Raw genomic sequence first — 57,671 nt, 5'->3', positions numbered from 1 at the left:
GCTAGTGGTTGTTAGTCTTAGTGTATATCAAAGCTAGCCTTAGTGGGTAACCCTTGGTGGTTATCTGCTAAGGCTAGTTAATAAAGGCGGTTGTTTTGCGTAAGTAAAAATGGCTTAACCGCCAGTGGTGTTCATAAATCGCAGAATTTGCACGTCATCATCGGTGCCAAAGTAGTGCTCTTTGGGTTTTTGTTGAATGCCATCCAAAATCGCTTGTTTTAGCTTATCAATATTACCTGGATGCGCTCTAACAATCGCTTTTAAATCAACCGAGTTTTCATTACCTAAACACAGCAATAAACGGCCTTCGACTGTCACTCTGACGCGGTTACATTCATGGCAAAAGCTATTACTGTGGGGCGAGATAAAGCCAATATGAATACTGTGATCTGCCATTTTGAAATAACGTGCTGGCCCACCAGTGCGTTTGCTTGACGGCACTAATGGATAGCGGGCTTCAATAAGGGCTCTGACTTCTTCGCTAGAACAATGACGACTGCGTTTACGCTCATCAATAACCCCTAGTGGCATCTCTTCAATAAAGGTGATGTCTAGTTCACGATCACGGCAAAAGTCGATTAAATCTAAGATTTCATGATCGTTTTTGCCACGTAAAATCACGGCATTGATTTTGATATGCTTAAAGCCTGCGGCTTTAGCGGCATCAATACCTGCAATGACTCGTTCAACTTTACCGTTGCGAGTCATTTCAGTGAATAGCTCAGGGTTGAGGGTATCTAAGCTGATGTTCAAGCGCTTTAAACCAGCATCATGCATGGGCTGAGCAAGTTTACTTAAGCGTGAGCCATTGGTGGTCATCGATAAATCATCTAAACCAGGCAATTTACCTAATAACTCAATAAGCTTATCGCAATCGGTTCTTACTAAAGGTTCGCCGCCAGTTAAGCGGATTTTCTTTACTCCGAGTTCGGTAAAGGCTTGTGCAATCCATGCGAGTTCTTCTAAGGTAAGTACTTGCTCTCTAGGCAGAAAGCTTGGATCTTCGCTCATGCAATATACACAGCGAAAATCACAGCGGTCAGTGACCGATAAACGTAAGTACTCTACTTTTCGATTAAAACTGTCGACGATCAAACTCATGAATTAGTACATCTTATGGTTAGTTATAACAGTTCAGCAAAAGGCTGAATGAAGACTTGCTGGCCAGGCATGACGGCATCTTCGGCTTCACCGATAATAACCAGACAATTTGCCTTAACCATGGAGTTCAACATCCCTGAACCCTGTGCCCCTGTTGAGGTCACATGTAACCGTCCATCATTGCTTAACGAGTAAACACCGCGCACAAACTCTGTTCGACCTGTGCGGCTTTTTAAGATGCTATCTGTTATTGCTGGTAAATATTGTGGCTGCCAATTACTTTCGCCAGCCAGTTTACGAATTGCAGGTTGCACAAATTGTAAAAACGACACCATTACCGCCACGGGATTACCCGGTAAGCCAAAGAACAAACTGTCGTTGACTTGGCCAAAGGCTAATGGTCGACCTGGACGCATATTAATGCGCCAGAAGTTTATTTTACCAATTTTAGCCAATACTGTTTTGATGTAGTCAGCATTTCCGACAGAAACTCCACCGGAGCTGATCACAATATCGGCATCAACACTGGCTTGTTGTAGCGCAGCCGTTAATGATGCTTCGCTATCTTCAATAATGCCTAAGTCAATGACTTTACAGCCTAACTTTTGCGCCATTGATTTAATGGTGTAGCGATTAGAGTCGTAAATACAGTTGGCTTTTAACGGCTCGCCCGGTTGACTCACTTCATCGCCAGTGGAAAACACCGCCACAACCGGTTGTTTAACAACATCTGCAGAGGCTAAACCCAATGAGGCTAATAAGCCTTGTTCAGCGGCTTGTAAGCGATGACCTTTTGCTAATGCTAAGGCATCTTTGGCAATATCTTCACCTGCAAGTCTGACATGCTGACCCGCATCCACTTTGCCTTGTAATTGCACTTGGCCATCTTGTTCAACCACCAATTCACGTGCTTCGACAGTGTCAGCGCCAGTTGGCACGGTTGCGCCTGTCATAATGCGTACGGCTTCACCGGGGTTTAATGTGCCTGGATATTGGTGCCCAGCAAGCACTTCACCCATCAATTTTAATGGCGCAACTGGGTTGCTTGGGCTGTTATCAGTACTATAAGCAAAAGCATAACCATCCATTGCTGAATTGGTTTGCTGGGGCACGTTAACAGGTGAAATCGCATCGCTAGCAAGTACTCGATTTGCTGCGTCATCGATGGTGACTTGCTCACTAGCGGTAAGCGGCGTCACCATGGTCATGAGTTGCTCTAAGCCTTGGGCAACTGATAAAAATTTCTGCTCATCGCTTACAGGTGTTGCAACGGTTGGGATCGGTAAAGCCACTTCAGGCGTTTGCCACTTTTGGCTGTATTCAATCACAAAGTCGGCAATTTGGCCGACGTTATTTAAATCGAGTCGGGTTAACTCGGCCGGTGTTTCGGTGTCGTCACAACACGCGATAGCGACAATGTTTTCATCATGGGTATGGATCAGTGGCTTGCCGTGGGCGGCGCGGTGCAGCTCAATTTTAGGCAGTTGCAGCTTTTTAAAGCCCTCAACAAGCACGATATCCACTTTGTCCGTTTCAATTTGCTTTAGTAAGTGCGGTAATTGTGGGTCACCATCAACCGCATCTTCAGTCATTAATGCCCAGCGAATATGGGAGGCAACCAGCATTTGCTTCGCGCCTGCTTTACGCATTTCGTAACTGTCTTTTCCCGGAATATCCACATCAAAATTATGGTGTGCGTGTTTAATTACTGCTAAACGTAACCCACGACGATTTAATTCGGGAATAAGTTGTTTTAACAAGGTGGTTTTACCGGTGCCGCTATAGGCACAGAATCCAAGAACAGGAATACTCAGCGGATTGGAAAACGGTATACTCATAAAGACCTCATTGTTGGCTTGTTACTGTGTTGCCACAGCTTACTTGGCATTCTCGATGACAAGTTTTTGTTCAAGTGTGTTCACATTAACAAATGCATTAGGTTGATCGGCAAAGCTGGTTACAACGTGTTTTTGCTTTTCATACCATAAAAATATTTTTCGATCGCCGGCATCTAAAAAGGCCTGCATCGATTGTTTTAATTCAGGTTTTAATAACATCACCACAGGTTGGTGATGTTCGCCATCGCTGGCTACCGCGATATCAGCATCGGCTTCTTTTAACGAGGCATACATGCGATCACATAAATCTGTTGGTAGCATTGGGCTATCACAAGGCACCACTAATAATAACTCGGCATCAGTGTGCGCCATCGCGGTGACCATGCCTGCGAGTGGGCCTAAATAACCACTGTCATTGTCACTGATAACCTCAAAACCTAGCTCAGCATATTGTTGCTGGCTTCTATTGGCATTAATGATGATGCGATTCACTTGTGGCTGAACTCGCTCAATGGTGTGGCTGATCATTGGCTTATTATTGAGCTCAACTAAGCCTTTATCTATGCCGCCCATTCTTCTGGCCATGCCGCCGGCTAAAATAACGGCATCAATTTGCACTGACATATTGAAACTCCTGTGATTGTTCAACGCTAGGGATATGATTGCTGGCCACAACGTTGTTGTCAGCAATATGCCAATGCTTTTTGCACAAGGCTGTTAAGCCGCAGGTTTGATGACTACTAATAATTAGACCTGTGCCTTCTTGTTTTAATTGGTTAATCATCGCTAAAACCAGTTTTTGCGATTGCTTATCCATATTAGATATTGGCTCGTCTAGCATTAACAGTTTGGGTTGGCTTATCCAAGCTCTGGCTAGCGCTAATCGTTGGCGTTCACCGCCAGATAAATCAGTGGCATTACTGTGTAATAATGCCCCCAGCTGCGCCATATCAATAGCTTGACGAATACGCTGTTGAAGCTGCTCGGCGCTAAACTTGTCCTTTGGTAAGGCGTAGCGCAAGTTGTAGTCCACATTACCATCAAACAGGTAGGCATGTTGGTGAAGATAAACCGCTTTGCCTAGTAAGGTACTTGGTTGCCACCATTTTGGCGCGGCAAATCCTTCAGCTGTTACCTTACCTAATGACGGTTTTACGATCCCCGCTAATAGTTTCATAAGGGTGGATTTACCACTGCCATTGTCCCCTTGCAGGTATATGACATCGCCTTCACAAAAACTTAGGCTGTCAAAAGCAAACAACTTTCTTGCTTTAAATTGCACCTGAATGTTTTTCGCGGTCACTTTAACCATGATTACTGACTCCTTGGCATGGCCTTGCCACGCAGTGAGCCGATGGCAAAATTAATCACAATCGCTAAAATCAGCAGCACTAACCCAAGAGCAATCGCTTGGGCAAAGTCGCCTTTACTGGTTTCTAAGGCAATGGCGGTGGGAATATTACGGGTGTGGTGTAAAATATTGCCCCCCACCATCATTGAGCAACCCACTTCAGTCAAAATTCGGCTAAAAGCAGCAATAATGGCCAATAATAACGGTACGCGAAGTTCGCGACATACGGTCCAAATAGCACGCTGCCACGATGCGCCAAGGGTGCGGGAGGTTTCCCATGCACGGCGGTCTACACTACTAAATGCCGCTTGGGATAATGCGATAAGTACCGGGGCACAAATCATCATTTGTCCTAAGATCATTCCTTGTTGGGTAAACAACCAGCGTAAGTCGCCCATTGGCCCATTTCTGGTGAGCAGCAAATAAGCCAGTAAGCCGATCACAACTGTGGGGATTGATTGTAAGGTTTGCACAATATTGGTGACAAACCAGCGACCAGGAAATTGGTAAGATGCCAGCAAAAAGCCCAACACAATTGATGGGATCAAGGTGATGAGCAGCGCCGCAAAAGAGACGGAAAAAGATACACTTATGATAGACCATACATCAGGGTCTAACGAAAGCAGCAAGCTAAATGCTTGCTGCAGTAGGGCTAACCAGCCTTCATTCATTACTTATATGTTGCCTTAAATAATTGCTCTCCCTGAACTTTAAAGTCATTTATCATCTGTTGAGCGGCAGGGCTAATAAACCAATCGCTTAATGCTTTAGCGCCTTGATGATTCAATTCAGGGTATTTTTCTGCGTTAATTAGGATAATTTGATAAGGGTTTGCTAAATCTGCGCCGCCTTCGAATGTAATCGCTAAATCTAATTTAGCTTTATAAGCAACAAACGTTCCACGATCGGTCAGTGTATAGGCTTGCTTCTCATTTGCCATCAGTAATGTTTTACCCATACCTTGACCAATTGAAGTATAGCCTGAAAAATCTGGGCTTACCGAAGCTTGTTTCCAAATTGCGAGCTCTTTCATATTGGTGCCAGAATTATCACCACGTGAGATAAAAGTACTGTCTGATGCGGCGACTTTTTTAAATGCTTCTACCACGTCTTTGCTGCTTGCGACTTTAGCTGGATCTTCTATTGGGCCTAAAACCACAAAATCGTTTTCCATGATCCCGCGCGGGGTGGTGCCATAACCGTCATTAACAAATTTAGCTTCAGCAGCAGGCGCATGGGTCATTACCACATCGACATCTCCCTGGCTGGCAAGCTTTAATGCTTTACCGGTACCGGTTGCGATCACTTGTACTTTATACCCTGATTCAGCTTCAAATGCCGGCAAAATGGCGCGTAATAGGCCTGAATTATCGGTGCTAGTAGTGGTCGCCAGCTTGATCACTTCTTCTGCACTGGCAGTCGCACTCATCATAGTGCCACTTAATAATGTGACACTTAATACCGTGGTTAAAGCTGATTTTAGACTAAACATTTAATATTCCTTGAAAGAGATAATCACTAAAACATCATTATTTTGGTTAAAAAATAACATTTACATTAAGTTACCCTAGATACGACTCGTTACAGCAAGTTATATGCCAATGGCACTTATTTAAATGTCGATCACGACTAAATTTGAAAATGTGATCCAGATCATGTGCAAAGTCTGCTTTTACAGACATATTGTCCCAGTGACTAAATTCTGAGGGGCAAACTGACCCAGTAACAGAAATTTAGTGATACGATAAGCTTAAATCTAGTCAAAATGTCCAAAGTAGGTCCACATATGAATACGAATGAATCAAATGATAAACCGTTGCCCACTGCAGTTTCGGTATTGATTGTGGACGATGAGCCGGGAATGCGCAGTTTTCTCAAAAAGGCGTTGTCTAAAAAATTCGCCTTAGTAGAAACAGCGGCAACCATTGGTGAAGCGGAAAAACTGCGTAGCCGTGGACATTTTGATTTGCTCATTGTTGATATTCGCTTACCTGATCGCTCTGGTATCGATTGGCATGAGGCGCTAAATGAACCTGACCGCCAATCGGACATTATCTTTATGACGGGCTATGCCGATATGGATGTGGCGATTAAAGCCTTAAGAGCGGGCGCTTCAGACTTCATTATGAAGCCGTTTCATCTCGAGCAAATGATGACTTCGGTTGACCGTTGTATTGAACGAAGGTTATTAAAGCGTGAAAACTTCATGCTTCGTCGTGAGCTTTCAACTGGCCACTCAACCACCATGATTGGCAACAGCGATGCCATGATGGAAGTGAAACAAGTCATTGAACGCGTTGCGCCAACAAATGCCGTGGTGCTCATCGAAGGTGAGTCAGGTACTGGTAAAGAGCTGGTGGCAAGGCAATTACACCAGCTAAGTGGCCGCACTGGCGCATTTGTCCCAGTTAACTGTGGCGCCATTGCCCCCGAGTTGCTGAGTAGTGAACTTTTTGGCCATACCGCAGGTGCCTTTACTGGCGCGAAAGGCGCCCGTGAAGGCTTATTTAGTTTTGCGTCAGGCGGAACGATTTTCTTAGATGAAATTGGTGAAATGCCAATGAAAATGCAAACGGCACTATTGAGGGTTTTAGAGCAAAAATCTATCAGGCCCGTGGGCAGTGAAAAAGAAGTCGCCATTGATGTCAGAGTGGTGGCGGCAACAAACCGCTTGTTATCAGAAGAGGTAGCTGCTGGTAACTTCAGAAGTGATTTATATTATCGACTCAATGTACTCAATATCTTGATCCCTCCTTTACGCACACGTCCTGAGGATGTGATTGAATTAACCCATCATTTTACTTGGCAACTAGCCCGCGAGTTAGGGGTTAAAGAGGTGATTTGGAGCCATGAAGATATACAGGTACTGCAACAACATGAGTGGCCAGGGAATATTCGTGAACTGCGTAATATGATTGAGCGCTGTATTTTATTGGGTAAGCCGCCTGCAGAGTATTGGAAAAAAGCGCCAGAAACAGAAGCGATGACTCAAGCCGGTTACCCACTAAGTTGGCCACTCAAAGAAGTCGAAAAACAACATGTTATGAGCGTGGTTGATGCTAACAATGGTAATAAATCAGCCGCCGCCCGCGATTTAGGTGTTTCTCGAAAAACCCTAGATCGTAAATATAAAGAATGGTTCGATACTGAACCGGATAAGGGAGCTTAAGTCGTGTCGGTATTTCGTCAAATGTTCGGAGTCAGCTGGCAACAAATGCAGGCCAAAGTGCGCTATCGTATTTTGATCCTGACATTGCTACCCATCTTACTGACCCTGATAAGCCTAGTGTTCATCACTATTTACTGGAATATCAGTTATACCGGTAAACAGTTGTTTATGAAGGTTAAGGCTGATTTGACTGTGGCCACCAATACCCTTGAAGAGGTTCAGCGACAACAAGAAATTCAATTGCTCAATGTGAGTCAATCATGGGACTTTCAGAATGCCTTCCAGCAAATCAAGCAGGGCGACTCATCCCAGATAGACAAAATTAATCAATACCTGGAACAACAAAAGCAGTTTTTACAACTTGATATATTAAGGCTAATCAAAGTTGAGCAAGCCGCGGCCGATCCCGATTTGCGGATAATGTTACCCAAAATCCAACAGCAACAACCCTTGTCTGGTTTGATGGTGTTATCAGCCAAGCGTTTGGCTCGTCTCGACCCCGATTTAGCCAGTATCGCCCGCATTCCTATATCGGCTACTTTAAGGGCGCAAGAGCCCACCAAAAGTGAAGAAACACGTGGCATGTTAAGCCGGAGTTTATTGCCCATATTAAATGAAAATGGCCAAGTGAATTGGTATCTCGATGGTGGGATTTTATTTAATCGCAACACGGTTATAGTCGATCATATTCGAGACTTGGTGTACGACGAGGGCACCTTGCCTGAGCGCTCAATTGGTACTGTGACTATTTTTCTTGATAATGCCCGCATTAGTACCAATGTGCCTATGGATCTATTTTCGACCCATGAAACAGCGAGCCAATCGAGGGCATTAGGCACCTTAGTGTCAGAAGATGTGCGCCAGAGAGTCTTGGTTGAAGGGGAGTCGTGGGTTGACCGTGCCTTTGTATTAAATGACTGGTTTATTTCAGGCTACTCACCCCTTAAAGATATTCGTGGTAAACGTATTGGGATGATTTATTCAGGTTTTTCTGAGTCGCCTTTTATACACACCTATATTCTCAATATCCTCGAGCTTGGCACCATTTTAATGCTGGTGTTGTTGGTGTCTGGTTTCTTGGTTTATCGAGGGGCTAATAGCTTACTTGAGCCCATTGAGCGCATTCATCATGTGGTAAAAGCGGTGCAGTCAGGCCGAGACTTACGTATCGGCGAGCTGGGATTAGAGCATGATAATGAGCTATCTAATTTGGCTGAGCAATTTGACCACATGCTGGACTTACTGCAGCGGCGTAATAACCAAATTCAGCTAGCGGCAGAGCAGCTTGAAGTGAAAGTGGAGCAACGTACCCGTAGCTTGCAAGATAAAACCGAAGAGCTGCAACGTAACGTGGCCTTGCTAAATGAAACAAGACATCAACTGGTCACCAATGAAAAGTTAACCGCCTTAGGGGAGCTTACAGCCGGTATTGCCCATGAAATTAATAATCCTACCGCGGTAATTTTAGGCAATATGGAACTAATGAAGTATGAGCTTGGCAGTAAGGCTGTTGCTGTTGAAGAAGAAATTGAGTTGGTTATTCAGCAGGTAGGTAGAATAAGCACCATTATTCGCAGCTTGTTGCAGTACAGTCGCCCCGGTGAGTTTAATGCGCCGCTTGAAATGCACCCAGTGCAACCGATGATCGAAGAAATGTTAGTACTGGTTAGGCACTCGATTGAAAAGCAAGAAGTCGAACTCATCAAAGATATTAATACCCAATGCACGGTACAAGTGAATCAGCCGCAAATCTTACAAGTGCTCATTAACCTAGTGGTTAACGCTGCCCACGCCATTGAAAATAAAGGCCGAATTTGGGTCAGAGCCAATGATTGGCTTGAAAATGACGAGGTTGTCGGGGTAAAAATTGAAGTGGAAGACGAAGGCATGGGGATTAAACCTGAGCGCTTAAGCCGTATCTTCGACCCTTTTTACACTACCCGTAAAGACGGTACAGGCTTAGGCTTATCGCTCAGTTACGGCATTATTAAGCGCATTGGTGGCACCATTGAGGTGAAGTCGACCTTAGGTAAAGGTACGGTATTTACTATCGGGCTTTATCATAAGGCGAAAGAAGAACAGGAAAATAATCCCTATGATGGACTGCATTTTGAAGATAATAGCCGCGTAGATACTGACGCTTAGCTGTTTATCGTATTAGCTGCTTATAGCGTTAGTTGCATATGACATTGAATATGGATTGTTATAAGCAGTGACGACTAGATAGTCTGCGTTAGTTTCTTGGTTTGGGATTAATAGTGTAATTGAGTCAATCGCAGATAAAAAAAAGCCAGGTGATGAGCCTGGCCACTAAGAGTGTATGAGCAATGTCGTGCTTGCAGACTCAGAGGGTATTAATAGGAGATGAAGCTATTAATAAGAACTGAGTTTTGGAACGCAGATAAATAGTAATCATTATCATTTAGATTTGCAACTTGTTGATGAAATTATTTTCAACTTTACAAACCCCTTACAAATGCTCTGCAAGCTCTTTGGGGCAGTCGACTAACTTTTATCGTTCAAATCGACACTGTCTATCTTGGTTGTTAAGCTAATTCTTTATGCAAAAACAACTTGTTATCTGCCGAGTCAGTGGCTGATTCAACCTGCGTAATGTGGTATTGGTTAGTAACCAACATCGTCAGCATGGCGTTAAATTGGTTGCGAGTTTTAACTTCAAGGCGTTGATAACCTTGCTCTGTCGCCCACTTTTCTTGGTACTCGAGCATAGATTTTGCTAAACCAAGTTGCCTGAAATCAGCATCAACTCCGCCAAGCCAGCTGTAAAAACGCTGATTATCGAGCTGATATCCTATTTTAAACCCAGCAAGTTCACCTTCAACATAAGCTAATAAAATCAAACAAGCTTGATTGTCTAATTTGCTATGTAATGATTCGACAGTTTGAGCGCGATCGAGTTCGTTAATGCGGGCACTGATAGCGGCAATATGAATAGCCACCTCAGCACTTAGCTCAGTATGAGCTTCAATTTGGATAGTTAGCATGTAAGGTTACTTTTGGTCGGGCCATGCCGCCTCAATATCAGAACGGCTGATATTGAGCTGACAACAGCAAAAATATGGCCGCATATTAACTCATCGTACCAGTTAATAATGCGGCATAGCTTAAAAACTCACTAGAAAGTGTGCTTTGTCAGCAGTGACTCGCGGTGATTTAGTAACATTAGAGCGCAGTCGAGGTGCGGGTTGTATCAGATAAAACCAACCTATCGGTGAGCACTTTCAGTAATACCCCATATGCAGGTAAAAATAACCCTAAGCTAACCATAAGTTTAAAGGCGTAATCGACAGTGGCTATTTCAGGCCAGTGATTTGCCATAAATGGGTCTGAAGAGGCGTAAAATGCAATACTGAAAAACACGACAGTATCAACCAAGTTACCAAATAGAGTCGATGCGGCAGGGGCTACCCACCAGGCTTTAGCTTTACGCAATTTAGCAAATACAGTGATATCCATTAACTGTCCGACTAAGTAAGCCACAAAGCTGGCAAGTGCGATACGGAACACAAATTGATTCCACTGGGCTAATGAATCAGCGCCTTGGAAAACCCCTTGATGGAAAATCACCCCCATGACATAGGAGATCACCAATGCAGGTAACATGGCTTTGAAAATAATACTGCGAGCCGCTTGTTGGCCAAATATTCTGACGGTTAAATCTGTGGCTAAATAGACAAAGGGAAAGCTAAACGCCCCCCAAGTGGTGTGATAACCAAAAATCTGAAACGGGAGTTGTACCAAATAGTTGCTTGCGCAAATAATGATGATATGAAAACTGACAAGAAACATCAGTGCACGGCGACATTGCGCCTGAGAGAGCATTAACATGTTATGGCCTTTTTTATTGGGTTAGACGGGGTGAGGGAACCCGTATATGTATGTACTTGGCGTTGCTGATTATATATTTTAGCTGACTTTAACTTGCTCAAAGAGTTTATTGAGTGGTGTCATTTTCGCCAAGGAGGACGCATTATAGTGAGCAAAAAATAAGATGCAACTAGCAAGGGAGCGCAAATGCGCTATTTGTGACTAAAACCCAGCCGTCAGCGGCACATTTATGTGCAGAAAGACTTTTAAGTGATTGTTTAATTGGTTGATTATTTAGTTGGGTTACAGCTCAACTAAAATGGACAAAATAGTGGTGAGTTTATTTTCTAATTCTTGCCATTCAGCCAGTGGATCTGAACCGGCAACAATCCCCGCGCCAGCAAACAGATTAATTCGCCCTGGTTCAATTAAGGCGCAGCGAATGGCCACAGAAAACTCACTCTCGTACTTATTTAAATAACCACATGCGCCCGCATACCAGCCGCGATTATAGCCTTCACGTTGACGGATAAAGTTTAATGCTGATTCTCGCGGTAACCCGCCCACGGCAGGGGTTGGGTGTAAACCTTGAAGTAATTGAAAGTCATTAACACCGGCTTTTAATTCAGCGCGAATAGAGCGATGTAAGTGCTGAATATGAGTTAATTTAAAAATTTTGGCCGACTCATCCGCACCAACGTAATGGCTTAATGGCGTGAGTACATCAACAATTTGCTGCCTAACCAGTTGGTTTTCATTGCTGTTTTTACTGTCTTCTAGTAGCTGATTGGCAAGAAAATCATCTTCTTCTTGGTTTAAACCACGCACAGTCGTTCCGGCAAGGGCTTCGGTAAATAACTCTTTTTGGCGGCGTAAGTATAAACGCTCAGGCGAGCATGAAATAAAGGTGCGCTCAGGGCTAAATTGAAACCCAAATTGAAAGCTGTAGGGGTTGCGCCCTTGCCAGCAGGCTAATACCATCCAAGGATCGACCACATCATTAATTTCTAACTGAGTTTGGCGCGATAGCACCACTTTAGGGGTGGTGGCATTAAATTTAGGGTTAGTCACTTGCTCAACCAATTCTTTCCAGCGTGGGTAATTTGGCAAGTCACTGCGGCCCATTAAAGGCAGTTTATTAGGTGGTGACAATGGTTTGGCTGGTTTGAGCTGATTGATGGCTTCAATGGCCGCATTACACTCATCATCTTGACTATTACCTTCAAAATTTAAATTTACTAAAATTTTGATGATGTTGTCATGACGGCGCAGTTCTATGCGAGGCAGTACAAAGCGAGTGCGGCCAAATTCAGGCCAGCATTCTACGGTGCGGTCAAAGGCGACGCCGCCGTAGTAGCGAATATCTTGATTACTGCTTTTTCCACGCTGGGATTGGTAAATCGATGCCAGTAGCTCGTCATTAATTTCTTGTTCTTGCTTGAAGTCTTTGCAGGCGCCTACAGCGGCCACTTCTTCTTGTTTGTCACGGGCATGCCAATATATGCGTGGATATTGAGTTTGCGCCCCTAACCAAGATAATAACGGCAAGGATTTAGCTTCTACTGAGACCTGCACAATCGGCTCTTTGACGTGAGCCAACTTCATAGCGTGTAACTTTTTGATTAACTCGTTAAAGTGCTCAAAAAAAATATGACCAGCCAATGCAGACTCCAGAGTCAATATCTCAAATAATTGAAATGAAAAAGCGTAAAAGGATTTATATGAATTATGCCTTAAGTTAGTTAAGGGTTCAAAAACTGTCAATCTTCAGGCATCGATGCTGTGATCATAATGGCTTATATCATCAGTTACTAGGCTGTTTTTAAACTTACTTATCATTGGCTGCGTTATTTTTACATGAGCTTACACTTTGCTATATTTATTTTAGTTAATTTTGCTTAAAAAGGATAAAATGCATTTTTAATAATTACATGTCGGGCACATAAAACTCAACATGTTAGCAATTATTTACATGATATTAAGGTTTTTAGGAGAGTTCCCCATCAATGACGGTATTACCTGAGTCCCAAGACATTATCCGTATTCCGGTAGAGCGCTTAAGTCTGGGGATGTTTGTGGTGGCGATTGATCGCAATGATAGCAAAGTGGCGATTAGTAATGCTGGGCAGATCAAGCATAAAGACGCCATGGTAAAGCTTGCCAAAGCCGGTATTAAAACCGTATGGGTTGATGTTGAGCGTTCAGCTGATGGCTGCGGTTTAAAGAAAAAGCCCAATTCCCCACTGGTAAAAAAGATAACCAACACCCGAGAATATAAACAAACTCAAGCTAAAAAAATCCTCACTGAAGCAAAAACATTAGTGCGTAAAGTATTGTCTGAAACCTACCAAGGCAAGGCTGTCGAGGTGGCTCCTTTTGAAGATGTTGCCGACAAGATGCTTGAGTCGGTGATGGATGATGCCGATGCACTTAGGTGTGTATCAGCATTAAGAACCAAAGACGCTTATTTGCTTGAGCATTCAGTTAACGTGGCATTTTTGCTAGTGACCTTTGGTAAGCACCTAGGTCTTGATGCATCACTGCTTAAAGAGCTTGCTGTGGGTGGGATCTTGCATGATATTGGCAAGGTGCAAGTGGATAACAAAATACTCAACAAGCCAGGTAAATTAACGGCAGAAGAGTTTGAACTTATCAAGATGCATCAGGTGTATGCCATCGACATCATGAGTGATACCCAAGAGATATCTCAGGTGAGTAAAGATGTGTGTTTGATGCACCATGAAAAGCTTGATGGCAAAGGTTACCCCAAAGGCCTTAAAGGCGACGAGATCCCGCAACATGGGCGTATGAGTTGTATTGTGGATATTTATGATGCACTTACCGCGACCCGCTGCTACAAAGAAGCCATGAGCCCAGCTGCTGCATTTAAAATTTTAATGAGTTTGACCCCGTTCCATCTTGATCAAACATTGGTGTACGAATTTATCCGCTGTGTGGGCATTTACCCTGTGGGCTCATTAGTGCAACTGTCTGATGAACGTGTGGGCATTGTATGGGAGTCAGCAGGCAGAGATGCGTTACATCCAGTGGTAAAATGCTTTTATTCACAAAAGCATCAGCGCTATACCGAAGTTACCTTAGTTGATTTACGCAAATGTAACCTCAATATTGACCGCGGTGTATCGCCACGGTCATTAGCTGTGGACCCAAGCCCTTTTTATTAGCCAATACCAATCTCAATACCATGGAGTTGTAGATGAAGTCGCTACTGAGCATTGTTGTGATAATCCTGTCGTTGGCGCTATTAATTCCCGGGGTGACTCAACCCATTTTGACCATCCAAGGCTCCATCGAAAAGTCGGAGTTAGTTGAAGCCGGCGTGACCATGTTTACCGAAAGCTTATCTGAAGATAACCGCAGTAATGCCCGCAGTATGCTGGATATGGCGGTGAGTATGCTCGGGTTTGATAATATTGAAGGAGAGGTAGAGGTTTTTTATAAAACCCGCAGTATTGTTGATACCGTCAATGAGTTATATCAATCCAATAATATTTTAGTTGCAGCATTAGTGGGTTTATTCAGTATCGTTTTTCCGGCGATTAAGTTACTGACTATGTTGATGGTCAATCTGCCAATATTTAAGCCGTTGCAATATGGATTAATGAGATTCATTGGTGCGATTGGAAAGTGGTCAATGGCAGATGTATTTGTGGTGGCGCTAATCATAGTTTATATGGCGGGCAATGCTTCTGCCGGTATGGGCGAACTATTGACAACCACTGCCCACTTTGAAATAGGCTTTTATTATTTTAGTGCTTATTGTGTGTTTTCAATTGCCAGTCATTGGTTAATGGCCAGTAGCGTTAACAAGCGTCATACCAGTAAACCGTCGCGTTAATTGTATAACATAGTAAAAATAGATATTGGCGGCTTAAACTGACAGTTCCGATAATAACCTTTCATATTCAGAAAGGTTGTTATCTCATTATTATGTTTCGGCTGCTAAATTCAAAAATCATTAAAGCCTGCGCGATAGTTTGCCTGTGCATTATTGCCATTGTTGCCTCGGTGCAAACAACGGGTTTAACCCGCGCTGTGATTGAGCTACTAGCATTTAGTGGCCTGATTGCACTGGCGTTAGCTAAACCTGATATTCAGCAAGAACAGTCAGAGGTTATTAAGCAGCAGAATAACCAACAAGACCTTTAACAGCATTTCGCACAGACATTGCCGCAACAGCTACTCAAGTTAATCTCCCGTCAATAAAATATACCCAAGTGATGTACTGCCAATCGCCAGCCATAATATGATCCCCAACATTAACGGTTTTGGCCCATTAGCGCGCATTTTACTGACCGTGATACCAGCGCCAATTAAAAACAAACACACAATAAGCAACTGCTTGGATACGCTAAACAGCACGTTATAAACGGGCTGGCCTTGTGGAATAAAGTAAGCAATAAGAATGGCTAAGCAATAAAAGCCAATAAAATACGGGATAGATATTTTTGATTTATCACCGTCAAAAATTATTGCACTCAATAACGCGATAGGAATGATCCAAAGCGCTCTAGCCAGTTTAATGGTAGTGGCGGTTTTAAGGGCTTCATCACCATAAGCAGAGGCGGCGCCAACCACAGATGAAGTATCGTGAATGGCAATCGCACTCCAAACACCAAAATCATATTGGCTAAGTGATAACGCATGGCCAATGGTGGGAAATAAAAATAATGCAGCAGAGTTGAGTAGGAAAATACATGCCAGTGAAACCGCAATTTGATCGTTCTTAGCATTAATAGCAGGCGCGACTGCGGCTATCGCGCTACCGCCACAAATCGCTGTGCCGCAACTGATTAAATGGCCCGTCTTAACTTCTAATTTCATTAATCGGGTTAAACCAATGCCGAGCATGAGTGTAAAAAAAATAGAGCCGACGATTAAGCCAAGATTATGACTACTGGCAGCAAGCGCTTCAGGTAAATTAATTCCAAAACCTAAACCAACAATTGAATAGGCTAATAACTTTTTAGTGAGCTTATTTAAGTCAATATGGCTTGGCACCATGCCAATACAGGCAAGGGTGAAACCCATTAGCAAGGCAACAGGAGAAGAGATAACAGGCGTTAAGCAAACTAAGCCAACAACAATAAATAGCCACAGTTTAAAGCGCGAAGAAAAAGCAGTTGTCATGAGGCTTTGATGATCTCTGAAATTAAATGTTGCAGCGGTTTATGGCGATTTTTTGTAAAAGCCGTCACCAAATCTGCCCGAAGCGTCGATGCTTGAGTGTAACAACTAGATTGCCATGGCACGATTAAATTGAACTGAAAGTTTTTAATTATGCTGCATTTCAACGGCTACCTGTTGTTAATCGCCGCTAAAATCACAGCTTTATTGTTCACGAGTATATTGACATTGCTTGATGGTCAAAATACTATTTATGACAAATAGTTTGATTGTCAAACAAAGGTGGCTTTTGAAATTTTTAAATCAACATCATCATCAATTTAGTTCGTTGCACAATAAAGGTGAGAAGCGCACCCTGTACGTGTTGATCTTAACCGTTACCGCTATGGTGGTTGAAATTGTCGCCGGTACGATTTACGGTTCAATGGCCTTACTAGCCGATGGTTGGCACATGGGCACACATGCTGCGGCGTTTTGTATCACCTTATTTACTTATCGCTATGCCAGAAAACATGCTGGCAGTGATAAATTTTCCTTTGGTACTGGCAAGGTCAGTGTATTAGGTGGTTACACCAGTGCGATAGTGCTTGGGGTAGTGGCGTTATTGATGATGGCAGAGTCGATTCACCGTCTGTTTAATCCGCAAAATATTCAATTTAATGAAGCGATTATGGTGGCCTTTATTGGTTTGGCGGTAAATGTTGTCAGCATGTTCTTGCTTGGCGATCATCATCATGGCCATGATCATTCCCACGGGCATGCTCATTCCGATAGCCACTCACATCATCATTCACATCAGCACTCACATAACCATTCCCGCGATGAAACCGCGCAAGCAGAACATCAGCATGATCACCAACATAAGCCGCATCACGATCACAACTTAAGGGCGGCATATTTACATGTGTTAGCCGATGCATTGACCTCAGTACTGGCTATTGTGGCGCTTATTTTTGGTAAGTTTTATGGCTGGAACTGGCTTGATGCGGTAATGGGTATGGTGGGCGCTGTGGTGATTTGTAAGTGGACCTTAGGGCTATTAAAGCAAACTAGCCCAGTGTTACTGGATGAAAATATTGATCAGCATTATCGTCAGGCGATAACACAAGCATTACAGCCCTTTGCCAGCATCAAAGATATGCATATATGGAAAATCAGTGGCGATCATTACTCGGCGGCTATCATTCTTGAGTCTCATGTTGATAAAAGCATTGCTGAATACAAACAATTATTGGCGAATTTTGATAAAATTAATCATCTCACCCTTGAGGTTCATCCTGTTAAATAATGAAAAATCTACAAAACCTAAATCACTTACTAACTGAATTTTACGATAAGATGGCTTCTTGGGAGCAATCGGTGGTAAAAGAAACTGGCTATTCACTGGCGCAAACCCATACCATTGAAGTGTTGGGCAATCATGGTCCTTTACGCATGAAGGAGTTGGCGCAAAAGCTGGCGATAACCACTGGCACCTTAACTGTTCAGGTGGATAAATTAGTCCAAGCTCAGCTAATTGAACGCTGCGCTCACCCCGATGATAGACGTTCGATAGTGGTGGTGTTAACAGAAGCCGGGCAAGTGATTCATCGCCAGCATAATCAATTACATTTAGATTTAGTGGCTGACTTGAGCCGCAATATCGACCCAGAACATCTACAGGTTTTACAAAGCTGCTTAGCAAAGATGAACCAAGAGTTTTAGGGTTTACTTAACTCTGGCATAGCTCTAAACTCGGTGTGGCTTGAATCTGGCTTAAAGCTTGAGTTTAGTTTTAGTACAAATGCCAGAAACAAAAAAGTCCAAGTTGTATGAATACAGCTTGGACTTTTTTAATGGGCTATTTTTGCTATCTTAAGCGATATAGAGAGTAACAATTAACGCTGATGCATAGCGTAGTCACTGCCATCTTTGGCGGTAAACACTTTGCAGTTACCTTCAGTTGGTAAACAACGTGAATGCAGCATGCTTACCCATTGCTTGTAAGGTGTCGGTAAATTCTTAATCGGCAGTGCCACTTGAATATCTTCAATATGCGCTGGGTCGTTAGCACCCAGTTCACCGTTTCGGTCAAAGCTCACTTCAACATGGGTATCGTTATTTTTTAACACGATAGATGTTGGGTCACTTTTATGACCAGTTAACGCCACAAATTGACAAGGATTTTGCAATCCACATTGGCTGCCATCTTTCATAAATGCTAGCAGATGAGTGTAGTAAATCACGTAGCTACTTACATCGGCATGAGTCCCGCTAGCCAATGGAAAGTTATTATCTAAAAATATTTTCGCGTTGGTGATTTTATCTGCATTAGTGCTGGTGGCCACAATTTGTTCTTCAATGAAGCTGTTAAGGTCGTGAGCGGCTGTGTTGTGGTTCATAGTAGTCATAATCATAACCTTATCCTCTTCGTTTGATGTCGGCACTTGCTGGTTGTTTTCAGCAATTAATGCCCTGCGTACTGGTTTAACATTTACTGGCTTAAACGGGTTTTGTTAAAACAAACACTGTTTCCCGATTGCTTAATTTGTAGTCTAGTGTATTTTTCACTACAATTTCACAATAAAAATTTTACACTGTGAATTTTACAAAATGCGCAATGATCAAAGCTTGATGAGAAAGTCACATTTCCTTGGCACTAAGATTCGTAATTTACGTAAACGCAATCACCTGACCATGGAAGATTTATCCGCTCGATGTATTCGAGTGGATTCCAGCTCGGCGCCGTCAGTGTCGTACCTTTCGATGATAGAGCGCGGTAAACGTGTCCCCAGTGCAGGAATGCTGGCCGTGATCGCAACCGTGTTTCAAAAAGATGTGGAATGGTTTTTAGATGACATGCCAGAAGAGCAGTCAATCACCCCTGAAAAAGGCCGTCATGGCGGTGTTAGCGGCATGCCGCTTGAGCCTAGTTTCTTGTTTTCAAATGATATATTGCAAATTGCCATTCCAGAAATGTTATCGCAAACAGGTACATCAGGCAGGCAATTTGCCCAGTTACTTATTCGCGCCCATCAAGAGCATCATCAAAATCACTTCCCAGATTTAGAACGAGCCGCTGAAGATATTGGTAAAAAACAACTGCCTCTAGCGGCTGAAGAAATGCTTAATATCGCTAAAAGTATGGGGCTTAAAATCAAGTGGATTGATGAAATCCCCACAGAAGTGATCGATGAAACTGGCGCAAGTTCAGCCCGATTAACCACCTCATTTTTTGAGCCGCCAGCGACGATTTATATTAATAAAGCCCTGAAAGCCAATGTACCGCGATTAAAATATGACTTGGCGGTGCATATTGGCCATTGTGTTTTACACAATAAAGATGGCCTTAAAAGTGTGATGACCTCAGGGCGTCGGGTAGAAATTGATGATGACAGCTCAATGCAATCAAATACCCTTAATGCTCAAGATATTTTGCATGCATGGCGTGATTTTGAATCGAGCTTTTTTGCTGGCGCTTTATTATGTCCCAAGGTGCCATTTAGACAATTACTCGACCGTCATGGCTATGAAATTGCGGTACATAAACAACTGCAAGTGTCAGCATCAGTGGCAATGCGCCGCATGACGGTAGTGTCACCTTATCCACACTGGCATTACTTTGATGCCTATGCGCCAGGAAAGCTAAAAGCGGTTTATCGTGGCAATGGTATTCCACTGCCGTGGGGCAATATGCGCATTGTTGAAGATCCATGTCATCACTGGGCAGTGTTTAGAAAAATTAATGAACCTAGCACTGATGGCACCTCGGCGCAGATCTCGATTTTAAATGTCGGTAACGAGCCGCGAATTTACTGTTGCGAATCAATCAAAGTTGATGATTCTGCAGGCAATCCACATGTGCTATGTGCGGGCATTGATCTCAACCCTGCCATTGAAGCCCAAGGCAAGGATGCAAAATCCATTACCGCCGATTTAAAGAAAGCCTGTGTTGATAATGGCGGTTTGGTGGCCATTCCAAAACACATCAAAGCTGATTTAACCAGTGTGGCTAAAATTCTGAATATCAATTGGATTGAGCGCGGCATAGACAATGATGCTCGGGTGATTTGCTCTCGCGGCGCCGTGTGTCCACGCCAGCCAAGCTGCTACGCTGCGGGTAAAGCCTTGTGTGAAGAAAGCTAGCGCTGTTGTTAATAGGCGTCAAATTCTCTGCAAAGGGCAATTTGACCGCTTTAGCTAGCACTTGCAGATTCACTTGAGTGATAAATCAATTAGGTGACTGTTTACAAATACTTTTGTTCTGATACTTTTGTTCTGATATTGTTGTTAATCTTGAATTTTGGAGAGTTAATAGTGTTTTAATGCAAAACGACTTTAAACCCTCATTTAACACCATCTATTCGCTATTTAGATGCTTGGTGTTTGCTGTAAAGGAATACAGTTATGCTCGAATTTTTATTAATCAATGCCAATACACCCTATGCGATAGCATTGACTTTAGTGCTGACCCTAGCTGTTTTAGAGGGAGTTGGCTTAGTCATTGGTTTCAGTATTTCCAGCCTGTTAGATCACATATCCCCAATCGATTTAGATTTTGATGCAGGCATTGATGTTGCTCAAACAGGGTTAACGCCGTTACTGGGTTGGCTTTGCCTTAATAAGTTGCCATTACTTATTTGGTTAGTGCTGTTGTTAACCAGCTTTACGCTCCTAGGCTACAGTTTAAATTTCTTGAGCTACGTTTATGCTGGCCACTTAACCTCCCCAATAATCAGTACGCCTATAGTGCTGATCGCGAGTCTTTTTAGTACCTCAATACTTGGGCGACCTTTGGCAAGAATTCTCCCTAAAAATGAGTCACTAGCGGTATCTACAGACAGTTTTAGTGGTCTGTCAGCCAAAATTACAGTCGGCACCGCCAAACTAAATAGTCCTGCAGAAGCGGTACTGGTAGATCAACATTCTCAGAAACATTATGTGATGGTGGCGCCAGAATTCGCAGAAGAAAGCTTTAGTCAAAATGAACAGGTCGTATTGCTACGTAAGTCTGGCAGTATTTGGCTAGTCGCTAGGCTTGAGCCGTTTTAAGAAATAAGTTTCAACACTGAAATATCAATAAGCTTCAAAAATTAAATCACGGATAGAACCATCATTTGTAATTATTAAAGGAATAGAAATGGACGCCCTAGAAATATCTTCAAGTTCAAATACCATGTTTATCTTAATCATGGCCGGTATAGCAGTCCTTGCTTTTATCACCATCGGATTAATCTTCGCTAAATTATACATTCGCGCCTCAAAAGAAATTGCCTTTGTACGTACCGGTTTTGGTGGCGAAAAAGTCGTAAAAGACGGCGGTACTATTTGCCTACCTGTGTTGCATGAAACCATTCCAGTCAATATGAATACCTTACGTATTGAAGTCGAGAAAACCCAAAAAGATGCGTTGATCACCAAAGACAGAATGCGAGTGGACGTTAAAGCAGATTTTTATTTGCGTGTGGCCCCAAGCCAAGAAGGCATTTCTATGGCAGCGCAAACGCTGGGTACAAGAACCATGCGTGTGGAAGAGCTTAAGAAGCTAATGGAGTCCAAATTCGTTGATGTACTACGCGCCGTTGCTGCTGAAATGACCATGACCGAAATGCATGAACAACGAACTGATTTTGTGCAAAAAGTACAACAAAGTGTTGCTAATGATCTAGAGAAAAATGGTTTAGAACTGGAGTCAGTATCACTAACAGGATTTGACCAAACTGACCTGCAATTCTTTAATGAAAATAATGCCTTTGATGCTGAAGGCCGCGCAAGACTGGCTAAAATCATTGAAGAAAAACGTAAAGAAACCAATGATATTGAACAAGAAAACCGCGTAAAAATCCAGCGCAGAAACTTAGAAGCTGAGCGCCAATCTCTAGAAATTAAAAAAGAAGAAGAGGAAGCACGCCTAAACCAAGAGCAAATAATTGCTTTTAAACGTGCGGATCAAAAAGCTGAAATTGCCAAAACCCGTGAGAGTAATGAGCGTGAAGAGCGTGAAGCTGAAATTGCAAAAGAACAAGCCATTGAAGCCGCTGAAATTGAGAAATCAAAAGACATTGAAACTCGTCAGATTGATAAGAAAAGGACGCTTGCTCAGGCACAAATTCAACAACAACGCGACATTGAAGTGTCTGAACAAGAAAAACAAATTGCAGTCGCAGTGAAGTCAGAAGAAGAGTCGGCAGCAAGAGCCAAAGCTGCAGGTGCTGAAAAAGACAAAGTGGAAAAAGAAGAAGCGGTTATTACTGCAAGACAGGTTGCTGAAGCAAACCGTCGTAAAGAAATTGAAGTGATTGACGCTAAGAAAGAAGCTGAGCGAGAAGCTGTCGGGGTGACAGTTCAAGCTGCGGCAGAGAAACAAGCTGCTGAAGATAGAGCCATTGCGATATTAACTGATGCAAGGGCAGATTCAGATTCAAAGAAACTGCGAGCCGAAGCAGATGAAAAAGTGTTTGCGGTAGAAGCTGCTGGTAAACAAGCTTTGTATGAAGCTGAAAACACCTTGAAAGATGAGCAAATTGAGCTGCAAAAAGCCCTCGCGATATTAAAAGTACTGCCTGAAATCGTGGCTAATGCCGTTAAACCTTTAGAAAATATAGATGGTATTAAGATTCTTCAAGGCTACCATGGTGCTGGGCCTGGTAACGATGCTAGCGTAGCAACAGGAACGTCAGGTATGGCGGAGCAAATTACCTCGGCAGCGCTTAATTATCGTGCCAATGCACCACTGGTAGACTCAATGCTGCAAGAGCTTGGGTTGGTAGACTCAAAATCTGGCACGTTAAATGACTTAGTGAGTGGTGAAAACTTCTTAACTGATACAACTCGCAGCGCAATTAAGCAAAGTAATATGCCTCCAGTAACAGCAAATGGTAGTAAAAATTCAGAGGCTTTAGCGCCGAAGGCTAATTAACTGTACTAGCTCAGACTTGGGCTCGCATCTAAACCTAAAAAAGAGGATTAATAATCCTCTTTTTTGTTTTCTCTTGAGTATATTGAACACTGAAATTACAGCAAATTATTTAGCTTCCAGCTTTGCCAGCTTCTAAAATTGGCATTCCCGCTTCGGTAGGAATATAAATCCGCTCGCCACTGCCGTCTTGTAAGCCTTTTATCCAGATATAACGTAAGTAAGCTTCATTATCTTTTAATGATTCACCAATGATCTTGTTGGCTTCTGCTGCAGCCTTGGCAAGTTCGATATCAGCTGCGTCCTCAGATTTTGCTCGAACAATTAGCGCCTTACCTTCTGCTTCGGCAAGTGTGACTCTCGCTTTAGCTTGCATTAAAGCTGCTTGTTCTCTGGCTTTGGATTCTTCAATAAGGATCTGTTTTGACCATTGGGCTTCTTTTAACGCTGCCTGTCCATTGAGTTCCATTTTGTAGACGTTGTATTTTGGCCAAGCCCACAAGGCTAAGATCAATATGATGACCCCTGTGAAGGTCATAAATACTAGAGTTCCTAATGCGATAGCTTGTTTATTCTGGTACATGTTCTATGTGTCCTTACTTTTATTATTGTTATGAAGAGTAATCAACTGGCAACTGAGCCGTACTCATCTAAAATAGCTTTTTATATTATTCCATTATAATTCAGTATTTTGTTGGTAGTTAGCTTAGCGTAATAGATAATAGAAAGTGAAGATCTACCGCAAATTTTGTTTGGGATGAGCTTGTTGTAATAGTCTGGTTTGTGAGCGTTTTATTTAACTGTTAATTTTTGAGCAGGCTAACGTTTCATGGTGGCATAGAGCGTAGAGTTAACTGATTAGGAATAAAACCATTATTAGAGCTTAACAAAGTAAAAGGTTTCCGCTACGAAATATATAATTAGCAGCTACAATTAAATTTAATAACACGTATGTTATGCGGAATAAAAATAAATTTAAAGGACTAAATTTTATCAATAATATAGCAAGAATTACCGCACTTTTTGTTTGTTTTCTTATCTCACTTGCCGTTGGTACGGTAAGTGCTAGCCCTTATGTTACGTTAGATGAACGCGATAAAATTGAAATTGTTGAGGAAAATCTCTGGTATAAAACTTCGCCCCTGATTTCAGATCCTCGATTTACCGATCTAGTGCTCTTATATGCCGATGCCAAGCAAGTGACTTCTACCTTGGGAGGAAACGGGGCTTTTGTGGCAAGGATACCACTAGCCAATAGTCGTGATATTCAGCACACTCGGTTTGTGAATTTATATACAAATTACTTAGACATAGGGACTGCATATTGGCAGTCAGAGCAAGGTGAAGTTGTTGCTTTAGCAAGCTTTGGGCAAATAACTGGTACAAACCCTAAATTAGCTCATTCACAAACCTTCTCACTGATGTTGAGTCAACAAGAGCGTGGTGTACTGTGGATTTTTATACAAGCCAAAAAATTCGCCACACCGGTAGACGTTAATATTTATAGTAAAGCGGCTTTCTATAACAAACAATTTATTACCAATAGCATTAATACTATGGCTTTCTCGGTGATGATTACACTCGCTTTAATTGCATGTTTTATCTATTTCAGAACCCGATATTTAGTGACCTTAGCCTGCGCCGGATATGTTGGTTTTCATGGTTTAGGTTGGCTTGTTGCCTCTGGAAGTTTCGGGCAGCTGTTTAGTGTCAGCGCTTTTAACCCTGTTTATATTGGCATCATGATATTTCCGTTTGCTATCGCTTCTGCAAGTCAATTTACTAAGCTACTGTTTAATTGCCCTCAGGAGCATAGTAAATTCGCAAAGCTATTTAATTTATTATCAATAGTCAGCGTTACTCTTGGCTTATTGATGCCTTTTCTATCCTTTAATAACAGCTTCTTAATATCCCATATTATTGCAGCTGTATGGATCCCAATAAGTATCGGGACAGGCATCTTTATGCTCACCACTTTGGATTTTAAAGCCAAATATTATTTAATAGGTAACCTGTTATATGGCTTGTCTCTGTTTGCTTATGTTTTATCTCATGCCCTAAAACTTGATTGGAATATCTCTACAGAATTGATTGTGCAAGTTGCATTAACAATTGATTGTATTTGTATTTTGTTATCATTGACTGAATGGTTGCAAATAAAACAGAAGGACTATCATCGCAGTTATACTATTTCTCGGATAGACCCATTAACAAAAATAGGCAATCGCTATGCTCAAAATGAAAAGCTCGCCAAGCTAACTGGGGGCTATTGTCTAACATTTATTGATCTTGATGGTTTTAAAGAGATTAACGATACATTTGGCCATGATGAAGGCGATAAATTATTAATTTCCACAGTCGATCTTATTCAACAAAAACTTCAAGGTTTGGGAACTATTTTCAGATCTGGAGGTGATGAGTTTATTTTGGTGGCTGAAATTACAAATCTTCAACAAACAGCTTCAGTGATTTCGCAATTGTCAGTAGCACTGCTCAAAACAGAGCAGGAATTACAGCGAACTAGGTGGAAGAATATAGGTTTAAGTTTTGGTATTGCCACAAGCTTTGAAACAGCAAATCAATCAGAGTGCTTATCACTAGCGGATCAACGAATGTATAAACACAAACAGGAAAAGAAAAAAGATAAGCCACTAATACCCAACATTACTATTAGCCAGTGCTAGTATCGTTAATGAAGAATCTAGCGACAAAATCTTAGTGGTCATTAGGCTTAAACATTGAGTCCAATAATGACATAAACCACAGCGCTAATTGCTGCTGCAATAGCGGCTTAGTTTCTGTATCGAATGGGCAATCATCTTTAAAGTGTTCAATTAAGGCGTGTATTTGTAGCTCATGCCACTCGGGATGAAACTGCAGCCCTAATTGACGCTGGTGGCGAAAGGCTTGCTGGTGACATAGTACTGAACTGGCTTCAATACTGACTTGTTTCATAGGCTTGTTTTCTTGGGCTTGCTGATTAAAATCAAACCCATAAAAATGCCATTGAGGCACCATTAGTGTTTCAGCGACTAATCCGTTTGATAACAGCTTAACCTCATGCCAGCCGAGTTCGGGCTGTTCTAATTTATACAGGCTGGCTCCCAGGGCTGTGGCTAATAGTTGCGCCCCTAAGCAAATGGCTAAAATCGGCATATCAATGTCGATAGCATCCTTTATTAATTCAAGCTCGGCCTGCATCCACGCCGGGTTGTCTGTCACATCCGTAGGCCCGCCTAAAATAATTAGCCCATCAAAATTAGTTAACTTAGGCAGCGCGCCTAAAGGCGCCATAAAACAGGTGAGCTGATGGCCGTGACTGTTACACCAGTCTTGAATACGCCCCGGGCCTTCAGCGCTGTGGTGTTGGATCACTGCCAGTGATAATGCGGCCATTACTGTAATTCATCAGTTTCAAGATAGACCTCAATAACATCATCTTGATGTAATTCTTGCCGATTAGTTTGTGCATTTAGCGAGGTTGTGATCTCAGTGACTGACGGATGTATTGATGCTGTTGTTACCGCTATTTTAGATATATCAGATAAGTCATGGCTGGTTACCCGCAATAAATGGTCGGCTTCAGGCCTACTTTCTAAGCGTTTAATTAAAAACTGGTTGGGGCTAGTGGGGCTTGCAGCAATATTAAGATAATCAGTAATGCTGGATTTTGGTTGGCCTTGTTGCATATCTAAGGTCGAAAACAACATGATTTTATCAATCATAATGGCTTGCTCGAAGAATTGACTGACACCACCACGTTCAAAGTGGCCTTCAACCACGTCAATGGTTAACTGAGGTAACGCATTATCGATGGTGGGTTTTAGCGTCATCAAATCAAATGGCTGCGGCACAATAGTCCATAGTTGTTGCGGCTGGGTTGCCTGCTGTTGCAGCCGTTTTTTTACTGCGTTATCAACTTGAATGTCGACAAAGTGAAACTGCATGATCATCTGCACGTTGTGGGGTTGGTGGTACATGGGTAAGTGTGAGGCAAACAGGCCATCTTCACCGCCAAATAACGTCATACCGTGGATGCCATAAAGGGATGATGGTTGCTCAGTAGCTTGTGCTGGATTGAATAGACTGACTAATAGCGTAATGATGGCGAGAATAAAATGAGGTTTGAACATGTTGGGCTCCTATCTGTGTTTATCAGATGGGGCCGTCCCCTTATGGTATCAATTGTGGCTTGTGCGCAATTGCTGAGGTCGTCCTCAAAGACAATGTTACCTAAAAACAATTAGTATTAACAGCTTGGTTACAAGCTGCCCAGTTCAGTACGCTGTGAAATAAAGGTTATGTTTTTTGGAACTCATTCCAAAATGATTTACTCATTACATTTTTCCTGAAAACTCTACCTACAATTGATTAGTGACATAAAAGTAACCACTTTCGACATAATTTAACATTGGTTCCCATTTTGGAATCGATTCCAGTTCTATTATATCGGTGTCAATCAAAACAAAAGGGTGATGACCGATGACTAAAATAGACTTATTGGGACGCCGTAAATTTATCACGGGTTTAGGCGTAGCAGCTGGCGCGGCAATGGTTGCTCCTGCGATGGCAGTATCAGAAAAAGCTGCAGGTGTTAAGTGGGATGAAGAATTTGAAATTGTGATTATTGGTTCGGGCTTTGCCGGATTAGCAGCAGCAATCGAAGCGAAAAAGCTTGGCGCCAAAGATGTGCATATTTTTGAAAAGATGTCCTACTTTGGTGGTAACTCCGCCATTAATGGCGGTCTGTTTGCTGCGCCGGGAACGCCAATGCAGCAACAAGAAGGCGTTGACGATTCAGTTGAGCGCATGGTGGCCGATCAAATGAAAGCAGGTCGTGGTATTGCAGATGAAGCCTTGTTACGTCATGTAGCAGAGCATGCTGTTGAAGCACTGCAAATGACCTTAGATGCAGGTTCTGAATATCATCCTTATTTACAACAACTTGGTGGTCACTCAGTAGCTCGTACTTATCAAACAACCGTAAGTTGCGGCGCGGGGATCACTCAGCCATTACTTAAAAAATGCCGCGAGTTAGGTGTTAACACCCACAACCGTTCGAAGTTTGAAGGCTTCTTAGTCGGTGAAAAAGGTGAAGTATTAGGCGTTAAAATGCGTCAAAACTATCACTTTGAAGAAGACCAACCAGGCAAAGTGATTAATGTGAGAGCGAAACGTGGGGTGATCATGGCCACTGGTGGTTTTGCTCAAAATGTTAATTTACGTATGGCGCAAGATCCAACACTTACTGCTGAAGTGGGTTGTACCAACGCACCCGGCGCAACAGGTGAAGGCATGTACGAAATGTTCCGCTTAGGCGCGGTGCCAGTTCATTTAGCTCATATTCAATCTGGCCCATGGGCATCTCCTGATGAAGGGGGTTTTGGCTATGTGTCTAACTACTCAATTTATAATTTCCCACATTCAATGGCGGTAAACCGCTTAACCGGTAAGCGTTTCATGAATGAAATTGCGGACCGTAAAACACGCGCCGATGCTGAGTTAAGTTGTCGTGACGAGCAAGGTAATCCATATCCTCCATTGCTGATCACCAGCTATAAGGATTCTAAAAAGCATCCAAATACCAAGAAGGTGATTAAGTATAACGTCGGTTGGAAGTTTGAGTCGGTTGATGAATTAGCGACCCATTTCAATGTGCCACTTAAAGCACTCAAAGCGCAGATTAAAGAATATAATCAATATGTTAAATCTGGTGAGGATAAGCAGTTTGGTAAGAACATGACCAAGGCTGCTGGTAAGTACATTGAAGCACCATTTACCGTGGTGCGTTTATGGCCAAAAGTGCATTACTGCCAAGGTGGAGTGCAAATTACTACTAAAGCTGAAGTGAAAGACAGTTTCACAGGACAAGCGATAACAGGTTTATTTGCTGCAGGTGAAGTGTGTGGTGGGATCCATGGGGTCAGCCGTTTAGGAAGTTGTTCGATACCTGAATGTATGGTGATGGGTATGACTGCCGCTCGTAGCATGATGAATGCTTAACATAGCAAGTAAACAAGAGGAATTATTGATGAAAACATTAAAGATTATGCTTGCACTGGCTATGCTTAGTTTCGCCAGCTTATCAGCTCAAGCAGTAGAAATACGTGACTACCATAAAGACGTTATCGGTAAAGATTGTAAAGCGTGCCATGACCAAGGCATGAAGCAATTTCCATCTGATGAATCGTGTCTATCTTGCCACAATGTTGATGACTTAGCGGAGCAAACAGCCCGTAGTGAAGAAGATAAGTGGCAGAACCCACACAATAATCTTCATTATGGCAAAGAGTTACCTTGCCAAGAGTGTCACAGTGAGCATAAAGCGAAAAAGCCTATGTGCAGTAATTGTCATACTTTTGAGTACGATAAGCATAAAGAGTAAGTGTAGAGTTATTTTTTACCCCAAACAAAAGGAGCGTTTATCGCTCCTTTTTTATGTTTTTATTTCGGTAGCAGGTGTTTAAAAAGACGTTTTAAGAGAGGGTTAAACCTTTGCAGATGCCAGTGATACGACATTGGCTTTGATCAAGTTGACTAATTGCTCCGTGATAGGGCTTTGAGTTTCTGGATTAACGTATACAGACTCATTAAATACCGGCAATGGCGGTAAACCGTGTTCAATGGGATCCAATATTTGCATCTTATCGTTAATGCGAAATTCAGCAATAGGGGCAATGGCTAAGTCATTTTCCACCGCCATGCACAGCGCATTAGGTGAGGGTGAAGACAGCAATACATTGATTGGTCGCATCGATAATTGATGATTAGCAAAAACTTGCGCTCGAATTGGGCAGTTTTCAGGATACAGCGCCATTGGAATGGTACTGTGCAAATGGGCATTGCCATTTTTAGCTGCGACCCAATGAAATTGGCGTTCAAATAACAACTCACCATTAACGGGAGCCTGCCAGTGGGTGGCCACAATCACATCAAATTCACCCTGTTGCAGCCGCTTATATAAGTTGCCGCTAACATCGGTATCGATCACTAATTCAATGCGGGTAAATTCACGAATAAATTCTAATAAACAACTATTTAAATAACGTTTAATGTAATCAGTTGGGACGCCAAAGCGAATAGTTTGTTTGTTGGAATTATCTTTAAGTTCATCCAATATTTGTGAATTGAGTTGGATCATCTTATAGGCGTAATTAAGTAGGGTTTCACCGGATTCAGTCAGTGACACCCCTTTGTTATCTCTAAGTAGCAAAGTTTGACCGACACTTTCTTCAAGCTTTTTGATTTGTAGGCTTAAAGCTGATTGGGTGCGGCAAATTTTTTCTGCAGCTTTAGATAAATTGCCACACTCGGCAACCGCAATAAAACTTTCTAACAATTCAACTTTTAACATTGGCTATTACAATTGTTCATAGTGGTATTAGTATTACTCAGTATAGGGTTTCCTTAAAGCTTGTTATTGTTTGAATGTGAAGTTGAAACAATAAATTTACATAAAGTATACCGAGGTCAGGATGAGCAGTTGGGATCAGCGGGGAGACTATTTAGTTGAGGTTTCTCAAAGGTGCTTAAAAGGACATAAAATCTTTGATTTATGCCGTTCTCACTTGGTGAAAGCAAGTCAAATATCCAAAGGGACAATCTACAATCACTTCACCACTGAGGCTGATTTGATAGTGGCAGTTGGCTGTGCCCAGTTCGAGCAGTGGTTAGCGCAAATTGAGTCAGATACAGCAATGTACCCCGATCCCTATCAACGTTTTATTTTCCATCACTGCCAGCGTTTGTTTAGTATTTTATCTGAGCAACATTTTGTCATTGAGCGGGTTCTGCCCAATGAAACTCTACTGAATAATTGCAGCGATTATTATCGTCAACGTTATGAGAAATTGACCGCTGAGTCTTATCGCTGGAATGAAAATACCATACGTGAAATAGGTGAAGTGGCAGGCTTTGACCGGGTTGAGTTGGTGATGAATTACTTACGCGGCGCAGTAATTAATATCGATGATGGCCATAAGCAACATGATGACCCTAAGCTGTATCATCAATTTAGTTATGCGTTAACGCAATTGCTAGGTCACTCAGCAAAACGTATCCCCACAGAAAAAGATTTTAAAAGCTGGCTGAAAACCAAAGTGCATACTGCACATTAAGCTGTCAAAAATAAGCGATTTTGATTTTGTAGTTAAAAAAAGCGATAAAAAAGCGAGAAATGACTTCTCGCTTTGCTTTAAATCATTATTTAACGATGACTTATCTCATGGTAACAAACTCTTCAGCACCAGTTGGATGAATCGCTACCACGGCGTCAAAGTCAGCTTTAGTTGCGCCCATTTTCATGGCTACGCCGAAACCTTGTAAGATTTCATCCATACCAAAACCGATACCGTGAATCCCCACAACCACTTCCGTGTCGCCAGCGCAAATCAGCTTCATTTTACAAGCTTGACGATGGGCGGTAACCGCTGTGTACATAGAGGTAAAGCCTGAGCTGTATACCTTAACGTTGGCTTCACCATATTGCTCAATAGCTTCTGGTTCAGTTAAGCCCATAGTGCCAATTGGCGGGTGGCTGAATACCACGGTAGGAATAACCGAGTAATCCATTTTGGCATCTGTCATGCCGTTAAATAGACGCTCTGATAATAAGCGCCCAGCTTTAACTGCAACTGGCGTCAGTTCAACACCGCCTTCCATGATGTCACCAACACAATAAATACCTTTTGCGGTGGTATTCTGCTGTGCATCGGTAACCACGTAACCTTTAGGGTTTAGGGTGACATCAGTATTTTCTAGACCAATGTTGCCAGTTGATGGGCTGCGACCAATGGCCCAAATTAAGCAATCAATCGTGAGTGACTCACCGTTTTCAAGCTCTAACGTTAAGCTGCCATCAGTATTTTTAGTCACTGATTTTGGAATACTATGAGTGTGAAGTTTAGGGCCATCAGTTGCCATTGCTTCAACTAAGGTTTCAATTAAAATAGGGTCGAAATTACGTAGCGGGGCGTGTTTGCGCACTAATAAATGGGTTTCGCTGCCAAGGGCGTGTAATACACCAGCAACTTCTACCGCAATGTAACCAGCACCAACAACAGCAACGCGTTTAGGTTGTTCACGTAAAGCAAAGAAACCGTCAGAGTCAATACCGTATTCAGCACCAGGAATGTTAGGAATAGTCGGCGCGCCGCCAGTGGCAATAGTAATATGGTCAGCGGTGTATTGCTCGCCGTTCACTTCAATAGTGTTACTGTTAATGAAGCGACCGTAACCATTTACTAAGGTGACTTTATTGTTAGCAAAGCCGCGCCCATAGGCATCGTGAATACGGCTAATATATGCTTCGCGATTATCAACTAAGGTATTCCAGTCAAACTTATTTACCGTAACATCAAAACCATAATCTTTTGCATATAGGTTCATGGCTTCAGCGACATGAGCACCGTACCACATGACTTTTTTAGGTACACAACCCACATTTACACAGGTACCGCCAACATGCTTGGCTTCAATTACTAATACCTTGGCGCCGCGCTGTGCGGCACGGTTTGCTGAAGCGATACCGCCACTACCTGCGCCTAGGCAGATATAGTCAAAATGTTGAGCCATGTTAACCCTCTCTAATTGTATTTTTACAGCTTGTTATTTGGAGGTTTTTACCTCGAACAAGTGGTTTCTTAGGATAAGAATATTTCATTTGCAGCCATTGTAGGGCGGAATTCAGCCACAAGCTAGTCTCCTAGGCCGCTTAAGTCGGGAATTGGTTTTACGGTGGCTAAAAAGTTTTTATGGTTTGTTTAGCGCCGATACTGACATTGGGAGTATTGCTCTTGGCTTGGGCCTGAGGTTGAGCATTGCAAGCAATCCCACTCAGTTTGTCGATGAGATAGCTCAGTTTCAACATGTTCTGAGTAGTGCCTTTTTAATTGCACCCTCAGTTGTTTAATCCGATTACCTAGCCAGCGACAACTGGGGTCGTTAGCGGTCTTTTTTGCTAGTCTGAGCGGTTTATTTTTGCTGGTGGCTTTTTTATTGTTTGCGGTGCTTGTATCACGCTTTACTGCTTGCTGAGTAGACGACGGTTCTAGCAGCATCTCATCAGCAGAATAGTCCAGCGCTGATTGTGTGGCGGGTAGCTCGATTGCTTGACCTTGATGATCAAGTATCACATTCATCGGCAATGACTTCATTGATAGTGATGCTTGGTTGGGTTGCTTGTTCTCGCTGGCCGGTTTACTGACTAATTGCTCAAATTCGTTGGCCTGAGGTGAGTCAATGGTCATAAATAATGGCGCTATTTGGCTAATTATAAACACAAAAATAAGCGGGAAAATCCCTTTCAATATGGTCATAAGCATTCCTTTGCTTCAAGTGAGTCATGGTTCACCCGCTTAGCTTAGAATATGCGGTAGACTTTCGCCATAAATCTATGGCGTTTTTTACGCTATTTTTATAAAGGTTTAGAAACTAAAGGTTTAGAAACTAAAGCTTAAATTAACCCCTGCATAAGTTTGATCTAAACTGCCCGTGACGCCTTCATTGCGGGCTTGCTGCTTAATATCTTCCATTGCAATCGAGTGACTAACATGGGCGCTAATAGCAATTTCTGAGCTGATTTCATAACCCGCTTCAACTCCGAACTGAAAATGATTGGCACCATCGTTGTCTTGGCTGGCATAGCGAAAATCAAATCCTTGAGTCACATAGGGCGTAACAGAGAAACGTTCACTGATTTGCCAGGGGCTATGTAAACTCAGTTCAACAAAATAACCACTGGCCTCGGTGGCAAAGGTATAAGCCAGTGAAGGAATTAACCAAGGCACGCCGATATAGGCAATTTCAGCAAATAATTCATTATCGTTTGCGCGCTCATCACCATAAAACTCAAGCCGTTGGTAGCCGATTAAGGTTTCTAAGTCATCATGGAGCTGCAAACTATATTCAACACCAAAGTTCCATTCAGTGTAATGAACACTGTCACCACGGCCAACAACTGCATAAGTGGTTAGATTGCCCGTTTCTATGGCTGCGCCAGCCCAATAGATGCCGCCATCTTCAAGGTTATTACGCCCTTCTGAGATGTATTTTGAGTCCCAACCTAAATCAACTGCGACAGCAACATCACTGGCATTCGCTGCTGACATAAAAGGGGAAATACTCAATAGGGATACAGCTAACAATGACAATGTTGGTTTCATATTTAGTATCAGACTCAAAAGGAATTAATTTTTAATGAGAATACATTAACTTTCTCAAATAAAAATGATAACGAGTACGATTTGTGATCAGCTTGTCGAATATTTGTTTATAAAAAGTGGCTGACTGAGGTTGAGATCTTATTCACAGTTATTGTGTTGGCTTTCAGTTAGTGAGTGATAATTGCGCTGCTGGCATTTAGTTAATGCACTTAGGGGTTAACAATGGTTGGTCACTATGATGCTTTTATCCTGCTTATGATGATTGCTTACCCTTGAAATTCGCCACTTTAACCCCTATTAACAATGAAGGTGATATTGAATCGACTTCCCGAGGAATCAAAGATGAGCAACCCATTGCTAAGTGACACTGAACTGCCGCAGTTTTCGAAAATCAAAGCGGAGCATATCCAGCCAGCAGTTGAGCAGGCTATTGCAACTTGTCGAAGTAAAATTGAACAAGTGCTAAGCAATAACTCTGTTTACACTTGGGAAAACTTAATTGCCCCCCTTGAAGAAGTGGACGATCAATTAAGCAAAATTTGGTCGCCAGTATCACACATGAACTCAGTGGTTAGCACTGATGAATGGCGCGAAGCGCACGATGCATGCTTACCGTTATTATCTGAATATGGCACTTTTGTGGGTCAGCACCAAGGGTTATACCAAGCTTATAAATCATTGCAACAATCTGACGGTTTTGCAAAGCTTACTACCCCGCAGCAAACCTTACTGACCCATAGTTTACGTGACTTTGAGTTATCGGGTATTGGCTTAAATGATGAGCAAAAACTGCGCTATGGCGAAATAGTAAAACGCCTATCAGAGCTTACCAGTAATTTTTCAAATCAACTGCTTGATGCAACCCAAGCATGGACTAAGCTGATTACCGATGACACTGAATTAGCGGGTTTACCTGATTCAGCTATTGCGGCAGCTAAAGCAATGGCAGAGGCCAAAGAGCTACAAGGCTGGTTATTTACGCTAGATTTCCCTTCATATTTACCGGTAATGACCTACAGCGAAAATCGTCAATTACGTGAAGAATGCTATCGCGCATTTGTCACCCGCGCATCGGATCAAGGCCCCAATGCAGGCGAATTTGATAACAGTGCCAATATGGACGAAATCTTGGCGTTGCGTCATGAGTTAGCCCAGCTATTGGGTTTTGACAGCTATGCTGATAAATCTTTAGCAACTAAAATGGCCAATGATCCTAGCCAAGTATTGTCATTTTTAAATGAATTAGCCCTACGCTCAAAAGATCAAGCCAAAGCTGAACTTGCTGAGTTAAAAGCTTTCGCTAAAGAGCATTATGATGTGACTGAAATGGCATCGTGGGATTTAAGTTTCTACGCAGAAAAATTACAGCACCACAAGTACGAAGTTTCTCAAGAACTACTACGTCCATATTTTCCTGAAAACACAGTGCTATCAGGCTTGTTCTACACAGTGTCACGCCTGTTTGGCTTAACCATTGAAGAGCAACATGAGTTTGATAAGTGGCATGATGATGTGCGTTTCTTCCACATTTATGATGCTGATAAAGTCCATCGTGGCAGTTTCTACCTAGATTTATATGCTCGCAGCGGCAAACGCGGCGGCGCTTGGATGGATGACTGTCGTGGTCGCCGCGTTACATCCACAGGTTTGCAAAAGCCTGTGGCCTATTTAACCTGTAACTTTAATGGCCCAGTGGACGGTAAACCTGCTTTATTCACCCATGATGAAGTGACCACCTTATTCCATGAATTTGGTCATGGTATTCACCATATGCTGACTCAAATTGAAGTGGGCGGCGTATCAGGAATCGATGGTGTGCCTTGGGATGCGGTAGAGCTGCCAAGTCAGTTTATGGAAAACTGGTGCTGGCAAGAAGAGGCATTAGCGAAAATTTCAGGTCATTTTGAAACCGGCGAGCCATTACCAAAAGCTTTATTGGATAAAATGCTGGCAGCAAAGAACTTTCAATCTGGGATGATGATGTTACGCCAACTTGAGTTCTCATTGTTTGATTTTAGAATGCACCATGAGTTTGATGCAGCTAAAGGCGCAGATATTCAGGGGATTTTAGATGAAGTTCGTAGCCAAGTTGCAGTGAATGTTCCACCTGCATTTAATCGTTTTCAACATGGTTTTGCGCACATTTTTGCTGGTGGTTATGCCGCGGGTTACTACAGCTATAAATGGGCTGAAGTATTATCGGCAGATGCGTTTTCTCGTTTTGAAGACGAAGGTATTTTTAACCCTGAAACCGGTAAAAGCTTCTTAAATAACATCTTAGAAATGGGTGGCAGTGAAGAGCCAATGACCTTATTTGTACGCTTTATGGGTCGTGAACCTAATACCGATGCACTATTGCGTCATTCAGGTATAAACGCCTAGTGAGTTAAGCTTGCGAGAGTTATGACTATTTCAAGGGTGTCTTAGGGCACCTTTTTATTATTTAAAGATCACACAGTTTCATTTTAAGTCACTAAATATGCTTAATTTATTGTTGTGAATGCACTAGAATGTTGCTGATAAAAATTAGAATGGAATCGTATTTTGACCGCACAAGTTGAACAAATATTTTTTAGTTTAATGCCAGGTAATTTGGTTGATCTACAAATAAACTCCCCGGTTAAATTTAGAACTAAAGCCACGTTAGTGGGCTACGAGATTGGTAAGTATATTATTCTCAAACATCCAGCTCCGCTTCAGATGAATAACCATCAAGATGTTTTTGCTCATGGTAATGGTGTGGTCGTGCGTTATTTGTTGGAAGGCCAGCAAGGTGAGTGTTTTGCATTTAAAACCACCATTAGAAACATCACTAAATTTCCTGAAAAATTCATATTTCTCACCTATCCCAAAGAAATTGAGAATCGTCAATTACGCACCCATCAACGCTTTGTGACCCATTTACCGTCTTCAATACAGGCAAGAGAAGACAGTGAAGGTAAGCTCGGCTCTGAACTCAAAGGGATTATTGCTGATATTTCTGCCAAGGGATGTGGCTTCTTGTTTAAGACCGACAATGAAAACCTAAAAGTTAACGAGAAAGACATTTTCGTTAATATTCGCAACGCCAATGACACGAATATCACCATACCAGCCAAAGTATGTAATAGCCGTTTTGAAAATGGCAAAGTCAATGTAGGTATTAAGTTTGAAGATAATGATCCGAAAATTAAACAGCTTTTAAACCAGTTATTTATCGACTTGTAAGCATGATTTAGAGTTCATCTAATTGGCCGACATATTACTGTCGGTTTTTTTATGACTGCAGCTTATAAATCAATTTTTATCATTATCTAATCAACAGAGGTAATTATCGTTTAACGGTAATTAGTTGCTGTTAATTATTAATTCTGTTAACGTTTAATTAACTTTAGCCGACCCTAAATTAATCATGGATAGAATAGTTTTACTTAGTAAATGGATTAAATTACTTATTATATTTTTAGCCTTGCTACAAATCAGTAGTTATGGCGCCACTATGGTATTTGGTGAGTTTCGAGAAGGCGAATACGTAATGACGATCGACTGGTGGGGCTGGTTTAACAGTTACCTGGCTGTCGACTTTGGTGCGCCGTGGAAAATCCTAGCCGAGACACTTTATGCTGAAGGTTTTCATGCTGGAGTGATATTAGGTAGCGTCGAAATTTTACCCTACTTACTTATTTATACTTTTCTATATCAGTTATTTGACCTTTATCAGCAAGGCTTAGTGTTCACAAAAAACAACTTCCGTTGCTTACGTCATATCGCGCTGGTATTTGTTTGGTGGATTGTATTGAGCCTGTTTTACCCGATGATTGTGGCTTCTGTACTGCACTTTAGCGGTCTCAGTAGTGCAGTGCCGATTTACTTTAGCCTTGGTAGTTATGAACTTAAGTTTGCCTTGTTCGGGCTAGTTTTTTATTGCATCGCATGGGTGATGAAGCATGCGACTGAATTACAACAAGAGGCAGATCTGACAATTTAATGGCCATAATTATTGAACTCGATGTGATGTTGGCAAAACGGAAAATGAAGTCAACTGAACTGGCTGAACTCGTTGGGATTACGCCACAAAATCTATCGGTGCTGAGAAGTGGCCGCGCTAAAGCTATCCGGTTTTCGACGTTAGATGCGATTTGCCAGCATTTAGCGTGTTCACCGGGTGATATTTTACTGTATCAGGATGAAACCTAGACCGTTTTTTATAAAGGAAGATGAGATGAAAAGTTTGATTAAAAATATATTCTCTGGGGCCGTAGTTGGCTGCATGATATTGATGACAACCGCTTGTACCATAAGGATCAGTGAAGATACGTTTATTGTTAGTGATGAGCAACCAGCCGCCTATAAAACTGATTTTGTTGATCAATTACAGCAAGTCATGCCTAACAATACCATTACGCCAGTGAGTATTGATGCCAGCGAACAAGTCAGGTTGAAAGGCTTTTACATCGATAACCCTAAAAGTGATACGACCTTGATATTTTTCCAAGGTAACGGCATGAAAATTGAGCCTGACAGTTTATCAATATTAACCAGACTATCAGAACTCAATACCGACATTTTCATTGTTGATCGTCGTGGATTAGGGGCCAGTGAAGGTCAGCCTAGAATTGAAAATTTAATCGCCGATGCACAGTTGCAACTTGACTATTTACACCAGCATTACCCAACAAATAAAGTCATTGTGCATGGTTATTCTCTAGGCAGTTTCATTGCTGCGCAATTAGTAAAAACCAATAGTGTCGACGCATTAGTATTACAAGGCTCAGCCACCAATGTTGATGATTGGATTGATGAGAAAACACCTTGGTATCTATTATTTACCCGTATCGAAATGCCTGAAGATTTCCGTAAAGCAGATAATGAGCAAGTGGTAGCGCAATACTACCAAGGCCCATTACTGGTCATTGGCGCAGAGAATGATGATCAAGTACCAGCAGAGTTGTCTGAAAAATTATTTGATGCGAGTCAGTCAGAGGTTAAAGCGTTAATTATGGTGCCAAATACTGGTCACCAAGGAATGCTAGATAACGCTCACGCGATGAGCCGCTATCAAGCGTTTGTGAATAACTTATAAAGCTGAAAATTAAAAAGAGACGTATATTCGTCTCTTTTTACAATTTTATTTATAACAGAGCTTTGAAATAGATGCTCTTTATAAACAAGCCTTAGGCTAATTTCAAATCATATTGCAAGCGATACATCACCATATCTTCAATGGTCAATACTGGCATATTGTGCTTTAAACCAAAGGCGACAATTTCAGGCGCTTTGGCCATAGTGCCGTCTTCGTTCGTTACTTCACACAAAACACCTGCAGGAGATAAACCGGCCATTTGCATTAAATCAACCGTGCCTTCAGTGTGACCACGGCGAGCCATAACGCCACCTGCACGCGCGCGCAGTGGAAATACATGTCCCGGACGAGCGAGGTCGCTGGCTTTCGCATTTACTGCTGTAGCCGTTTTTACTGTCGTTACTCGATCTTGAGCTGAAACGCCTGTAGTCACTCCTTCTTTAGCTTCAATTGAAACCGTAAAAGCAGTTTGGTTAGCACTGTTATTGTCTTGCACCATTGGCGGCAGTTCAAGTTTGTTGGCTTGCTCGTCCGTTAAACATAAACACACAATGCCGCTGCATTCGCGGATCATTAATGCCATTTGTTTTGCGGTTAAGTGCTCGGCTGAATAAATGATGTCACCTTCGTTTTCACGATCTTCATCATCGAGTAATAACACACCGTTACCTAATCGTAAGGCGGCTAAGGCTTTTTCAACACGTTCGATTGGATCACCAAATGGCGAAAGTAGTGTTAGCTGATTCATGGTTTACTCCTAAAAAAATACCAGAATCAGGGCTTTGAAGAGTGGCTTTACGCCAAACGAAATGCACCAGCATACCTAAGTAGTGGTGTTTTCTATTCTCTTTCATCCGGACTATAACCGTCGGCTCTGGACTGTTAGGCGTACTTCATGTGAAAACATGGCCTAAGTCACCAGATCTGCTGACCTCGAAAAATATCGAGCGCTCGCGGGCTCATCTTGGCGCATTTAGTCGCCTCGATTTACCGCCGGTGGGGAATTGCGCCCCGCCCTGAGAATTTAAATTGTGATGCTTAATAAAGTTAAGCGCGGCCATATTATGGCAAAAATGACTATAAAAAAAGGGCTTATGCTCACAGTCTTAGATATAAAATGTCATCAAGAGTGGGGCGTTTTAGGGGGTGACTGGATAATTTTGTGAACAAACTTGCTCGCTGGTATGACCTCTGATAGCCTTTGCCGCTGACAAAGGAGTTGTAGCCCCATGAATTTATATTTTCGTCTGTTTTGGTTGTTTGTCTGGCGTATTCGTCACTGTAATCACATCGATTTTTTAGGTACCAGTCGTATTTCATATCGCGCATTACCGCTCGATTGCGATATCAATATGCATCTTACTAATTCTCGCTATCCTGCCTTTTTAGATTTAGCTCGTACTTATATGATTGCTGAAATGGGTTTAATGAAGCGATTTTTAAAACTTAAATGGCTGCCCATTGTAAACGCATCTGAGTTTACCTTTATTAAAGATATTAAGCCGCTGGAGAAATTTGACATTGAAACCAAGATAGTTGGTTGGGATGAGAAATATTTCTATATTGAGCAGCGCTTTGTATCTAATCGTGGGGTTCATTGTATTGCCCATGTGCGTGGTGTGTTTGTTTGCAAAGGTAAGCAAGTGCCTATCAGTAAGTTAATTGCCGAAGCGGGCTACGACGGCGCTATGCCAGTAATGACTGCTGAAGTGGTTAAGTGGAAACAATTTCTGCAAGTAAAAAAAGATCAGAATATTGCCCCTAAGCTGAGTCAGGTAGCATAATAAGCGCTAGTCATTTATTTAACGGGGTTAGCTTGTGGCCAAATTAGAAAAATTCTGCGATATTTTTGACCGCGCCAGTGAGCGTAAAGGTGGCAGTAAGGCGTTAGCTCATTTATTGCCTCTGACCCTTGAAGCGGATGAGATTGGTCAATTTTCTGATGCACAACTTTTGTCTGCCATGAGCAAGCAAGTGTTTCAAAGTGGCTTTGTGTGGCGGGTGGTTGAGAATAAATGGCCTGCGTATGAAAAAGCCTTCTTTGATTTTGAACCGTTTAAAGTATTAATGCTGTCACCGGATCAAATTCAGCAGCGCGCCACTGACGCAACGCTTATTCGCCATCAAAAGAAAACCCAATCTATTGTTGATAATGCCTATATGGTGCAGCAAATTGCGGCTGAGCATGGCAGCTTTGCTGAGTTTATTGCTAATTGGCCATCGGAAGATATCACAGGACTTTGGCAAGTATTAAAAAAGAAAGGCAGTCGTTTAGGTGGCAATACTGGGCCGTATTTTTTACGTAATGTGGGTAAGGATACGTTTTTATTAACCACTGATGTGCAGTCATATCTCAAAGCCACTAAGGTGGTTGATGCCGGATTTACCTCGCAAACGGCATTGCGCCAATCCCAAGCTGCGTTTAATCAGTGGCAGCAAGAATCAGGGTTAACCCTTGCCGAAATTAGTCGTATCATTTCATTGAGTGTAGGCGATAACCGGGTTTAAGCAGGGGTGATTTGGTAGCGACTTAAAAACATTTTTGCGCTTTCATCGGCTAAATGCTGCCGTTGTTGATCATTTAACAGTGGGTTACAGGTTAAAATTTGCGGCCAAAAACATTGGCCTTTGATTAAATGCAGCAGTTGTTCATTGGCAAACATCGCATCTTCTATTTGAATCCTTCCATCTAAAGCTGCGGCTTTAATCCAGCGTAATATCGCCGTTTCATGCTGTTTCATTTTTTCAATTTCACGAACCATTTCTTCACTATTGTAAAATAAGTGCCCAATAGCGACGCGTGCCATATCAATATGCTCTCGAGAGTTCATAAATTGAATCTCGGTCAAAATGATGGCTGATAACTGCGAAAACAGCGCTTGTTGCGGCTGATATTGCCCTTGATTGCTGGCCATGGCTTCAAACCATAACTCACTTACAAGGTGCATGACTAAGGCTTCTTTAGTGGCGAAGTGATTGTAAACAGTGCGCTTAGACACTTGTGCCTCTTCTGCCAGTTTATCCATGCTGGTCGCCGCTACACCTAGTTTTTTGAACATCCGCTTGGCTGCGTCAACTATGGCCTCATGCTTTTGCTGGCTGAGGGTTTTCTTGGTTATTGTCATATCTGTTTACAAATCTTCGCTGGGAGTCGTGCAAGTATATTACACTGAGTAGTTTACTTTTCAACAATAAATCAATAAACTGCACCGTGTAGTTTACATTTGCTGTATGAATGTTGAACTGCTACATGCTATTAGTTCAGCCATTTATGGCAATGAGCATTATGATCATTTTAATAAAGCCGTCGTATTGGTTTCAAAGATTGGCAAAATATTTTAATGCCTCAATCAATAAGTAGACTATCTTTTTATTGATTGAAGCATTCCTGACCGTTTTAGTGTCGCAACAAGGTGGTAAAAAGCAGGTGAGCTCAGGTTCGTCGTAACCTCAGCTGAGTGCATTACCTCACCTTGGTATATTTGAGCGCTATATCAATTTATAGGCAAGTTGGGATCACTAAGGCTAAAAAATAAACTATTCTTTAATGGCGATGGTGCTTACCAATCTGCGCTAAAGAGATTTGTTAGCTTTGACGGGATATGTTTATTTTATCAGAAGGCTAGTGATCGTGGTCGAGTCAGCGTATGACAACTTACGCTGCTGTGGTTAAGCAGTATAAAGCATCCTGACAAGGCTCATGATGGTGGCGGGATATGCTGATTAACTCTGTATTCGTGCTACAAGTGCCACAATTAATATTGTAGGTAGGTATTTTTTCAGGATTTAATACTAGGCGCACACCTTTTTTGATTAGAATGTTGTATATTTACGCACTTTTAAAAGTGAGCCAGTTAACCTTTTTGTAACACTTTCGTGTGTATTTTTTGTTGTTGCTACAGCTAAGTCAACAAAGCGTATACAAAGTATCTAAGTTTATTATTTGTTTACAATTTATAATTTTTTAATTGGTTGTAATGGTTGTTGAGCTCGCAAGTGTATGGGATAACAACGTCCATTAAAATTTCAAGCTTAAAACGTTGAAAAACGTTGAAATATATATCCAGCAAATATTTACCCTTCAAACAAGGTGAAATTTACTGATGATGTCATTAGGAGTAGGAGCAGTCATGCGCAAAGCACTGAAAATAGCCTCAGTTATCACTGCGGCTTTATGGATTACCGCTTGTGGTCAAGCCGAACAAGGCCAAGGCCAACAAAAAGCACCACCCGCACCAGTAGGGGTGATGAGTGTGACTGAGCAATCTCAAGCCATTTATGTTGAATTACCAGGTCGTAGTCGTGCTTTTTTAGAAGCGGAAGTACGCCCACAGGTATCAGGCATCATCACCAACCGTGGTTTTGTTGAAGGTAAAGATGTCGAAGCGGGTCAGTCACTGTATCAAATTGACTCTGCAACTTACAAAGCTGCTTTAGTTAGCGCAGAAGCAGATTTAGCCAGCGCGAATGCAGCCTTGGCTTCTGCGAAAGCTACAGCAGACCGTTATGCAGCCTTGGTTAAAACCAATGCTATTAGTGCCCAAGACTTTGATGAAGCTGATGCAGCCTACAAAGAAGCAATCGCTAAGGTGACTGTTGCTGAGGCAGCAATTAATACTGCTAAAATCAACCTTGAATACACAGAAGTACGTGCACCAATCTCTGGTCGTATTGGCACATCAAGTGTCACTCCTGGTGCACTAGTTACTGCTAATCAATCAAATACACTGGCGAAAATTCAGCAACTTGATCCAATCAATATCGATATTGCTCAATCAAGTGCGCAACTATTACGTCTTAAGTCAAAACTTAGACAAGGCAAGTTACAGCAAAGCGAAAATGCTGAAGTGACCCTTATTCTTGAAGACGGTAGCACTTACGAGAACTTAGGTACATTGCAGTTCTCTGAAGTGAGCGTCAATGAAGCAACAGGTTCGGTGATTATCCGTGCTGAATTCCCTAACCCTGATGGGGTGTTGTTGCCTGGTATGTATGTGCGCGCGATTTTAAATGCCGGACAAGATCCATCAGCCATTTTAGTGCCGCAAAAAGCCATTACCCGTAACACAAAAGGTGAAGCGGTAGCTATGATTGTTAATGCTGATAATCAAGCTGAAGCGCGCGTGGTGAAAACAGCAGAGGTGATTAATCACCAATGGCGTATTACTGAAGGCTTAAAGGCTGGCGACAAATTGATTGTCGAAGGTCTGCAAAAAGTTCGTCCTGGCGCTGAAGTTGCTCCACAAGTTTTAACCGAAAACACTCCAACTAAATAGGGTAACGTTATGGCTCGTTTCTTTATCGATCGCCCTATTTTTGCATGGGTGATCTCAATTCTAATCATGTTGGCAGGGGTCTTAGCAATTAAAGATCTTCCTGTGGCGCAGTACCCGAGTATTGCACCGCCAACAGTTGAAATAACCGCGTTTTATCCTGGCGCGTCTGCAAAGACCATGGAAGATACAGTAACTCAGGTTATTGAACAACGTATGACGGGTATTGACCATCTGCGTTATATTGCCTCAAGCAGTGATAGTTTTGGTAATGCAAAAATCACCTTAACCTTTAATGCTGAAGCCGATCCGGATATTGCTCAAGTACAAGTGCAAAATAAGCTGCAAGCTGCGATGACCTTGTTACCGCAAGAGGTGCAATCTCAGGGTGTTAACGTGGTTAAATCAAGTGCTGGTTTCTTGATGGTTGCAGCGTTTGTATCTGAAGATGGTTCGCTGGATAAAACCGATATTGCCGATTATGTTGCTGCCAATATTCAAGATCCGTTAAGCCGTGTTGCTGGTGTAGGTGAATTGCAATTATTCGGAGCCCAATATGCAATGCGTATTTGGCTTGATCCGTTAAAGCTGACGCAATACAACTTAACTAGTATTGATGTTATGGCCGCGATTCGTGAGCAAAATGCGCAGATTTCAGCGGGTCAATTAGGTGGTGCGCCATCAATTGCTGGCCAAGAATTAAATGCGACCATTACTGCCCAAAGCCGTTTGCAAACTCCTGAGCAATTTAAAGGGATTATTCTCAAATCTGACACCTCTGGTGCTAACGTTTACCTGAGCGACGTAGCTCGCGTTGCACTGGGTTCTGAAAGCTACTCAGTGGAATCATTCTTTAACGGTAAACCCGCTGCTGGTATTGGTGTGCAGTTAGCCACAGGTGCTAACGCGCTTGATACCGCAAAAAATGTTCGTGAAATGCTTGCTGACTTGCAAACTTATTTCCCTGACAGCTTAGAGATTTATTACCCATATGACACTACGCCATTTGTTGAGAAATCAATTGAAGGTGTTGTGCATACCCTTATCGAAGCAGTGATTTTAGTGTTCCTGATCATGTATCTGTTCTTGCAGAACTTCAGAGCAACACTAATTCCAACGATTGCGGTACCCGTGGTATTACTTGGTACATTCGCCATTTTATCAGCGACTGGTTTCTCTATTAACACCTTAACCATGTTCGCTATGGTACTGGCTATTGGTCTGTTAGTAGATGATGCGATTGTTGTGGTGGAAAACGTCGAGCGTGTTATGTCTGAAGAGGGCTTAAGCCCACTTGAAGCCACCCGCAAATCGATGGATCAAATTACTGGCGCACTTGTGGGTATTGGTTTAACCCTGTCAGCAGTATTCGTACCTATGGCATTTATGTCAGGTTCAACTGGTGTTATTTATCGTCAGTTCTCGATTACGATTGTGTCTGCAATGGCGCTGTCTGTTTTAATCGCGATGATTTTAACCCCGGCATTATGTGCCACCATGCTTAAGCCAATTCCAAAAGGCCATACCCATATTAATACTGGGTTCTTTGGCTGGTTTAACCGTAACTTTGATAAGTTAACCTCGCGCTATGAAGCGGGTGTAGCAAAAATCCTTAAGCGTACTGTGCGCATGATGGGTGTCTATCTTGTACTGGTTATCGCGACTGGTTGGATTTTCATGCGCATGCCAACAGCATTCTTGCCAGATGAAGACCAAGGCATCTTGTTTACCCAAGCAATTTTGCCAACTAACTCGACTCAAGAAAGCACCATGAAAGTGCTTGAGGATGTGAGTGACTATTACTTGGAAGAAGAAGGCGATATCGTTAAATCTGTATTTAGTGTTGCAGGTTTCAGTTTCGCTGGCTCTGGTCAAAACATGGGTATTGCTTTCGTCGGTCTTGAAGACTGGGCTGAACGTGGTGGTGAAGGGCAAGATGTTCAATCCTTGTCTAACCGTGCAATGGGTCGTTTCATGCAGATGAAAGACGCCTTAGTGTTTGCCTTTGTACCGCCAGCGGTAATTGAATTAGGCACGGCCAATGGTTTTGATATGTACCTGCAAGATCGTAGTGGTCAAGGTCATGAGGCGTTAATTGCAGCCCGTAATCAGTTATTAGGTATGGCAGCGCAGAATCCGAACCTTGTGGGCGTACGTCCTAATGGGCAAGAAGATGCACCTATGTACCAAATCCATGTTGATCAAGCTAAAATTCGCGCCTTAGGTGTGGATATCGATGATGTAAACAGTGTACTAGCAACCGCTTATGGTGGTTCGTATGTGAATGACTTTATCGACCGTGGTCGCGTTAAGAAAGTATACGTACAAGGTGATGCTGAATACCGTATGCAACCAAGTGATTTAGAAACCTGGTTTGTGCGTAACTCAAAAGGTGAAATGGTACCTTTCTCGGCCTTTACTACTGGTTCATGGGAATTTGGTTCGCCACAATTACAACGCTTTAACGGTTTACCAGCGGTCAATATTCAAGGTGCAACTATGCCCGGATATAGCTCTGGTGATGCAATGCTTGATTTCGAGAGAATGGTGCAAGATTTACCACCAGGGTTTGGTATCGAGTGGAATGGCTTATCTTATGAAGAGAGACTATCAGGTAACCAGGCACCAGCGTTATACGCACTATCTATTTTAGTGGTATTCCTTGTACTAGCAGCACTTTATGAAAGTTGGACGGTACCATTTGCGGTAATCCTAGTTGTGCCATTAGGGGTTATCGGGGCACTGCTGGCGATGAATGGTCGTGGTTTACCTAACGATGTATTTTTCCAAGTAGGTCTACTGACGACGGTAGGGCTGGCAACCAAGAATGCCATCTTGATTGTAGAATTCGCCAAAGACTTCTACGACAAGGGGGCTGGGTTGGTTGAAGCGACTTTGCACGCGGTGCGAGTACGTTTACGTCCAATCTTGATGACATCTCTAGCCTTTGGTTTAGGTGTTGTACCGCTAGCGATTAGTACTGGTGTTGGTTCTGGTAGTAAGAATGCACTAGGTACAGGCGTACTTGGTGGCATGATGAGTTCTACCTTTATTGGTATCTTCTTAATCCCACTGTTCTTCGTGGTGGTTGAGAAAATCTTCAATAAGAAAGAGCGTAAAGGTTACGTACCGCCTGAAACGAAAAGTGATTCAGCTGAATAAGCGCTAATCACTGTAGTTAATCTTAAAAAGCCCAGCAGATGCTGGGCTTTTTGTTACTCGTTATTTAAGGCTTATTGCAATTAATAAGCTAGCGATGGGTTAAGTTGATGAGCTTACTCAGGGGAATTGTGCCGTTACTGTGACCTAACATAGTGAGATATGCTTAATGGCATGGCCGCAGGTTAACGGCGCTATGACAAGAACGACCGGATCAGTGGCAACACCTTGCATTGCAATAGGTAGAGTCAGTTAAGTTGAGTTAGATGCTTTAGTAGCAGAACCACAGTAATGGCGAGTAAACGCAGCGATTCCAATTTCTGTTATTAATGAAATAGTGCCATCAATAAAATACTCCTATCAATAAATACCCCTCCATGAAAGAGTCACTGTCAAAAACGCAATAAAAAGCCCTGTAAATACAGGGCTAATAAGCTAATCAGTTTCAGTCATTATGGTATGACAACGGCATTCGTTATGGCGTGTAATAAGTTGCTGCGCCAGGACCTACAGGGAAGCCTAAAACAAATACCCATAGGAAGAAGAACAGCGTCCAACCGATAAAGAACACGATTGAGTAAGGCAGCATGGTGGCAATTAAGGTACCGATACCTAAGTTCTTCTTATAACGGCTTGCAACCGCCAGAATTAGTCCGAAATAGCTCATCATTGGCGTTATCAAGTTAGTGACCGAATCACCTATTCGATACGCTGCCTGAATGGTTTCAGGGGCATAGCCTACTAGCATTAACATAGGTACAAATATCGGCGCAGTAACTGCCCATTGCGCCGAAGCACTACCGAGCATTAAGTTGATAAAACCACACAACATAATAAACAGTACAAATACTAATGGCCCAGTTAAACCAATACTGCTCAAGGCATCCGCGCCAGTTACCGCTAATACCGCGCCTAAATTGGTCCATTTAAAGAAAGCCACAAACTGCGAGGCAAAAAATACCAACACAATATACATACCCATGGTACTCATACTGTGAGACATGGCATTAATGATGTCGGTGTCTTTTTTCATGCTGCCGACCACTTTACCGTACACCAAGCCCGGGATAGCAAAGCCGATAAAGATAAACGCCACAATGCCTTTTAAAAATGGTGAGCCTGAAACTAAGCCGGTTTCAGGATTTCGTAGTGGGGCGCCTTCAGGAATAATGGTCAATGCCAATAAGCTTGATAAGACCAATACAGAGAAACCCGCCACCTTTAAGGCATGTTTTTCTTCTGTAGTGACAATATCCATTTTCTGTTCAGATAAGTCATCAGCCGCTTCAGATACATCGTATTTTCCTAGTTTGGGTTCAACGATTTTTTCGGTAACCAGTGCGCCTAATATAGTGATTAAAAAGGTCGACACAAACATGAAGTACCAGTTGACCTCTGGGCCAACAATATAATCTGGGTCAATCATTTGCGCCGCAGCTTCAGTGATACCTGATAGTAAAGGGTCGACCGTGCCTAATAGCAAGTTAGCGCTGTAGCCACCGGATACCCCAGCAAAAGCGGCTGCTAATCCGGCTAAAGGATGACGCCCAAGGGAGTGAAATATCATTGCCGCCATTGGGATCAGCACCACATAACCTAGCTCTGATGCGGTATTGGACACAATACCCGCAAACACAATCGTTAGTGTAACAAGGCGCTTTGAAGTGCCCATGACCAATAAACGCATAGCGGCAGATAATAACCCTGAGCGCTCAGCAATACCGACACCCAGTAAGGCCACTAATACAGTGCCCAATGGGGTGAAGCCGGTAAAGTTAGTCACTAAGTTGGATACGATCATCCGCAAACCTTCAGCATTCATCAAGCTGACCACATGGATTAAGCCATCCTCACTGCGACCTGAGCTGCCCATAGGGCGAGGGTCTGCAACTGTCATTTCGAAATAACCCGCAATACCACTAATGGCAATGACAGCTAAGCAGAACATGGCAAATAAGGTAATTGGGTGAGGTAATAAATTGCCTAATCTTTCGACAATGTTAAGAAAACGGACAAAGGTGCCACTTGAGGCGAGGTCCTGAGGCGTACCCTTATTAGGCACAGCTTTAGATGGATCAAGGTTCATGAATATCCCTTAAATAGGCTTAATTATTAGAGTTTGAGATTTTGCCAATCTACAGACTATATGACCTATTTTAAAATAAGCTTAAATCTAGGCGGAAAAAGCTGATAAATATCAGTTAACATCAAATTTTCATTGAGTCTAACTCAATAACAACTAATTATCGAAAAATAGCGCTATTTAGTTGTACTGATGTTGTAAGTTGGTATAAAAAACACTCATTCTTGTTTTTGCTTAAAATGCTGTTTTGAAAGAATTAAAAAATATTTTTAATCATTTTGTTCTATATTTTTTACCTTTTTGAATGGTAGCGTCAAAGCTTGCTGTTAAGTTAAGCTTTTTAATGGTTTTAACCATGGTATTTGTCGGGTTTCTATATGAGTTGTAAAAAATCGTGCAAAAAACAACATCTGCATTGAGTGTATGTTTAGTGAACAGGGTGTTGATTCTTCGCTATGATGAGGCAAGCTAGTCAGTGCTCAATATAAACGTGATAATAATAATGATAAAAATACCTTTACATATTTTAGCTTCAAACTTGGCTTTTACGGTCAACACATACATAAAGCGATTACTCAGGCTGAGTTGCGCAAACGCCTTAATAAGCGGTTGCGGTGTAAGTTTACTGATCTTATTCAGCGCTTCCGTAACTGTTACCCAAGCCAATACCGGAGCTGGGTTTGAAATACAGGCACAGCAGAAAGCTAAAATTCAACTGACAATGACTGCGCCAGTTAAACCGCAAATAATTGCCAAAGCACAAACGCAGATTGAGCAAAGCAAACCGAATCAGAAACTTACTCCCACAGCAGCGTCGTTAGGATTAACTGAAAAATCGCCGCAAGCGGATAAAATTACTGCGTCGCAAAGTGAGCGCATAAAACCTCAAAAGCAGCTTGCAACCAGCACTAACGTGCAGCCTAAAGTGATTAAAGTGGCGACTATGCCGACGCCCCTAGCCCAAGCGCCCAAGCGTCAACAAGTCTTGCATGCGCCTATTGTGGTATTACCTTTAGCAAGTGACACGGGTGATGCTGAGTCTGGCTCTCAAGTTAAACCCCGCTCTCAAGTTAAACCAAAGAAACAACAGGTATTACACCCTCCGGTCGTGGCGCTTAAGCAGCCAGCAAAACCTGCTATGGTGTTAAAGCCCAAAGTGATTGTTGAACAAACTGCGATAAAATCTGCGGCTGTTGTAGAGCGTTATCAGCCTCCTGCAAAGAAGAAGTATTTTTCGCGCCAGCCGTCAGCGGATAATGCAGCACCAACAATGGTTTCAAGCGCATTAACCGCAAAAAGTACCTTGACCGCAGGTAGTCAGACTAAAAAACCAAAACGTAAAATCTATCAGTATCAACGTAATGGCGTGACCACTTTTTCAAATGTCGTGCCCACCACTGAGGACTTTGACGTTTTATTGTATGACTGCTTTGCCTGCCAAGTAGACTCGCAGCTTGATTGGCAGCGTATTCCCATATTTGTCTCTAAGCATAAACAGTTAGTCGAGGATGCTGCCAAACAATTTCAGTTAGATCCTGCGTTAATTCGGGCGGTGATCCATGCAGAATCAGCATTTAATGCCAAAGCGCACTCAAAGGTGGGGGCAATTGGATTAATGCAATTAATGCCTGCCACAGCCAAAGAGTTGGGCGTGACCGATGCTTATAACGTGCGGCAGAATATTCTGGGTGGTAGCCAATATTTAGCGTACTTACTTGAACGATTTGATAATGATATTGAGCTTGCCTGCGCCGCCTATAATGCTGGCCCAACAACCGTGACTAAGTACCAAGGAATCCCGCCATACCCAGAGACTCAAGCCTATGTTGAGCGGGTAAAAATCTTGCTAAAACGCTATCAAGCAGCATTAGCGAGCTAATAATCTAAAGATTTAAGAGGATGATATGAACAGGGATACACACACAATAACCATAAAAAAGTGCTATCAAGTTATTGGCGTACTATCGCTATTAAGCGTTAATATTGTTGGGTTTAATGCGATTGCAGCCCAGCAAAGTCATCTCGCGCCATCAGAAGAAGATCTGCGTTTATATGATATTGCCACAGCGCCGCAGGCTAAGCGTTTACGCACAGATGTAGAAACGCTGGTGAGCTTTGGCACTCGTCATACCTTATCTGAAACACAATCTGATACCCAAGGTATTGGCGCAGCAAGGCGCTGGATTAAAGCTGAATTTGAACGGATATCTGCTGATTGTGGTGGCTGTTTAGAAATTGTCATGGTGGGCGAAACGGTTAGTGGTAAACGCATTCCTGAACCCACTGAAGTGGTAAATGTATTTGCGATTCAGCGAGGCACAACAGATCCTAACCGCGTGGTAATGATGAGTGGTGATATTGACTCTCGGGTAACCGACCCGATGGATTTTACCTCGGTATCTCCGGGGGCCAATGATAATGCCTCTGGGGTTGCTGGCGCTTTAGAGGCCGCGCGAGTGCTGTCGAAATATCAATTCAATGGCACAATTGTTTATGCGGCGCTTTCAGGTGAAGAGCAAGGTTTATATGGCGGTGATGTGCTGATTAATTATGCTAAAAAGCATGACTGGCAAATCCAAGCGGTGTTGAACAATGACATGATTGGCAATATTGCTGGCATTAACGGGGTTATTAACAATTCTACTGTAAGAGTATTTTCTGAAGGGGTCAGAATTGCAGAAACTCCTGAGGAAGCCAAACAGCGTTATTTCAGCGGTGGCGAAAATGATTCCGCTTCACGTAATCTGGCACGAAAAATTAAATCCTTAGTTGATCAATACATGACTAACCTTGATGTGATGTTGGTATATCGTCTCGATCGCTTTGGCCGTGGCGGCCATCATTTACCGTTTAATAAAGCGGGTTACCCAGCTGTCAGAGTGATGGAAGCTAATGAGCATTATGATCGCCAGCATCAAGATATTCGCACTGAAAATGCTATTGAATATGGTGATGTGCTTGCTGGGGTGGATTTTGACTTTAATGCCAAGCTCACCGCACTTAATGCCATTAGTTTGGCTTCAATGGCGTGGGCACCAGAGCCGCCAAAAGGGGTGAACATCGAAGGTATTATGCAACCCGATACCAAACTGCAATGGCAGCCACAACCGAATAAGAATATATTAGGTTATCGGGTCTATTGGCGCTCAACCACAGAATCTGAATGGAGTCATAGTCGTTATGTTGGTAACGTGAATGAATTTATTATGAAAAATATGGTCATAGATAATTATGTCTACGGTGTTGCCAGTGTCGGCGACAACGGTAATACCAGTCCAGTGGTATTCCCTGGAGCGGCGGGCGCGTTCAATTAATAGATTTTTTTGATGTAAAAAAGGATTAGGATGAAGAAAAGGATTTTACTGGCAAGTTTATTGCTGCCAATGATGTTGAACACGGCTTGCTCATCATCAAGCGCCACCAATGCAGGCTGTGATTTTGTTCGCGGCACGGCAGAAAGTAATTCAGATAGACGTGAACGTGACTCGAGCCCGGGAGCAACTAGCAGTGATTCACATGATGGTGATATTTTAGTTGGTATTTTTACCGCCCTAATTGGGCTGGTTGTAAGACCTTTCAGCGACGATGGCGATGAGTGCATATAGTTTATATTGCATCAGTATTGGTATTACAAAAAAGCCCATGTAATTTTCATTACATGGGCTTTTTAGTGGCATTTCTTTACTAAAATTATCGCTAAAGATACCTGCTAAAAGCACCGAGAGAAATAAATTATTCAGGCACTTCTAACTTAACCACGGTTTTACCACCGCTTTGGCCAAGACAGCGCTCTAGGTAATCTAAGGTTTCTTTCGCGGTAGTATCTAGCTTCCATGGTGGGTTTATCACCCATAAGCCTGCTGCAGTCATACCAAATACATTATTATCAGGCGTAATTGATTGTTCAATCCGCAGCTGATTTTTTATACCACTATCAGCCAGTATTTTTAACATGGACTCAGTTTGAGCTCTATCAACCACCGGATACCACAGCATATAAACACCAGTAGCAAAGCGTTTGTGTGCTTTGATAATGGCATGGGCAACATCTTGATAATCGGTTTTCATTTCATAACTTGGATCAATCAAGGCAACCGCGCGGCGCTCAAGGGGAGGCACTGCAGCTATCAAACCTTTTAAGCCGTCACCTTTAACGACACGAACATGTCTGTCATCAGCAAACTGTTCATCAAGTGAAGCAAAATCAGTACCGTGTAACTCATGTAAAACCATGCGATCTTTTTCACGCATGTTCATATCAACAAAAGCAGGTGAACCCGGGTAAAAAGACAGTTCTTCCTCACCTTGGTTGAAGTGTTTTACATCGTCAATATACAGCTGCAAAGGCTCAGGTAAATCATCTTTACCCCAAAGCTTAGCTACGCCATCTAAATATTCGCCAGTTTTCTTTGAAAACTCATCAGTTAGTGAGTAACCGCCTGCACCCGCATGGCTATCGATATAGGCCATAGGCTTATCTTTTTTGTGCATCAATTTAAGTACTTGCAGCAACATAGTGTGCTTAAGTACATCGGCATAATTGCCAGCATGAAAACCGTGGCGGTAACTTAACATGAGAGTGTCCGAAAATTAATAAGCAGTCTAAGCTGCAAGATAGCTACATTATAGGGGCTAAGTCTAAGCAGGTATAGGTATTCACTGTTGCAGGCTTTTGGCATAATAGCCTTGAGTCTACTAAATATCTGGAAATACTTTTGCAAATACCGATTTTTTTTAATCAGCAATATCCGTCACTGGTTGATATCAGTGAGCGTTGGGGTTTTGAGTGGAGCAAAGAGGCGCAGTTTGAATTGCGTTTTGAGCACAACACCTTAAGCCTGCACAAACGTGATGAACCTAAATTAGATGGTATAAGTGTCGATTTTGTTTCAGGTGCTGTTGCTCACCGTCGTAAATTTGGTGGCGGCCGCGGCCAATCAATCGCCAAAGCGGTAGGCCTTAAACAAGGAGTAACCCCAACCGTGGTTGATGGCACCGCAGGTTTAGGCCGCGATGCTTTTGTGTTGGCTAGCCTAGGTTGCAAAGTGATTATGGTTGAGCGCCATCCTGTAGTAGCAGCGTTACTTGAAGATGGACTGCGCCGTGCTTATGAAGACGCTGAAATTGGTGAGTGGATGCGTGAGCGCATGAGTTTATTTCATGGATCGAGCCTTAGTGCCTTAGCTGATGCTGCTAAAACGACCGCGACAGAAATTGATGTGGTTTATTTAGACCCCATGTATCCCCACCGCGAAAAGTCAGCCTTGGTTAAAAAAGAAATGCGCGTATTCCAAACATTAGTGGGCGCAGACCTTGATGCCGATGGCCTATTGGCGCCAGCAATGGCATTAGCCACTAAGCGAGTGGCAGTAAAACGCCCTGATTACGCTGAAGATCTTGATGGAGTAAAACCGAGTATGGTTATTGCGACTAAGAAAAACCGCTTTGATGTCTATGTGAAAGCGGCAATGAAATAAAAAGGTGGCAGGCTAATGCCCCTTCTGACACAAATTATCGCTGAACCCATAAGCTGACATAACAAAACCCAGCTAGTGACACGTTATATTGATGGCACGACAAGCACGGAGACGTACCAATATGATGCACTGAACCGATTACTGAGTGTGACAGATAACAGCGGCGGATTAACGGGTTATAGTTATGATGAAAATGGAAATCGAACGTCACAACTCAATAGTAATAATACCAGTAGCACATACTCATACAGTAATCTAAATCAGCTGGTAAACGTGAGCCACTATAGCGCAACAGGCGCACTAATAGAGGTGTTTGATTATAGCTTGCATCCAACGGGTAGACGAATTGGGTTAACCCAGAGCAATGGCAGTACATCAACATATCGTTATGACAATTTATATCGCTTAGTTGGTGAAACCATTATCGATGCCGCATTAGGAGATACTAATAGCGAGTTTGTTTATGACAAAGTCGGTAATCGTTTATCACAAACCATCAATGGTGTTACCACAACTTATGTTTATGATACCAACGATCGACTGACGCAAGCGTTAACGCAAAGTGAACTCACTACATACAGTTACGATGACAACGGCAACACCACCGTTAAAAAAACCAGTGGTCCGCAAATTGATTATCTATACGATTTGCGTAACCGCATGGTGTCGCTAGATGCGACACAAGCTAATAACGGTGTTGTAGCACAGTACCAGTACAATATCGACGGTATTCGCACTAGCAAGGTTATCAATGGGCAGGCCGTTAATTACTTAGTCGACAATAACCAAGCTTATGCCCAAGTTATTGCAGAAACAAACGACCAAGGGAGTCGTTTAAAAACCTACCTTTATGGTGATGACTTAATCAGTCAAACCGACGCTCAAAATCAAACTAATACTTTCCACTACGATGGCCTCGGTTCAACCCGCAGTCTATCGGATGATTCTGGTGAGCAAAGTGACCAATACAATTATTTAGCCTTCGGAGAATTGCTCAATCAAACCGGCACTACGGACAATAATTATTTGTTCGCAGGTGAGCAGTATGATGCAGAACTAGACCAATATCACTTACGTGCAAGGTATTATGATCAAACCGTAGGTCGGATGTCTCAAATGGACACATGGCAAGGAGATGATGATAAGTCTATCTCATTGAACAAGTATTTGTACGGAAATTCTGATCCAGTAGCCTATGTGGATCCATCCGGACATACCAGCATAATGTCACTTAGTACAGGTATTAGTCGCTTCGGTTCTCTGAGCGCAATTGCTATTCCAAGCTATACAAATACATTGTTAGCGGCATCCGTAGGTGTTGGTTTAACATTCTTCTACAAAGAAATTACTTTTGTAATGAATGTAGATGCCGAGCATGCAGGTTCAGATTTAGACGAGGCAGAGAAACAAGCTGAATATGATAAAGCTAAAGACTTTTGTGATAATCAAAAACCCGAATCAGGAAGAAATGACTGTGCAACTCTTTCAAGTTTAATTGACCACGCTGAACAATGTTTGGATATGTATAAAGCTTGGGATGAAAAGTGGTATAAGGGGAGGCACCAAGAAAAGATTGATGGTTGGGGTAATCGTGTTAATAAACTTAAAAAAGAACATAGAAGAAGGTGTACAAATAAGTGAGTAGAAACATACCAACCGAAGCTCAGTGGGAAGAATGGCTAGGCGATATTGAAGTCGTTAGTGCGCATAAAACTTTTTTTGGGAAATCAAATGATGAGGTTCAAGTTGATTTTTATCGCTGTGTTCTGGAACGAGCTGATGAACTTCGCTTTATGCCAGATGAGCCTTTTCAATATTATATTCTAGGCTTTAGAGATTTTATTCTAGCAGGTAACTTTCAGCTATTTGATGCCGCAGATGCAGCAAGTAGTTTTTTGAAACTAGTTGAATATAGGCTAAGTAAAAAACCAGATAGTATAAAGCCTATCTGTGATGAGTTAATCCCAACAGTAAATTATGTAAGTAAGAATCAAAAGATGTTTGATGCAGATGTCGACATTTATGGTGATTTCTGCGAGTTAAAGATCAAGATTGAATTGCTTATAAAAGGAAGCTAGCTCTCAAGAAAGTCGTTAGGTACTGTATGTAGTGGCATAGTTAATTT

At 42.4% G+C, this 57,671-nt stretch carries 51 protein-coding genes and 1 riboswitch; of the genes, 29 read left to right on the top strand and 22 right to left on the bottom strand.

Annotated features, from left to right (window positions below):
* Window positions 1–114: 114 nt before the first annotated feature.
* Genes moaA through AB4140_RS13325 form a run of 6 tightly spaced genes read right to left on the bottom strand, consistent with a single transcriptional unit; the run spans window position 115 to window position 5,722 of the window.
* Window positions 115–1,101, bottom strand: coding sequence for a GTP 3',8-cyclase MoaA (moaA, locus tag AB4140_RS13350; RefSeq protein ID WP_102439337.1), 987 nt, complete (start codon window positions 1,099–1,101; stop codon window positions 115–117).
* Window positions 1,102–1,124: 23 nt separating this feature from the next.
* A complete protein-coding gene (locus AB4140_RS13345; RefSeq protein ID WP_102475989.1) occupies window positions 1,125–2,939 on the bottom strand; it encodes a bifunctional molybdopterin-guanine dinucleotide biosynthesis adaptor protein MobB/molybdopterin molybdotransferase MoeA in 1,815 nt (604 codons plus the stop codon).
* Between the two features lie 39 nt (window positions 2,940–2,978).
* Entirely contained in the window at window positions 2,979–3,563 is a 585-nt protein-coding gene (mobA, locus tag AB4140_RS13340) for a molybdenum cofactor guanylyltransferase MobA (protein WP_372001282.1), read from the bottom strand.
* Window positions 3,547–4,251, bottom strand: a complete 705-nt coding sequence (locus AB4140_RS13335; protein WP_102475987.1) for an energy-coupling factor ABC transporter ATP-binding protein — start codon at window positions 4,249–4,251, stop codon at window positions 3,547–3,549. Before AB4140_RS13335 ends, mobA begins: the two co-directional genes overlap by 17 nt.
* Window positions 4,252–4,253: 2 nt before the next feature.
* Window positions 4,254–4,961 carry an ABC transporter permease gene (locus tag AB4140_RS13330; protein ID WP_076542090.1) on the bottom strand — a complete coding sequence of 236 codons (708 nt, stop codon included), beginning with the start codon at window positions 4,959–4,961 and terminating at the stop codon, window positions 4,254–4,256.
* Window positions 4,961–5,722 (bottom strand): substrate-binding domain-containing protein, encoded by a 762-nt coding sequence (locus AB4140_RS13325; RefSeq protein ID WP_372001320.1) that lies wholly within the window; start codon window positions 5,720–5,722, stop codon window positions 4,961–4,963. The genes AB4140_RS13330 and AB4140_RS13325 overlap by 1 nt, the downstream gene beginning before the upstream one ends.
* A 354-nt stretch (window positions 5,723–6,076) precedes the next feature.
* Between AB4140_RS13325 and AB4140_RS13320 the strand changes: the two genes are divergently transcribed.
* Both AB4140_RS13320 and AB4140_RS13315 read left to right on the top strand, forming a co-directional pair.
* Window positions 6,077–7,459, top strand: coding sequence for a sigma-54-dependent transcriptional regulator (locus AB4140_RS13320; RefSeq protein WP_372001280.1), 1,383 nt, complete (start codon window positions 6,077–6,079; stop codon window positions 7,457–7,459).
* Window positions 7,460–7,480: 21 nt separating this feature from the next.
* A complete protein-coding gene (locus AB4140_RS13315) occupies window positions 7,481–9,604 on the top strand; it encodes a cache domain-containing protein (protein ID WP_372001318.1) in 2,124 nt (707 codons plus the stop codon).
* Window positions 9,605–10,005: 401 nt separating this feature from the next.
* On the opposite strand, the gene AB4140_RS13310 is transcribed toward AB4140_RS13315, so the two are convergent.
* The 3 genes from AB4140_RS13310 to AB4140_RS13300 form a co-directional block, all read right to left on the bottom strand.
* The gene (locus AB4140_RS13310) at window positions 10,006–10,464 is read right to left on the bottom strand and encodes a GNAT family N-acetyltransferase (RefSeq protein ID WP_102475984.1); all 459 of its coding nucleotides are present in this window, start codon (window positions 10,462–10,464) and stop codon (window positions 10,006–10,008) included.
* A gap of 178 nt (window positions 10,465–10,642) precedes the next feature.
* Window positions 10,643–11,308 carry a 7-cyano-7-deazaguanine/7-aminomethyl-7-deazaguanine transporter gene (locus AB4140_RS13305; protein ID WP_102475983.1) on the bottom strand — a complete coding sequence of 222 codons (666 nt, stop codon included), beginning with the start codon at window positions 11,306–11,308 and terminating at the stop codon, window positions 10,643–10,645.
* Window positions 11,309–11,590: 282 nt separating this feature from the next.
* Window positions 11,591–12,892, bottom strand: coding sequence for an isochorismate synthase MenF (locus tag AB4140_RS13300; RefSeq protein WP_372001316.1), 1,302 nt, complete (start codon window positions 12,890–12,892; stop codon window positions 11,591–11,593).
* A 401-nt stretch (window positions 12,893–13,293) separates the two neighbouring features.
* Between AB4140_RS13300 and AB4140_RS13295 the strand changes: the two genes are divergently transcribed.
* The 3 genes from AB4140_RS13295 to AB4140_RS13285 all read left to right on the top strand — a co-directional run bounded on the left by AB4140_RS13295 (window position 13,294) and on the right by AB4140_RS13285 (window position 15,457).
* Complete coding sequence (locus AB4140_RS13295; protein WP_102530642.1) at window positions 13,294–14,472, top strand: HD-GYP domain-containing protein; 1,179 nt, start codon at window positions 13,294–13,296, stop codon at window positions 14,470–14,472.
* A gap of 32 nt (window positions 14,473–14,504) precedes the next feature.
* Window positions 14,505–15,146: a paraquat-inducible protein A gene (locus AB4140_RS13290; RefSeq protein WP_102520420.1), complete on the top strand. Its 642-nt coding sequence runs from the start codon at window positions 14,505–14,507 to the stop codon at window positions 15,144–15,146.
* Between the two features lie 92 nt (window positions 15,147–15,238).
* Window positions 15,239–15,457 carry a hypothetical protein gene (locus AB4140_RS13285; protein WP_102439350.1) on the top strand — a complete coding sequence of 73 codons (219 nt, stop codon included), beginning with the start codon at window positions 15,239–15,241 and terminating at the stop codon, window positions 15,455–15,457.
* Between the two features lie 39 nt (window positions 15,458–15,496).
* Here the strand turns inward: AB4140_RS13285 and AB4140_RS13280 are convergent, their stop codons facing one another.
* The gene (locus AB4140_RS13280) at window positions 15,497–16,438 is read right to left on the bottom strand and encodes a YeiH family protein (protein WP_372001277.1); all 942 of its coding nucleotides are present in this window, start codon (window positions 16,436–16,438) and stop codon (window positions 15,497–15,499) included.
* Window positions 16,439–16,724: 286 nt separating this feature from the next.
* On the opposite strand from AB4140_RS13280, the gene dmeF reads away from it, so the two are divergent.
* Both dmeF and AB4140_RS13270 read left to right on the top strand, forming a co-directional pair.
* Window positions 16,725–17,723 carry a CDF family Co(II)/Ni(II) efflux transporter DmeF gene (gene dmeF / locus AB4140_RS13275; RefSeq protein WP_372001275.1) on the top strand — a complete coding sequence of 333 codons (999 nt, stop codon included), beginning with the start codon at window positions 16,725–16,727 and terminating at the stop codon, window positions 17,721–17,723.
* Between the two features lie 71 nt (window positions 17,724–17,794).
* Window positions 17,795–18,139 carry a MarR family winged helix-turn-helix transcriptional regulator gene (locus tag AB4140_RS13270; protein ID WP_372001273.1) on the top strand — a complete coding sequence of 115 codons (345 nt, stop codon included), beginning with the start codon at window positions 17,795–17,797 and terminating at the stop codon, window positions 18,137–18,139.
* Between the two features lie 173 nt (window positions 18,140–18,312).
* Here AB4140_RS13270 and AB4140_RS13265 read toward each other — a convergent pair whose 3' ends face one another.
* Window positions 18,313–18,825: a malate synthase gene (locus AB4140_RS13265; protein WP_241901072.1), complete on the bottom strand. Its 513-nt coding sequence runs from the start codon at window positions 18,823–18,825 to the stop codon at window positions 18,313–18,315.
* Window positions 18,826–19,027: 202 nt separating this feature from the next.
* Between AB4140_RS13265 and AB4140_RS13260 the strand changes: the two genes are divergently transcribed.
* From AB4140_RS13260 to AB4140_RS13250, 3 genes are all read left to right on the top strand, one after another.
* Entirely contained in the window at window positions 19,028–20,560 is a 1,533-nt protein-coding gene (locus AB4140_RS13260; protein WP_102475979.1) for a DUF3612 domain-containing protein, read from the top strand.
* 261 nt (window positions 20,561–20,821) lie between these two features.
* Complete coding sequence (locus AB4140_RS13255; protein WP_102475978.1) at window positions 20,822–21,466, top strand: OB-fold-containig protein; 645 nt, start codon at window positions 20,822–20,824, stop codon at window positions 21,464–21,466.
* Between the two features lie 88 nt (window positions 21,467–21,554).
* Window positions 21,555–23,333: a flotillin family protein gene (locus AB4140_RS13250; protein WP_102520418.1), complete on the top strand. Its 1,779-nt coding sequence runs from the start codon at window positions 21,555–21,557 to the stop codon at window positions 23,331–23,333.
* A 109-nt stretch (window positions 23,334–23,442) separates the two neighbouring features.
* On the opposite strand, the gene AB4140_RS13245 is transcribed toward AB4140_RS13250, so the two are convergent.
* Window positions 23,443–23,913: a hypothetical protein gene (locus tag AB4140_RS13245; RefSeq protein WP_372001270.1), complete on the bottom strand. Its 471-nt coding sequence runs from the start codon at window positions 23,911–23,913 to the stop codon at window positions 23,443–23,445.
* Between the two features lie 373 nt (window positions 23,914–24,286).
* Here AB4140_RS13245 and AB4140_RS13240 point away from each other — a divergent pair, with 373 nt between their 5' ends.
* Entirely contained in the window at window positions 24,287–26,014 is a 1,728-nt protein-coding gene (locus AB4140_RS13240) for a diguanylate cyclase (RefSeq protein WP_102439360.1), read from the top strand.
* A gap of 31 nt (window positions 26,015–26,045) precedes the next feature.
* Here AB4140_RS13240 and AB4140_RS13235 read toward each other — a convergent pair whose 3' ends face one another.
* Window positions 26,046–26,726 (bottom strand): type 1 glutamine amidotransferase, encoded by a 681-nt coding sequence (locus tag AB4140_RS13235; protein ID WP_372001267.1) that lies wholly within the window; start codon window positions 26,724–26,726, stop codon window positions 26,046–26,048.
* Window positions 26,726–27,463, bottom strand: a complete 738-nt coding sequence (locus AB4140_RS13230) for a hypothetical protein (protein ID WP_372001265.1) — start codon at window positions 27,461–27,463, stop codon at window positions 26,726–26,728. The genes AB4140_RS13235 and AB4140_RS13230 overlap by 1 nt, the downstream gene beginning before the upstream one ends.
* A gap of 349 nt (window positions 27,464–27,812) precedes the next feature.
* Between AB4140_RS13230 and AB4140_RS13225 the strand changes: the two genes are divergently transcribed.
* Both AB4140_RS13225 and AB4140_RS13220 read left to right on the top strand, forming a co-directional pair.
* Entirely contained in the window at window positions 27,813–29,333 is a 1,521-nt protein-coding gene (locus AB4140_RS13225) for a flavocytochrome c (RefSeq protein WP_102439370.1), read from the top strand.
* A 28-nt stretch (window positions 29,334–29,361) separates the two neighbouring features.
* Window positions 29,362–29,715 carry a cytochrome c3 family protein gene (locus AB4140_RS13220; protein ID WP_372001263.1) on the top strand — a complete coding sequence of 118 codons (354 nt, stop codon included), beginning with the start codon at window positions 29,362–29,364 and terminating at the stop codon, window positions 29,713–29,715.
* A 102-nt stretch (window positions 29,716–29,817) separates the two neighbouring features.
* On the opposite strand, the gene AB4140_RS13215 is transcribed toward AB4140_RS13220, so the two are convergent.
* Window positions 29,818–30,684, bottom strand: a complete 867-nt coding sequence (locus tag AB4140_RS13215) for a LysR family transcriptional regulator (RefSeq protein ID WP_372001261.1) — start codon at window positions 30,682–30,684, stop codon at window positions 29,818–29,820.
* A 121-nt stretch (window positions 30,685–30,805) separates the two neighbouring features.
* Between AB4140_RS13215 and AB4140_RS13210 the strand changes: the two genes are divergently transcribed.
* Window positions 30,806–31,447, top strand: a complete 642-nt coding sequence (locus tag AB4140_RS13210; protein ID WP_102439372.1) for a TetR/AcrR family transcriptional regulator — start codon at window positions 30,806–30,808, stop codon at window positions 31,445–31,447.
* A 100-nt stretch (window positions 31,448–31,547) separates the two neighbouring features.
* Here AB4140_RS13210 and gorA read toward each other — a convergent pair whose 3' ends face one another.
* The 3 genes from gorA to AB4140_RS13195 all read right to left on the bottom strand — a co-directional run bounded on the left by gorA (window position 31,548) and on the right by AB4140_RS13195 (window position 34,492).
* Window positions 31,548–32,903 (bottom strand): glutathione-disulfide reductase, encoded by a 1,356-nt coding sequence (gorA, locus tag AB4140_RS13205; RefSeq protein ID WP_102439373.1) that lies wholly within the window; start codon window positions 32,901–32,903, stop codon window positions 31,548–31,550.
* 188 nt (window positions 32,904–33,091) lie between these two features.
* Window positions 33,092–33,646: a hypothetical protein gene (locus AB4140_RS13200; protein WP_372001259.1), complete on the bottom strand. Its 555-nt coding sequence runs from the start codon at window positions 33,644–33,646 to the stop codon at window positions 33,092–33,094.
* Between the two features lie 123 nt (window positions 33,647–33,769).
* Window positions 33,770–34,492, bottom strand: a complete 723-nt coding sequence (locus AB4140_RS13195) for a hypothetical protein (RefSeq protein WP_372001257.1) — start codon at window positions 34,490–34,492, stop codon at window positions 33,770–33,772.
* A 342-nt stretch (window positions 34,493–34,834) separates the two neighbouring features.
* Here AB4140_RS13195 and prlC point away from each other — a divergent pair, with 342 nt between their 5' ends.
* The 5 genes from prlC (at window position 34,835) to AB4140_RS13170 (ending at window position 39,554) form a co-directional block, all read left to right on the top strand.
* Window positions 34,835–36,874 carry an oligopeptidase A gene (prlC, locus tag AB4140_RS13190; RefSeq protein WP_102439376.1) on the top strand — a complete coding sequence of 680 codons (2,040 nt, stop codon included), beginning with the start codon at window positions 34,835–34,837 and terminating at the stop codon, window positions 36,872–36,874.
* A gap of 162 nt (window positions 36,875–37,036) precedes the next feature.
* Window positions 37,037–37,699, top strand: coding sequence for a flagellar brake protein (locus AB4140_RS13185; RefSeq protein ID WP_241904035.1), 663 nt, complete (start codon window positions 37,037–37,039; stop codon window positions 37,697–37,699).
* A 184-nt stretch (window positions 37,700–37,883) separates the two neighbouring features.
* Window positions 37,884–38,459 carry a DUF2975 domain-containing protein gene (locus AB4140_RS13180; RefSeq protein ID WP_102475968.1) on the top strand — a complete coding sequence of 192 codons (576 nt, stop codon included), beginning with the start codon at window positions 37,884–37,886 and terminating at the stop codon, window positions 38,457–38,459.
* Window positions 38,459–38,668 (top strand): helix-turn-helix transcriptional regulator, encoded by a 210-nt coding sequence (locus AB4140_RS13175; RefSeq protein ID WP_102439378.1) that lies wholly within the window; start codon window positions 38,459–38,461, stop codon window positions 38,666–38,668. The genes AB4140_RS13180 and AB4140_RS13175 overlap by 1 nt, the downstream gene beginning before the upstream one ends.
* 25 nt (window positions 38,669–38,693) lie before the next feature.
* Window positions 38,694–39,554, top strand: coding sequence for an alpha/beta hydrolase (locus tag AB4140_RS13170; protein ID WP_372001255.1), 861 nt, complete (start codon window positions 38,694–38,696; stop codon window positions 39,552–39,554).
* Window positions 39,555–39,645: 91 nt separating this feature from the next.
* Here AB4140_RS13170 and ribB read toward each other — a convergent pair whose 3' ends face one another.
* Window positions 39,646–40,302: a 3,4-dihydroxy-2-butanone-4-phosphate synthase gene (ribB, locus tag AB4140_RS13165; protein ID WP_303411445.1), complete on the bottom strand. Its 657-nt coding sequence runs from the start codon at window positions 40,300–40,302 to the stop codon at window positions 39,646–39,648.
* Window positions 40,303–40,392: 90 nt separating this feature from the next.
* Window positions 40,393–40,582, bottom strand: a riboswitch (FMN riboswitch).
* Between the two features lie 201 nt (window positions 40,583–40,783).
* On the opposite strand from ribB, the gene AB4140_RS13160 reads away from it, so the two are divergent.
* Window positions 40,784–41,338 (top strand): thioesterase family protein, encoded by a 555-nt coding sequence (locus AB4140_RS13160; RefSeq protein ID WP_102439381.1) that lies wholly within the window; start codon window positions 40,784–40,786, stop codon window positions 41,336–41,338.
* Between the two features lie 34 nt (window positions 41,339–41,372).
* On the top strand, window positions 41,373–42,062 hold the full coding sequence (locus AB4140_RS13155) for a DNA-3-methyladenine glycosylase I (protein WP_372001253.1): 690 nt from the start codon (window positions 41,373–41,375) through the stop codon (window positions 42,060–42,062).
* Here AB4140_RS13155 and AB4140_RS13150 read toward each other — a convergent pair.
* A complete protein-coding gene (locus AB4140_RS13150) occupies window positions 42,059–42,679 on the bottom strand; it encodes a TetR/AcrR family transcriptional regulator (protein WP_303445863.1) in 621 nt (206 codons plus the stop codon). The two genes, AB4140_RS13155 and AB4140_RS13150, sit on opposite strands and share 4 nt — an antisense overlap.
* Window positions 42,680–43,684: 1,005 nt before the next feature.
* Here AB4140_RS13150 and AB4140_RS13145 point away from each other — a divergent pair.
* Window positions 43,685–44,830 (top strand): efflux RND transporter periplasmic adaptor subunit, encoded by a 1,146-nt coding sequence (locus AB4140_RS13145; RefSeq protein ID WP_372001251.1) that lies wholly within the window; start codon window positions 43,685–43,687, stop codon window positions 44,828–44,830.
* 9 nt (window positions 44,831–44,839) lie between these two features.
* On the top strand, window positions 44,840–47,989 hold the full coding sequence (locus AB4140_RS13140; RefSeq protein ID WP_102439385.1) for an efflux RND transporter permease subunit: 3,150 nt from the start codon (window positions 44,840–44,842) through the stop codon (window positions 47,987–47,989).
* A gap of 472 nt (window positions 47,990–48,461) precedes the next feature.
* Here the strand turns inward: AB4140_RS13140 and AB4140_RS13135 are convergent, their stop codons facing one another.
* Window positions 48,462–50,072, bottom strand: coding sequence for an AbgT family transporter (locus AB4140_RS13135; protein ID WP_102439386.1), 1,611 nt, complete (start codon window positions 50,070–50,072; stop codon window positions 48,462–48,464).
* A gap of 1,135 nt (window positions 50,073–51,207) precedes the next feature.
* Between AB4140_RS13135 and AB4140_RS13130 the strand changes: the two genes are divergently transcribed.
* The 3 genes from AB4140_RS13130 to AB4140_RS13120 are packed head-to-tail and all read left to right on the top strand — an operon-like array spanning window position 51,208 to window position 53,674.
* Window positions 51,208–51,948 (top strand): lytic transglycosylase domain-containing protein, encoded by a 741-nt coding sequence (locus AB4140_RS13130; protein ID WP_372001314.1) that lies wholly within the window; start codon window positions 51,208–51,210, stop codon window positions 51,946–51,948.
* A 25-nt stretch (window positions 51,949–51,973) separates the two neighbouring features.
* Complete coding sequence (locus tag AB4140_RS13125; protein ID WP_372001249.1) at window positions 51,974–53,383, top strand: M28 family peptidase; 1,410 nt, start codon at window positions 51,974–51,976, stop codon at window positions 53,381–53,383.
* 30 nt (window positions 53,384–53,413) lie between these two features.
* A complete protein-coding gene (locus AB4140_RS13120; protein ID WP_102520287.1) occupies window positions 53,414–53,674 on the top strand; it encodes a hypothetical protein in 261 nt (86 codons plus the stop codon).
* A gap of 127 nt (window positions 53,675–53,801) precedes the next feature.
* On the opposite strand, the gene AB4140_RS13115 is transcribed toward AB4140_RS13120, so the two are convergent.
* Window positions 53,802–54,644, bottom strand: a complete 843-nt coding sequence (locus AB4140_RS13115) for a 23S rRNA (adenine(2030)-N(6))-methyltransferase RlmJ (RefSeq protein WP_102439389.1) — start codon at window positions 54,642–54,644, stop codon at window positions 53,802–53,804.
* A gap of 134 nt (window positions 54,645–54,778) precedes the next feature.
* Here AB4140_RS13115 and AB4140_RS13110 point away from each other — a divergent pair, with 134 nt between their 5' ends.
* The 3 genes from AB4140_RS13110 (at window position 54,779) to AB4140_RS13100 (ending at window position 57,624) form a co-directional block, all read left to right on the top strand.
* Complete coding sequence (locus AB4140_RS13110) at window positions 54,779–55,546, top strand: class I SAM-dependent methyltransferase (RefSeq protein ID WP_198589950.1); 768 nt, start codon at window positions 54,779–54,781, stop codon at window positions 55,544–55,546.
* A 75-nt stretch (window positions 55,547–55,621) separates the two neighbouring features.
* On the top strand, window positions 55,622–57,187 hold the full coding sequence (locus tag AB4140_RS13105; RefSeq protein WP_372001247.1) for an RHS repeat domain-containing protein: 1,566 nt from the start codon (window positions 55,622–55,624) through the stop codon (window positions 57,185–57,187).
* Window positions 57,184–57,624, top strand: a complete 441-nt coding sequence (locus tag AB4140_RS13100) for a hypothetical protein (protein ID WP_372001245.1) — start codon at window positions 57,184–57,186, stop codon at window positions 57,622–57,624. The genes AB4140_RS13105 and AB4140_RS13100 overlap by 4 nt, the downstream gene beginning before the upstream one ends.
* The last annotated feature ends 47 nt before the right edge of the window (window positions 57,625–57,671 follow it).

The organism is Shewanella sp. 10N.286.51.B2, assembly GCF_041469265.1.
Classification (GTDB): Bacteria; Pseudomonadota; Gammaproteobacteria; order Enterobacterales; family Shewanellaceae; genus Shewanella.
Note: the sequence above shows the minus strand (reverse complement) of the source record. Positions and strands in the feature narration are given on the sequence as shown.

Excerpts from the sequence above, each read along its gene's own strand:
- AB4140_RS13130 (WP_372001314.1), top strand. The coding sequence starts at position 51,208 with ATGGTGTTAAAGCCCAAAGTGATTGTTGAACAAACTGCGATAAAATCT.
- AB4140_RS13225 (WP_102439370.1), top strand. The coding sequence starts at position 27,813 with ATGACTAAAATAGACTTATTGGGACGCCGTAAATTTATCACGGGTTTA.
- gorA (WP_102439373.1), bottom strand. The coding sequence starts at position 32,903 with ATGGCTCAACATTTTGACTATATCTGCCTAGGCGCAGGTAGTGGCGGT.
- AB4140_RS13160 (WP_102439381.1), top strand. The coding sequence starts at position 40,784 with ATGAATTTATATTTTCGTCTGTTTTGGTTGTTTGTCTGGCGTATTCGT.
- AB4140_RS13175 (WP_102439378.1), top strand. The coding sequence starts at position 38,459 with ATGGCCATAATTATTGAACTCGATGTGATGTTGGCAAAACGGAAAATG.
- AB4140_RS13230 (WP_372001265.1), bottom strand. The coding sequence starts at position 27,463 with ATGTTCAAACCTCATTTTATTCTCGCCATCATTACGCTATTAGTCAGT.
- AB4140_RS13135 (WP_102439386.1), bottom strand. The coding sequence starts at position 50,072 with ATGAACCTTGATCCATCTAAAGCTGTGCCTAATAAGGGTACGCCTCAG.
- AB4140_RS13210 (WP_102439372.1), top strand. The coding sequence starts at position 30,806 with ATGAGCAGTTGGGATCAGCGGGGAGACTATTTAGTTGAGGTTTCTCAA.
- moaA (WP_102439337.1), bottom strand. The coding sequence starts at position 1,101 with ATGAGTTTGATCGTCGACAGTTTTAATCGAAAAGTAGAGTACTTACGT.
- AB4140_RS13285 (WP_102439350.1), top strand. The coding sequence starts at position 15,239 with ATGTTTCGGCTGCTAAATTCAAAAATCATTAAAGCCTGCGCGATAGTT.
- AB4140_RS13325 (WP_372001320.1), bottom strand. The coding sequence starts at position 5,722 with ATGATGAGTGCGACTGCCAGTGCAGAAGAAGTGATCAAGCTGGCGACC.
- ribB (WP_303411445.1), bottom strand. The coding sequence starts at position 40,302 with ATGAATCAGCTAACACTACTTTCGCCATTTGGTGATCCAATCGAACGT.
- AB4140_RS13255 (WP_102475978.1), top strand. The coding sequence starts at position 20,822 with ATGCTCGAATTTTTATTAATCAATGCCAATACACCCTATGCGATAGCA.
- AB4140_RS13280 (WP_372001277.1), bottom strand. The coding sequence starts at position 16,438 with ATGACAACTGCTTTTTCTTCGCGCTTTAAACTGTGGCTATTTATTGTT.
- AB4140_RS13170 (WP_372001255.1), top strand. The coding sequence starts at position 38,694 with ATGAAAAGTTTGATTAAAAATATATTCTCTGGGGCCGTAGTTGGCTGC.
- AB4140_RS13305 (WP_102475983.1), bottom strand. The coding sequence starts at position 11,308 with ATGTTAATGCTCTCTCAGGCGCAATGTCGCCGTGCACTGATGTTTCTT.
- AB4140_RS13200 (WP_372001259.1), bottom strand. The coding sequence starts at position 33,646 with ATGACCATATTGAAAGGGATTTTCCCGCTTATTTTTGTGTTTATAATT.
- AB4140_RS13245 (WP_372001270.1), bottom strand. The coding sequence starts at position 23,913 with ATGTACCAGAATAAACAAGCTATCGCATTAGGAACTCTAGTATTTATG.
- AB4140_RS13145 (WP_372001251.1), top strand. The coding sequence starts at position 43,685 with ATGCGCAAAGCACTGAAAATAGCCTCAGTTATCACTGCGGCTTTATGG.
- AB4140_RS13195 (WP_372001257.1), bottom strand. The coding sequence starts at position 34,492 with ATGAAACCAACATTGTCATTGTTAGCTGTATCCCTATTGAGTATTTCC.
- AB4140_RS13150 (WP_303445863.1), bottom strand. The coding sequence starts at position 42,679 with ATGACAATAACCAAGAAAACCCTCAGCCAGCAAAAGCATGAGGCCATA.
- AB4140_RS13295 (WP_102530642.1), top strand. The coding sequence starts at position 13,294 with ATGACGGTATTACCTGAGTCCCAAGACATTATCCGTATTCCGGTAGAG.
- AB4140_RS13320 (WP_372001280.1), top strand. The coding sequence starts at position 6,077 with ATGAATACGAATGAATCAAATGATAAACCGTTGCCCACTGCAGTTTCG.
- AB4140_RS13240 (WP_102439360.1), top strand. The coding sequence starts at position 24,287 with ATGCGGAATAAAAATAAATTTAAAGGACTAAATTTTATCAATAATATA.
- AB4140_RS13235 (WP_372001267.1), bottom strand. The coding sequence starts at position 26,726 with ATGGCCGCATTATCACTGGCAGTGATCCAACACCACAGCGCTGAAGGC.
- AB4140_RS13260 (WP_102475979.1), top strand. The coding sequence starts at position 19,028 with ATGCGCAATGATCAAAGCTTGATGAGAAAGTCACATTTCCTTGGCACT.
- prlC (WP_102439376.1), top strand. The coding sequence starts at position 34,835 with ATGAGCAACCCATTGCTAAGTGACACTGAACTGCCGCAGTTTTCGAAA.
- AB4140_RS13125 (WP_372001249.1), top strand. The coding sequence starts at position 51,974 with ATGAACAGGGATACACACACAATAACCATAAAAAAGTGCTATCAAGTT.
- AB4140_RS13310 (WP_102475984.1), bottom strand. The coding sequence starts at position 10,464 with ATGCTAACTATCCAAATTGAAGCTCATACTGAGCTAAGTGCTGAGGTG.
- AB4140_RS13120 (WP_102520287.1), top strand. The coding sequence starts at position 53,414 with ATGAAGAAAAGGATTTTACTGGCAAGTTTATTGCTGCCAATGATGTTG.
- AB4140_RS13300 (WP_372001316.1), bottom strand. The coding sequence starts at position 12,892 with ATGAAGTTGGCTCACGTCAAAGAGCCGATTGTGCAGGTCTCAGTAGAA.
- AB4140_RS13250 (WP_102520418.1), top strand. The coding sequence starts at position 21,555 with ATGGACGCCCTAGAAATATCTTCAAGTTCAAATACCATGTTTATCTTA.
- AB4140_RS13330 (WP_076542090.1), bottom strand. The coding sequence starts at position 4,961 with ATGAATGAAGGCTGGTTAGCCCTACTGCAGCAAGCATTTAGCTTGCTG.
- AB4140_RS13180 (WP_102475968.1), top strand. The coding sequence starts at position 37,884 with ATGGATAGAATAGTTTTACTTAGTAAATGGATTAAATTACTTATTATA.
- AB4140_RS13335 (WP_102475987.1), bottom strand. The coding sequence starts at position 4,251 with ATGGTTAAAGTGACCGCGAAAAACATTCAGGTGCAATTTAAAGCAAGA.
- AB4140_RS13315 (WP_372001318.1), top strand. The coding sequence starts at position 7,481 with ATGTTCGGAGTCAGCTGGCAACAAATGCAGGCCAAAGTGCGCTATCGT.
- AB4140_RS13140 (WP_102439385.1), top strand. The coding sequence starts at position 44,840 with ATGGCTCGTTTCTTTATCGATCGCCCTATTTTTGCATGGGTGATCTCA.
- AB4140_RS13290 (WP_102520420.1), top strand. The coding sequence starts at position 14,505 with ATGAAGTCGCTACTGAGCATTGTTGTGATAATCCTGTCGTTGGCGCTA.
- AB4140_RS13115 (WP_102439389.1), bottom strand. The coding sequence starts at position 54,644 with ATGTTAAGTTACCGCCACGGTTTTCATGCTGGCAATTATGCCGATGTA.
- AB4140_RS13345 (WP_102475989.1), bottom strand. The coding sequence starts at position 2,939 with ATGAGTATACCGTTTTCCAATCCGCTGAGTATTCCTGTTCTTGGATTC.
- AB4140_RS13215 (WP_372001261.1), bottom strand. The coding sequence starts at position 30,684 with ATGTTAAAAGTTGAATTGTTAGAAAGTTTTATTGCGGTTGCCGAGTGT.
- mobA (WP_372001282.1), bottom strand. The coding sequence starts at position 3,563 with ATGTCAGTGCAAATTGATGCCGTTATTTTAGCCGGCGGCATGGCCAGA.
- AB4140_RS13265 (WP_241901072.1), bottom strand. The coding sequence starts at position 18,825 with ATGACTACTATGAACCACAACACAGCCGCTCACGACCTTAACAGCTTC.
- AB4140_RS13220 (WP_372001263.1), top strand. The coding sequence starts at position 29,362 with ATGAAAACATTAAAGATTATGCTTGCACTGGCTATGCTTAGTTTCGCC.